This window comes from Gluconobacter sp. Dm-73 (genome assembly GCF_018256215.1).
GTDB classification, from domain to species: Bacteria; Pseudomonadota; Alphaproteobacteria; order Acetobacterales; family Acetobacteraceae; genus Gluconobacter; species Gluconobacter cadivus.
In genome coordinates, this window is the sequence record NZ_JAERLW010000012.1 from 1 (window position 1) to 57,671 (window position 57,671).

The following is a 57,671-nucleotide window of genomic DNA, read 5'->3' on the forward strand; positions in this document are numbered from 1 at the left end:
CACCAACATCCGCTGCGTGATGATGATCAGGACTATGCGGACCAAAATCCTGGCTGTCGCAAAGGGTCGACAAGTTGATGAACTGTTTTAACGGATCATTGAGAAGGAACTGCGGTAAAGGCAGACTTCCAACGCTGAGGCGAATAATGATGGCAAGCAGAACCAGCGGCCAAAAGACCAGACTCCCTCCGCTATGCCGCGCACTTCGCATCATTCTTCTTCATTTAAAGCGGCTTGCAACACTGCGCCAGATGGAAATGTATTTTTCGATCGTTTGGTTTGGGTTGTGATGCACAGAGCCCCAATTTTTTTAAGCGCTCCATGTTAATTGTCGATGTCCATTTTCCGGAAGCTTAAGAAGCTTCTTTTGTGCCCGAGATGTAAGCGTAACCGGACATGCTGCTTCCGCCTACGTGGCAAACATAGATAGCAACGACGCATGACCTGAAAGCGGACGTCATCCAATCCGATGTTCATCAGGGCGGCACCCCAAGGTCATGCAGGACGCCCTGTTTGAAGTTGCGCTCGCAAGTATCAAACGCTGCAAGCCAACTATTCTGACGGAGTATTGATTTTCTGTCGTCCCGAGGCTTCACAGCGTGAGAGAGCATCACGGATGGCAAGGCCTAACGCCTCGTCCGACACGGACAAAGGGACTGCAATCCTCTTCTCCGCGTATTTCTTCTTTTCCATGGGGCCCCAGCCCCGATGGCCACCCGGAAGACGGAGTGTGGCTATCAGGGTGACAAAATCCTCGATCAGATCATGCCAGGACGTAAGCACAACATCGCATCTTCGCCCGGCCTGATCGATATCCTTGTAGCCATAGGTCTGAGCAATTTCGCTCCAGAACGCCAGCCTCCGCGTATTGGAAGCCTCTTCCATCGCCCGGATTTCGTCACGACCCAGTGAGGAGACGCCAGGCTTGTTGAAATATTCGCTGCTTTCCAGAGCTTTGCGAAAATTTTCACCAATCCACAGAGCGGAGGCGTCGTAGGGCGCATGCGCGCACCAGCCTATCCGCGAAAAATAGGTCCCGCGCCAGATTTCTTCAGATATAATCGCGATATATTTTGGCGAGAGAGTGATTGTCGCGCTTTTGTAATGCAAACTGCGGATACGTTCCGGCGTGTAGCGAGACTCACTCATGAGATGGCATCGATTTCAAAGTCGAGCGGTTTGTAGCCATTGCGTCCGATAGACTTCATAGACCTGTCTCCAGTGAACTTCAGTCATTGTCGCGCTTGGGGTTGGACGTTCAAATGTATAGGCTTAGATAGCGACCTCAGTAAATCCAACATGAGCAATAGTTTCTTTTCGGCTGAAGAAGCGGCAAAATTACTAGCCGAAAGCCTATGGAACTTGGCGATTTTTTACTTAGCAGTCGAAATAACGTCTGCTGTCGAGAAATCTCATCCCAAAACAGACATTCCGTTTACCCCCCCAATCAGCCGTTGGGTAAGCGTCCGAAGATCGCACGATTAACGACTGCAATTGCCTTCATGTCGGAGATACAGGCGAGTGGAACAGTTTTCCGGAAGCCGACATTATCAGGAGAGCCGCTATAGATCGCGCTTGGGACTGTCCTGCTGTTCCGTACCAGTTCGTCAAAGAACAGCTTACAATGGAAGCGGTCATTCTGTGGGTCACGACTAAAGGGCGGTTTGCCACAGACTGGTCGAGACAAGCCAATGGCACGCCCCTCATCGTGCGCCGAATGCGTCGGTCAAGCGGACAATGAAGAACGATGCCGTCAATAGGGGAAGCAAGCTCCACACCAGCGCGACCGAACCCAGCTCACCGAGGATAAGGCCGCCCACTATACCGCCGCCTGCAATCGCAAGGTTCCACACGGTCACGATCATCGATTGCGCGACATCTGCCCCGCTACGCGCAGCCTTGGCAGATGCCGTCTGAAACAAGGTCGCCACGCCGCCAAAAGCGAGTCCCCAAACAGTTACGCCGCTATAGACCGCCATCGGCTCGGATCGGCCAAGGCCCAGGATCAGCATTGCCATGAAGAACAGGATGATAGCGCCGAGGGTCAGAAGACGCAGTCGGCGATCGATCAAAGCGCCGACCACCCATATGCCTAGCAGGGCCGCGACCCCGAATACCAGCAGAACGCGATCCGTCTGCGCGACCATGCCGGATTGGGCCAGATAGGGCGCGATATAAGTGTAGAGGATATTGTGAGCGAGTACGAAAGCTAACGTCACCATCAAAATCGGGCGAATGCCAGGCATTGTCCAAACCTTCGCCAGCGATATTCTCTTTTCGCGGTCCGCACCGGGGAAATCGGGCACCTTCAAGCAGGTCCATCCGATCAACAGTAACGTCAACCCGCTCATAATGCCGAAGCTGATCCGCCAACCCACCCAAGCACCAAGAAACGTGCCAGCGGGTACGCCGATCGATAGAGCGAGCGGAGTGCCAACCATGGCGACAGCGATCGCACGTCCTTCCAGTTGCGGGACGACCATACGGGAGGCATAACCTGCGAGCAGTGCCCAGAGTACTCCGGCCGATACCCCGGTCAGCAGACGCGCGGCCACGATGACCACATAAGAGGACGCGATGGCTGTGACGACATTGGCGACGGCGAAACCGGCGATTGCCGTAAGCAGCAACGGGCGCCGCCGCATACGCTGGGTCGCACTTGTCAGCGGAATGGCTGCAACCAACGAGCCGATCGCATAAACCGTCACCAATTGACCGGCTAACTCCTGTGAAATGTGCAGGTCGTCGCTGATCTGCGGAAGAAGACCAGCGGGTAGCGTCTCGGTGAGGATGGTGAGGAATCCCGCGGCTGCCAACGCGAGCAGGCTGGCGAGAGGTAGGTGCTCTCGCTCTGCATTGGCCTCGCAGGCCAGTGATATTTGTTCAAGCTGCATTAAAATCGTCCTGCAAATCGATGAAGGGCTCGGCAGGGCCAACAGTAAGCTCAATACAATTACAGAAAAATCAGCTATAGTTCCGAATAGTCAGGACATCATTGTCCGCAATGTGAGGCTTGAATGATGGACCGGCTTGGCGCTCTCAACGCCTTCATGCGCGCCGCCGAGACCCGCAGCTTCGTTGCTACAGGCCGCGATCTTGGTATTTCCGCTTCTGCTGTGGGCAAGGCCATCGCGCGTCTGGAAGAGCGGTTGGGCGTCCGGCTGCTCCATCGCAGCACCCGCAGCATGACGTTGACGGCCGAAGGTACAACCTTCCTCGATCATTGTCGGCGAATCTTTGATGAAGTCGATGCCGCCGAGGCAATGCTGTTTCAGGCCAGTGACAAGCCCTCGGGAGTGCTCCGGGTAAGCCTGCCGATCGCGGGCATGCTTTTGATGCCCGTGATCGCTGCATTTATGAAAACATGGCCAGACATCCGGATGGACATCGATTTCACCGACCGGATGGTCGCGGTGATCGAGGAAGGTTTCGATGCGGTGATCCGAACCGGCGAGATCGCCGATACTCGCTTGATGCACCGCAAACTGGGCGTCTTCCGACACCGCATTGTCGCATCGCCGGCCTATTTGGCACAGCACGGCACGCCGCTTACCCCGGAAGACCTGTTAGACCACGCCTGCCTGCATCACCGCTACATGAACAGCGGAAGGCTGGAGTCGTGGCCGCTTATGCGAAATGGCGTGGATCTGAAGCTCGATCTGCCGGAGACGGCCGTCGTCAGCACGATCGAACCGCTCCTCTATCTTGCTGAACAAGGTTTTGGCGTTGCCTGCCTGCCGCCGTTCGCGGTGAACAGGAAAATCGAGGCCGGCACGCTGGTCCCGCTTCTCGATGATATGCTCCTCGATGCGGGATCATTCAGAGTGTTGTGGCCAGCGAGCCGTTATCTGCCACACAAGACTCGCTTGTTCATTGATTTTCTAACCGAGCATCTGGTGCTGGGATAGACTCACCTGCGACGTGACGTGGAAGGACTGTTCTGTTTCAGTCCTAAGAGGGAGGATTGGAAATGACTAGTCCTCGGTGTGGGAAACGGGCATTCTGTCTCGTATGCGAAATGCTCTTCCTGCCTTATTGCTCGTATTGCCGTTGGGGGGCACTCTTGCTGCGGTGCCCTCGCCTGCCGAGATCGTGGATCATGCTCCGGATAGTGCATGGCGGACGGTCGCGCCCGACCAGTTGTTGCTTATGAAGACGAATGATGGGCGGCGGATCGTGATCGAACTCGCTCCGCAATTCGCGCCTGTTCACGTCGCCAATGTCGTGCGCTTTGCGCAGGATCGGGCCTGGGACGGCGGAGCAATTATGCGTGTGCAGGATAATTACGTCATCCAATGGAGCGTCAGGGACGAAAAAGCTTCTTTGCCCACGCATTTCGTTGCGCACCCGCCTGCTGAATACGATCGCCCGCTTGAGGGACTTACATATCGTCCACTCGGCTATGCCGATCCTTATGCGACGAAAGTCGGGTTTGCGGATGGATGGCCAGTTGGCGGCGATGGAACGAGCGTGTGGCCGGCGCAGTGCTACGGTACTATCGGTGTGGCGCGGGATATGCCGCCTGATACAGGAAACGGACAGGAACTTTATGTGGTCAACGGTGAGGCGCCCCGGCAACTCGACCGAAACCTCGCGGTCGTCGGCCGTGTATTGGTCGGGATGGAGCACCTGGGGGCGTTACCGCGTGGCACGGGTCCGCTTGGGTTTTATACCGATGTGCGACAGAACGTCGGTATTCAAAGCGTAGTGCTTGCTTCGGACTTGCCGGTCTCCGAGCGCCCGAAGGTTCAGACAATGCGTGTCGAGAGTGCGACATTCGCGGCGTATCTTGCTGCGCGCGCCGCTAGGAGTGATCCGTTCTTTGTTCATCCTGCCCATGGCGTCGCACTCTGCAATGTCCCGGTGCCAGCACGCGAGGTGCTGTAGCCTTTAGGGGAGTGCGGTTCGTGATTGATCGGTCCAATCAGCTCTGATGCTCTGACATTACCTAATATGCCGAGCAGCAGCAGCATGGATGGGCGTGGCCGCTGGCTGGACGCACGCCCGAAGAGGCGTGTCATGATACGCCCACTCAACTCAAACAGGAATAATTCGGTTCTGACGTTTGACAGAGAGTCTCCAGTATGGCGGAAGTGCTTTCCAAAAATCCGTCTTCATCCGTTTTCCGTTGCGAGAAAACTCTCCTGCGGACATGATCATGTGAATATTTTTCAACGTTGCCACATTATCAAGATAATAACCTTATGTGGCATTTCTGGTATGGGATGATTGGATCATAAGTATGCGCAAAGCAGTCTCAGCCGCCGTGATCACGCTTCTGGCGTCTTCTGTAGCCTATGCCGCCCCCTTAGAAAATTATATTTCGTCTGCAATGACTGCTCCAATCCGCCAGGGCGACAGAGCGGATGATACACGTCGACACGGAGCTGAGATTGCTGCCCTGGCTGAGATCAAACCAGGCGAGCATGTTGCTGATTTTCTGCCGGGCGGTGGTTATTGGACCCGTATTTTCTCTGGTATTGTTGGCCCTGAAGGTAAGGTGCTGGATATCTGGCCAGCAGGCATGGTCGCTCCAGGATCAAAGGGCGAAATCCGCATGAAAGCGCTGGTCGGGGCACCAGGGACAGAAAACGTAGCGGCTGTCCCAGATGACCTTGCTCATCTCACCTTGCCAGCCCCCGTGGACGTATTCTTCACGTCCCAGAACCTTCATGATCTACCAACTCCATTTCTAGGCAACGTGGATATCACCGCATTCAGCAAACAGGTTTTCGATCTTCTAAAACCTGGAGGCCGCTTTGTTGTCATTGATCATGTGGCCGCTCCAGGGACAGGCCTCAGTGAGACGAACACTTTGCACCGTATTGATCCGGAAGTCGTCAAAAAAGCCATTCTGAATGCGGGCTTTACTTTGAAAAATGAGAGCAAATTACTTTCGAATCCTAAGGATGATCATCATCTCAAAGTTTTTGATCCTGCCATTCGAGGAAAGACCGATCAGTTCATCTTCGTATTTATCAAGCCGGCACTTTAATTTATCCGAATGGGTCTATTTGTTTGCCAAAGAAATAGACGACGTATTCACGTGTGAACGTCAGATTTTTCTCCTAAACTGCCTGTCTGCCCAATGACAAACAACAGACAGGCGGCTGTCACCTCATAGCCGACACTATCACGAGTAACCTTGTGACCCAGAAACGGCCGTCTCTGACTCCAAAGCGCAGCGCTCATAAACGCTTTGGAAATCCCGCGGCCAGATGATCGATAAACGCACGGACCGCTGACGGTAGACCCCGCCGCGTCGTAAATACCAGATGAACGATCCCTTCCGGCCCCGTCCATTCCGGCAGTACCTGCACCACCAAGCCCTTCTCCAGTGGCTCCCGAACAAAATGATCCGGGAGCCAGGCCACACCCAACCCCGCAATCGCCGCATCCCGTACTATGCCCATATCCTGCGAACCGAACCGGGGCATTCGACGTATTTCATGGGTCTCGCCATGGGTATTCATCAAAGGCCAAATGCAGTCTGTTGCCTCGTCGTTTGTTGTTAACAGCGATGCACTTCCCAGATCGTGCAGGGTTCTGATGCTTGCGGCTACACGCGGATGCGCGACTAAAACACGTGTGGAGCGTCCCAGTGTACGCATGGTCAAAGCTGCATCCGATGTCAGAGCCAGACGAACCCGTAACGCGAGGTCGATGCGCTCCCCTATCAGATCCACTGGCCGATCCACCGCAAGGAGTTGCAACCGCACCCTGGGATGGCGATCCAGAAAGCCTGTCATCAGATGTCCGATCACGGCAACCATGCCGGTTGGACAACTGAACCGAACGACGCCCGCTGGCTCAGCCTGGGCGGCGCTGATAATGGCCTCTGCAGCTTCTGCTTCATCCAGCATAGTCCGACAGCGCTCATAAAATGCTCGACCAAGATCTGTGACGCGAAAGCGCCTGCTGGACCGCTCGATCAGACGTGTACCAAGCCGGCTTTCCAGATCAGCGATGCGGCGGCTGAGTTTTGACTTCGGCTCGTGCAAGGCGCGCGAAGCGGCCGAAAAGCCGCCATGCGTTACGACCGCTACGAAATATGCATAATCGTTGAGATCCCGCCGCTCCATCGTTCTTCTTTCTGAACGCTGTGTGTCAATATTGCTATCTACAGCGATGATCGTTCCAATGTCATCTCTTTCCTACCGGCGCAAACAGAGCGCTGAGAATAAGGAACAGAACAATGACTTACGGATTTGATGGCAAGGTCGTGATCGTAACAGGCGGCACCAGTGGCATTGGTCTGGCCACCGCCAAAGCTTTCGCCGATGAAGGCGCCTTCGTTTTCATCACCGGCAGACGACAGGAGGCACTCGACGCCGCGGTCACTCGTATCGGTGGCAAGGTAACGGGCGTACGCGGTGATATGGGCCATCTGGACGACATCGACCGTCTGTATGACACCGTTCAGCAGACTCATAGCCAGATCGATGTTGTCTTCGCCAATGCCGGCGGCGGGGAATTTGCGCCCCTTGGTGCTATTTCCGAGGAACACTACCAGTCTACCTTCGACAGTAACGTCAAGGGCGTCCTCTTTACGGTACAAAAAGCGCTTCCCCTGCTGCGCGATGGGGCCGCGATCGTGCTGAATGCTTCAAATGTCAGCGCCGCAGGAACCCCGGCCCTCAGTGTGTATTCAGCCACAAAGGCAGCCGTACGCAGTTTTGCTCGAAACTGGATGCTTGACCTCAAGGAGCGCCATATTCGCGTCAACGCGGTCAGTCCGGGTGTGACCGACACGGCAGGTCTGAATGAGCTTTTTGGTGGCGGCGAACAGGCTAAAGAAACCAAAACCTATCTCGCCAGTCTGATCCCGTCTGGTCGTGTGGCCCAGCCGGAAGAAATCGCTCGCTCGGTTCTGTTTCTGGCATCTGACGAGGCCAGTTTCATCAATGGCATCGAACTCTACGTTGACGGTGGTCAGAAACAGATCTGAACGCCATCAAAACCGGCTTCGGGTTCATTGCGAAGACGGCCCTGAAACAGCTGTTACCCTCTAAATTTGGAAGAAATTAATCATGTCGTTCGTTACCACCAAAGATAATGTTGAAATCTTCTACAAGGACTGGGGCCCGAAAGACGCCCGTCCCATCATGTTTCATCATGGCTGGCCCCTCTCTTCTGACGACTGGGATGCCCAGATGCTGTTCTTTTTACAGCAGGGCTTTCGCGTGGTGGCCCATGATCGTCGTGGTCATGGACGCTCCGGGCAAGTCTCGGAAGGGCATGACATGGATCATTATGCAGCGGACACGTTTGCCGTCGTCGAAGCATTGGACCTTCGGAACGTCGTTCATATCGGTCATTCCACCGGCGGCGGTGAAGTCGCGCGCTATGTGGCCCAACATGGTCAGCCGTCCGGACGCGCCGCCAAAGCCGTTCTGGTCAGCGCTGTTCCGCCCCTGATGCTACGCACTGAAGCAAATCCCGAGGGACTGCCCATTGAGGTTTTTGACGGTTTTCGTGCTGCCCTTGCAACCAACCGGGCACAGTTCTTCCGCGATGTGCCAACCGGCCCGTTCTATGGGTTCAATCGCGAGGGTATCAGCCCGCAAGAGGGCGTCATTCAAAACTGGTGGCGTCAGGGCATGATGGGGAGCGCCAAAGCGCACTACGAGGGCATTAAGGCTTTTTCCGAAACAGATCAGACCGAAGACTTGAAGAGCATCACGATACCAACACTCGTGCTGCATGGAGAAGACGACCAGATTGTGCCAATAGCTGATTCAGCACTCAAATCTGTTGAATTACTCGCCAACGGCACCCTTAAAACCTATCCCGGCTTCTCGCACGGAATGCTGACGGTCAATGCGGAGGTACTCAATGCGGACCTCCTAGCGTTTGCTGAACGCTGATCAACATCGGCAGCCACGGCTTAATCGCCGTGGCTCTCTTGAGAGATCGGATCAAGGCTTGCCCGGAGCAGCATGCTGCGAAGTACGCCATCGCGTCGGATCAGGCCATGAAATAGAGCTGCGGTGATATGCGCCAAAACGAGACCAAACAGTAGAAAGGCCAGTAGGGTATGCGCCGACCGAAGTTCCGCCCAGAGTACCGGGTCGTGAGGAAGGATCGGTGGCAAAAGCACGGACTGACCCCATAGCGGGATGGGGTACCCCCCTGCCGACAACATCCCCCATCCAACAAGCGGCAAAACAATCATCAGCACATAAAGCAGGATATGCGATGCATGAGCTCCAATTCTCATCACCGGGGGCAAATCCTCCGGCAAGGAAGGTGGAGGCGTGTGCAGCCGGTTTCCCAGACGCAGCATAGCAAGGACAAGGATTGCGATCCCCACAGAGCGATGCAACGCCACCAGACGATAATAATCAGATCCAACGGTCGACGCCATGAACACACCAATGAAGAGCATGGCCAGGATCATGACGGCCATGACCCAGTGCAGGACGCGAGACGGCATGGTGAAAGATTTCACGTTTTTCATGACTTTTTGTCTTTCGCGTTGGTAGGCGGAACCGTCATTTCAGGCGAAACAGCAGGGGCAGTCGGCCGTTCGCCGGAACGCAGATAGAACGAGCGCATATAGGCCGCAGATCGGGCCTGTAGGATCGGATCGCCTGACAGCATCATGCCCTGGGGTAGGACAAGCGGGTCGAAAGTTATGCCGGTGCATGGGCCGTTTTCCTCACTCTTAATATCTGTAAGGGTCAAGGTTCCCGCATCGATCTGCCGATTATCCCGCGACCATTCCTTGCTCGGGTTATCAATCGCGTCGCCGCTACCCGCCACCGTCACCATCAGCCGCCATTGCAGGGGGTGAGCGTGAAGGTCATTGATCAATTGGCGGAAGAGGTAATCGTGATCGTCCGCGTGACCATCGGCCGGTGTGACGGGCTGCAAAGGTACCATGGACCAGCGCACGGCTGTTTTCGCGCCGTCTTTCGCCACGAACAGGAAACTGTTGAGACTGCGATAGGTGTCATCAGCAAAACCTGACGAAAGAGGCCGATGGGTGATCTGTGCGCCTGCCGCCTGCAACCAGGGATGAGCCGCCCGGAATGCCTTTATCCGCGCGGGGTCTGGTTTTCCTGTTGCCGGGTCAGGGCGCGACGCCTGCTGGAGGTCCTGAAACTCCTGCGGGGTCCGGACGGGAAAGACCGGGATGTCGTTGATGCCCATGCGCCACTCCTGACCACCGGGAGGCATCAGGCGCAGCGCCATGCTGCGAACCTTTGCCGGCGCATCGGCCTGAAAGGGCATACCGCCCGCGAGTGCGAAACGTCCGATCACGGGAACTCTACCCGGTTGGAGGACGGACGCCGCCGAAATCCTGGCAGCATTGCCGTTACCTTCGAACCAGCCCGTCACGCACACACCCTTGGCGTGATTGCGCCGAAAGCCGGGGTGCGTGCCGTCCACTGCACGCAGGGCATCCAGCAGGCTGGTCTGTGTCAGGCGATGGGGCGTCAGCCCGCCGCCGGCCCACAGGAAACTCAGCGCCAGGGCCGTCGGTGCCGCGATCACACCGAGCCAGCGTAAGGCTGAGGCAGAGGGCACGAGTGGCTTCGTTGCCATGGTTTTCGATCCTTTGAAAGCGTCTGATGGCAAGACGCCCGACAGAACGGATCTATTCCCTTTGTGCTGCGTGCATTGCGAAATATTTTGCAGTCGCCCTGTCCGGGCGGGAATAAACAGACGCCAGAGGCGTCTTCATCAGCAGCGATACCGGAAACCATATGAGGCACGTGCAGGATTGAACGGCGGTGATGATAGCAGGTTGCAGAACGCCATACCGGCCCTGAGACGGTATACCCGTGTGCTGACACGTGACCCGCATCAGGCCGACGATCTGGTGCAGGACTGCCTGGAGCGTGCCCTGACCCGGATGGATCAGGTGCGTTGTGGGCCGGACCTGCGGCCCTGGCTGTTCACCATCGCGCATAACCTCAATGTCAGCCATTGGCGGCGTCTGCGGCGTCTGGTTTCCTTCATGGAAACGACCGATCCGGAACCGATGCAGGAGGCGGGGCAGATTCCCCATCTGGAATGGAAGGAAGTGGCGGGCGCCTTCGAACGTCTTTCCGACGACCACCGACAGGTATTGATACTGGTCGGTGTCGAAGGGCTGGAATACGCGACGGTCGCGGACATATTGGGGGTGCCGGTGGGTACAGTGATGTCCCGGCTGTCGCGGGCCAGGACGGCCTTGCACCGGCTTGTCGAACATGAGGAGCTTCCCATGCTCAGGAGGGTAAAATGACACGGCCCGACCGCCCCGTGACTGAGGACGATCTCCAAGCCTGGGTCGATGATCTTCTGTCTCCCGAACGGCGGAGAACCGTAGAGACGTGGCTGGATACCAACCTCGATACACGAACGCGGGTCACGGCATGGCGTGCGGAACGCGATCTGTTGCGGGCGACGATGGATGCCGAACTCCGACAGCCCGTACCGGCGCGTTTCAACATCACCCGGCTGAAACGACGCAGAGCCCGCCGTTTCAGCATGCCGCAGATGGCAGCTTCTGTCGTGCTGGCCCTGTCTCTGGGACTGGGCGGCGGATGGATGCTTCGTGACCGGGAAGTGCCCCTCGGCCTGGCCTCCGTCGAGCAGGAGGCGACGATCGTGCATGACGCCGGTAAGGGCAGCACAATCTCGTCAGGCAATGTCGCGCAACTGGCGGCATGGGGCGGTCGGACGCTCGGGCGACCGGTTCGTCCCCCCGATCTGTCGGCAGCGGGTTATCAACTCACAGGCGGACAACTGGTCACGACGGATCATGGTCCTGCCTGCGTCTTTTTCTACAAGGAAGGTAATGGCAACCGGATTACCCTATTCGTTCGACCCATGTACGGCCATGACATGACGGCTCCCATGCGCCCTATGCGACATATGCCGGGCTATATCTGGGCGCAGGACGGGCTCGGGATCAGCATGGTCGCAGACACGCCTGATAGCGATCTGCATCGTCTCGCCAATCATGCCCGAGATATGATGGGGGAAGCGGGGTAACGGTCAGATTGCCCTTTTTGACCCAAACGGGACTTTCTGCTTTCCCCTGATCCGCCTGTCTGTTCAGCGATACAGGAGCAGACAGGCGGCAGTCGCCTACATCTCGATTATAGATCAGAAACGGTGCATAGCCTGAAAGCGGACTTCATCCAATTCGACAATAACTGTTACGGCACATCTCAAACCTGAACGATAATCTATACAAAATCATGCCCACTGGTTTCAAACGCTGTACGGGAGAACAACCCGTTTCCTTTCGTTAGCCCCAGTAAGAAAAAAACTACTCCGAAGGAGTATTGATTTTCTGCTGTCCAGAAGCCTCCTCTCGTGAGAAGGCATCGCAGATGGCGAGCCCTAACCCTTCATCCGACACCTACTTTTATCGGTTACAGCGTAGCTCGTATTCTGAAGACAGCAGACATAGCATTCATGGTTATGATAGCGTTCTGCCGCCTCGCAATGACATCTGTCATTCGTCGGATCATGGCTCTTCGCCTTTTGACGCGAGGATGCTGGGTAGCCGCGTCTCAATCCAGTCTGCAAGTGCGGAGACTTTTTCTGCCGCCTCCTGCCCCAGCGGCGTAAGGCTGTATTTGACATGGGGCGGGACCACATTAAGTGCGACCCGATCTACAAGGCCGTCGCTTTCAAGCCATTGAAGTGTCTGAGCCAGCATACGCTCACTCACTCCGCCGATGAGACGACGTAGTTCGCCAAAACGATGTGTCTCATTCTGTAGCGCAATCAGAACCAAAACTCCCCAACGACTGGTTATGTGCTTGAGGACCTCACGCGAAGGGCATTGAGCAACCATCAGGTCGCCTCGACGGAGTTGTGCCGACAGGGGTTCTCCCTGAACTTTTGAATTTTTCTTCATACTTACATTTATGTATGTACTTACGAATAAGAAGCAATAGTCCTATCCTTGGACACGTCACAAATGACGATCAGGGAAATAAGCCATGACGATAGCGATTAGCGGTGCGAGCGGTCAGCTCGGTCATCTTGTTCTCAACGCTCTTGAAGGCCGGACAAACGCGGGAAACATCGTTGCTCTCGCACGCACGGCGTCAAAAGTCGCAGTTAAGAGCATCGAAACGCGAGAATTCGATTACACGAAAATCGAGACACTCGTCCCAAGTCTGACGGGAGTGGAAACCCTGATCCTGATTTCGTCCAATGAAATCGGCCAGCGTGTCACCCAGCATCGCAATGTGATCACAGCCGCAAAGGCGGCCGGAGTGCGGACCATTCTCTATACCAGTGTCCTGCATGCGGACACGTCCGTTCTGTCATTGGCTGACGAGCATCGTGCGACCGAAGCCGACCTGAGATTGTCCGGCCTGTCTTTCACGATCCTGCGCAATGGTTGGTACACCGAAAATTATACTGGTTCCGTTGGAGCTGCACTGAAAGGAGGGGCTTTCATCGGGAGTGCCGGAGACGGTCGTATCTCTTCTGCGGCTCGCGCTGATTATGCACAAGCGCTTGCTGTCGTTGCAACAGGCCCGGGCCATGTCGGGAAAGTCTATGAACTCGCAGGTGACGATGCCTGGACGCTTTCCGATCTGGCGGCAGAGATCTCGCGACAGACCGGAAAGGATATTCCATACTGTAATCTGACTGAATCCGATTACGCCAAAGCGCTTATCGGAGCAGGTCTTCCCGATGGACTGGCACACGCCATTGCGGGTTGGGACATCGCCGCGTCACAGGGCGCGCTTTTTGATGACGGACGGCAGCTCTCGGCTCTGATCGGACGGCCACCGACGTCCCTTGCGGAGAGTGTTGCGGCAGTGCTTAAGAAATCGTCCGAATGATGTAAATTGCGAGGATGTCTGCTTTCGGGACTTCGTCTCTGGCAGACTGTCGGGTTGGGGTGCCCTTTAAGGTGGAGGGATCGAAGAACCGTTAATTGATGCGCTTGGCTCATAATGTCTGGGCTTTGTCGTTTGATTGACGGTTTTTCGGTTCGTTTTTGAACTGCGTTTTGAGCAGATCGGGGGCTATTACCCGCTGAATGACTACGCGCTCGCGTTCAATCTTTCGAGGAAGAGAAAGCGGCGCATGTTGTAGACGATATTGGCGAGCCCGATCCTCATGGTGGCTCGGGTGATGCCGACTGTTCGGACGAACAGCCCGGTCTTTGACTTCTGATCGACAAAGACATGCTCGACACGCGAGCGGACCACGGACTTGGAGGGTTTGAAACCAGCTCTGTGATTCCATTTGTCTGGTTCTGACTGAGGCAATGGCGCTATGAAGCAGGCTGGTTTCTTTGTGGATTTTGAGGTGCTCCGTCCTGATCTGGAGCAGGATTTGGCCTACTCAGACAGGAGCAAAGGCGGCCGTCCCCCGTTCGATCCGGTGATAATGTTCAGGATCCTGATGATCCAGACGCTGAACAATGTGTCTGATGCACTGACAGAATATCTGATCAACGATCGCCTCTCCTTCATGCGTTTCCTTGACCTGGGGCTGTCGGACCGTGTGCCTGATGCCAAAACGATCTGGCTGTTCCGCGAGCGTTTGACCCAGGCGGGGGCCATTGAAAGGCTGTTTGACCGATTTGACGCGACCCTGCGGAACGCGGGCTATCTGCCGATGTCGGGCCAGATCCTGGATACCACGCTCGTAGCCGCCCCAAAGCAGCGCAACACGAACGCTGATCCGGGCAGGGCGTATTCCTGAAGACTGGCAGGATAAGCCATCCAAATTGTGCCACAAGGGTCGCCATGCGCGCTGGACACTGAAGTTCACTAAAGCAAAGCGGCAGGATGACGGGACGATCCCCACAACGGATCTTGCCATTCCGTTCTTTGGCTACAAATCGCATGTTTCCATCGACCGGAAGTTCCGGTTCATCCGCAAATGGAAGACGACAGATTCCGCCGCCAGTGATGGTGCGCGATTGAGAGAGGGGCTGCTGGATAAAACCAATACGGCCTCAAGCGTCTGGGCAGACACGGCGTATCGCTCCAAAGCCAATGAAGACTTCATGGAAAAGCAGGACTTTGTCTCAAAGGTTCACAGAAAAAAAGCCGCATCTCAAGCCCATGCCCCGCCATATCCAGCGGTCCAATGCATGGAAATCGGTGATCCGATCACGCGTCGAGCATGTCTTTGCGGATCAGAAATCACAGACAGGGTTGTTCGTCCGAACCGTTGGCATCACCCGAGCCACCACCAGGATCGGGCTGGCCAATATCGTCTATAATATGCGCCGCTTTCTCTTCCTGGAGCGGATGAACGCGAGCGCGTAGTCCTCCAGCGGGGGACAACACCCGATCTGCTCAAAACGCAGACCGGATGCCATCGCAGAAACTGTCAATCAGTACGCCCAAAATCCAAAATCAGAACCAAGGCATATCAACAAACGGTTCTTCGATCCCTCCATCTCATTTCGAAAAAGAGAACTCTACCGCTCTTCAGTATTGGGAACAGAAAACTTATTCCAAGAAACGCTTTGAAGTGATATATTAGAATACTAATCTCGATTAGAGTAAAAAATTGTCTATTTCCGTCCTCTCACGTAGCGCCCTGTCTGATCTTTCTTTGTCTGAATGGCAAGGACAACCTACCGTTCAGCACTATACGACCTTGCTGCGCCTGATCGACGCTGCTGGCCCCTTACCGTTCTCTTTCGCTGAACCCGTCGTTCAGTGGGTTGTCGATGACAAGCCGGGCCAGATCACCTGGTACGGGACTGTCGAGCACCCGTTCCGGCCTCTGACGGACTATCCCCCGCTACAGCAAGACGCCCTGCTCAAAAACTTGACAGTCTGCCTGCAAAAGCTCCAGCGGGTCGCCAGCAGTCATCCGCAGAGCTACGCCACGCTTCTTGAAAAGGCGCTTTTTGTTCCGAACCTAAAAGCTGTTTTCACAGACGGAACCCAACTAATTTTGGCGCCGTGGGGCGCGCAGGATGCCACGCACCGGATTGATCCCGCACTCCCCGATACCTTCTCCCGCACCCCTCTGGGGGCTCTGCTTGAACCCTCCTCAAAAAACCCGGACTTCCTGAATACCTCCGCACCCCAAAAGGGGGCAACAGCCTCTTATCCGGCGCAAAAAGCAGATCCTTTTTCCGGTACGACATCGGTCGGGACCTCTTTCGAGGCGCGACTTCACGACGAGTCTTCTATCGTTACAGCGCCCTTCCCGGCTTCTTCCGCACCACTCCCCTGGCTTCTGCCGTTGTGGATACGCATCATTCTGCATGTCCTGACATTTACGGCATTTTTTGCTCTGGCTTTCTGGGCAGTTCTGGCATTCGCGAGTCACTCGAAACTCATCACCATGTTCGGTCATGTCATGTTTGGAACGCATCTATGAGCCGCCAATTCCTGGGAAAAACCACTGGACATGACGTCGTCGCGCTCATGGCACAGGGCCAGCGGGTCATTGAATACTGGCCTGATTTCTGCCGCCTGCTCACTCAGCATTTTGGAGTTGAGGGCACGTCGCTGCTTGCAGAACCAGCTTTTCACGACAATGGCAGCATTGATTGGTACGGCGAAACTGGAACTCCAATTCCACAGGACGAATTGCTCGCACAATACGAGGCCATTAAGACAAAAATAGAAGCGCTGGGAGCACACCCGGAGAAAGCCACCACGGACACGGACAGAACTTTCCTCAGTCTCTTGCTCTTTGCAATCCAGATTCCAAGCCCAGACTATCTGCGATCCGGCCCGAATGGTCCTGTGCTGATTGGCTGGGGCCATCAGCCCGTGACCACCCGAATCGAACAGGTCGATCTGAAAGGCTTTGGCAAGCGCCCGCCTCCACGTCCGAAGGCCGATCCTCCGGCCTCTGAAACCAAGACGGCAGCCCAGCCTCCGGTAACCATCTTGCCTCCCCCCCCAGAACCGCCCGTAATGCGCCTCTGGGGGCCATGGCAAAGCTGGCTTCAACTGTTCGCCAAGCTCGCCGGACTGGCATGCATTCTGTGGCTCTTATCCCGTCTGGGCGGATGGATTGGTTCTTGGATCTGTCATTATCCAAACTTTCCGCTCTGGATCACTCTGCCACTCGTCCTGCTTATTGGCCTGCTGCTTCTCCTGCTCCTTCCCTGGCGCACTTGGTCGGACTTCCGGCGCGTTGGCCGTGTCGGGGCACAGACAGGAATTTTGCAGATCGTTCTGGCCTGGGACGACCTCAATGACCTCGATCTCCATGTCCTATGTCCCGATGGTGGACGTATTTATTTTGGTAACCGGAGCCATGGAGGAGGAATGCTTGACCACGATGCAAATGCCAGAACGACCGGAGCCGTGGCACCTACCAAGCGAGCCGTTGAAAACATTGTCTGGCAGGGAGCACCTCCTCCCGGTCTCTACACGGTAGAAGTCGATCCTTTCTCGATGCCCATTTGCCCGCACACTCGCTTCCGTCTGACGGTACGCCATAACGGGCACGTGCTTGTGGCCAGACAGGGCATCGTATCGCAGACACGGGGCACGCTGTCGGTCTGCCAGTTCCGTATTTCGTCCTGATGCCCATTCTCGATCAAACCGGACCGCTGAATACCGTTGGCCATACGGCTTTTCTGGCTGCCCTCACTCAGAAATTCGGGCCAGATCATGCAGCGCTATTCGCAGTACCCACCCCTCACCCTCCCAACCAGACACTCTGGATCAAAGAGGGGCAAAACATCGTGCCGTTCAGGGATCTGCCTGAAACAACACGTCTGGAAGTCCTCCGCTATGTTGGAACCGCACTGTCCGACATCCGCCGCATGTCGCAGGTTGAAGAGGGAGATCTCAGAAGGCTCTTTCCCCAAGCACGGCGCATCCCGTCATTCGATTGTATTTATGTCGTCGATAGCCGCCCGGTTCTCAGTCAATGGGGCCTTGCAACAACACAGATCGATCCCCTCGCTGCCTATGACGATGGCCAGTTTCCGCTCATCCAGCAGACCCGACTTCCCACGCATCCTTCTTTATTGGTTTCGGGTCTGGCAGGTGCGCTACTGGGGCTTTGTCTGGCCTGTATCCTGACCTGGTTCAGTGCAACGACGCCTTATTGTGCCAGCGTGCCCCATCCTGCGGCATCAGAGCATATTGCAGTTAACGAACTGCCGCAGGGCGCGTGGGAGCAGCACGACCTTTCGGTTATGAAGGGGTGCTGGTTCCGTATCAGCAACATGAAGACCGAGAATATCCAGTCCAGTGCGGTTCAAAGTGTTGCAAAATGGACGTTCTGCTTTTCGGAAGACGGCTCACGTGGGCAGCAGCACCTAACCTATACGGATGGCAGCATGTGCACGGGCCCGATCTCCGCTGCTTTCGAAGACGATACACTCGCCGTAAAAGCCGAACGCTGTTACACGGCCCCCCATACCTTTCTGGTCCGCACAATTTTTCGCTGTACGCGCGGGCCGGAAGGACAGGCAATTTGTCCCGGTCATGATGCGGACCCTGCCGTTCCCGACTATACTGATCATAAGCATAAAATTGCTACCGGCGTTTTTCAGCGAGAGGCACCCTGATGAGTGCGCCTCTGATCCTGTGCCGGGACGCACGACCGGCCGATGCTCTTTTCGCGCGTCAGATTCATGATGCCGTTCTGCTCAGGCTTGGGGCTGCACATGCTGCCCTCTTCTCCTTACCACAATCCGATGTCTCGGCCACCGGCACGGAATGGATGACGACCGGCACACAGGCAATTGCCGCCGAAGAGCTACCGACCACAACACGAGAAGCCCTCTATGCCCATGCCGGGTCTATTCTCGCGGACCTCCGGCGGGTCGCCCAGAGCGAACCAGGCATTCTCCGCACCTATGCAGACCGTCTGCGCTCCTTTCCGGATCATGGCAGTCTGTTTGTGGTCGACGGTCGGCCCGTTCTAGCCCGATGGGGACAGACGCCCTATACGCCAACCTGGGTGTCTCGGTTCGATGATTTCCGTCCCCCCCAAGCAGCACGCGTTTTATTTCCGGCTTCCCCTAACCTTCTGATCACAGCTTTGGTGGCCATTCTCTTCGGCCTGATCGCTGCTGCGATCCTGATCTGGACACTCCCCCAAAACGGACAATGCCTTCTCGCAGACAATATTGCACGCTGGAAGCACCATGATCCAACCGTTATGGCAGGCTGCTGGGAGCGCGCGAACAACATGAGTGCAGCCAGTAACGACGTTCTGACACCGAGTGATTATAAACTCTGGGAAGTCTGCATGAAGCCGGACGGACAGAACGGATCACTCCGGCTGGAACTCGCCAACCAGGCCCCCTGTACCGCAAAAGCGACCTCCCATTTCGACGGCGACAAGACCGTTCTTGAGACCGAAGCCTGTCAGCTTCCATCTCTGATCTATCTGCCGCGCACCCTGACCTGTCATCAACACGACAGCGGACATATCGCGTGCATCATTCATGTTGATGCTCCTCTGAGCGAACTGCCAGCGGGGTATCATCAGGCCCATGAGGGATTGCTTGAGCGGATCAAACCGGAGTAAATCAATGACACATTCCGCAATAAACCTCCCGGAGCCGTTCTGATGTCTGGCAACCTGATTTCCCTGATTCCGAACAGCCTGATCCAGTTTGAAACACACGATCTGGATGCGAAAGGCTGGGGCAACGGCCGCGTCAGTTTCTGGGAAGAACCCTCTGAGCATAATGCCAGCTCCGATGCGACAGATGCTCCCGAGTTTACACTGCGCATGCTCGAACGTGATCCCGATACGGGAGACATGGTCTTTTTCAGCAAAGGTCGACTTCATAAGGTGCCCGATGACTGCGGCTATGCGATCGGACGCAAAGACGTCTTTGAAATGTTTGAAAACCAGTGGGTGCCACTTCCATTTCTGGCCATCATCGGCGACGGTGACAGAGAGAGTTTTCGCCCGGGGCCATCAAACTGGGTGCGCGGCCGCCTGCGGCGCACGGAAGACCCCGATACCCTCGAGGGGGAGAAAATTTTTCTGAACATTGCCTTCGATACGACACTGGCCTCGTCTGACGAAAACAGCTCCTATCTGGCACCAACGGCCGAAGACGAAAGCCGGGAACAGCGATATGCCTTCGTTTCGGAACCGCACAATATAAGTTGGCTTCTCGACAGTGACTGGCTCAAGGACTGGATTAGCGAACTATATCGCGTTACGCAAAGTGCCATTCCAAAACGCCGCCGCCCACGAACCGACGATGAAGACGAACAGCTTCCGGTTCTCAAATTCCAGGCCATTTATCAGACCTTTCTGAAGTTCCTGTCTGAAGCGACACCGCCACTCCCCGACGTCCGGCTCCTGAGCATCAAGGATCAGAAACCCGTTGATGTCGATCTTGTTCTCGATCTTGGAAACTTCCGGAGCTGCGGTATTCTGATCGAAGAACATCCCGGAGAAGGGCGCCGCGAAGCAGACAGCTACGTTCTTGAACTCCGTGATCTCGCCTCGCCGGACCTCACCTACAGCGACCCGTTTTCGAGCCGGATCGAATTTGGGCGTGCCCTGTTCGGATACGACATCTATTCTCGCCGATCGGGCCGTCCCCATGCTTTTTCATGGCCAAGCCCTGTCCGGACCGGTCTGGAAGCAGAACGAATGATGGGCGCCCGGATCGGTACTGAGGGTCTGTCCGGACTTGCCACGCCGAAACGTTATCTGTGGGACACCCGTCCGTCCGATCAAGGATGGCGTTTCAACAATGGCAAGGGCGCAACAGGACAGATCTCGGACCCACCGGTTAATGGGCCGTTCCGCCGAATGCTCGCCGAAACACTCGAAAAAGGTCGCTATCGCGCCGCACCTGAAGATCGAAAGGCTGTCAACCCCATCGGCCCGGGTGTCATGTCCCGTAGCATGCTGTTTGTCCTGATGCTGAACGAGGTTCTGGTTCAAGCTATGGCCTACATGAACGCACCGGGGTTCCGCTCCCGCCGCCGCGACAGTGGCCGGGCGCGTCGCCTGCGCTCTGTCATGCTTACGATGCCGCCGGGAATGCCCGTCGCAGAACAGAGAGTCTTTCGTATTCGCGCCGAAGCCGCGATCTCGTTTGCCTGGAAAGCCGCCCAGCAGTCTGGTCCGCAACCTGCTCTTCGGGCAGGACTGGACGAAGCCACAGCAACCCAGATTGTATGGCTCCACAACGAAGTCACTCAGAGATTGGGCGGCCATGTCGAAGCCCTGTTCGAACTGTACGGCCAACCCACGGCCGAAGGCGAAAAACCGGCTATTCGCGTTGCCAGCATCGACATTGGCGGCGGCACCACGGACCTGATGATCACGACCTACACACTTGAAGGCGGGGATGCCCTCTCCCCTCGGCAGGAGTTCCGCGAAAGCTTCAATATCGCTGGCGACAACCTGCTGGAACGTGTGATCGCAACTGTGGTGATCCCACCACTTGAAGCCGCCCTGACCAAAGCGGGCGTCCCGTTGGCGGACCAGCTCCTGAACCGCGCCCTGAGCAAAGACCATGGCAATCAGGACGAAAAAGACCGGCACCGTCGCAAGCTGTTCGTCTCGACGGTTCTAGAACCGGCGGCTTTGCATGCGCTTGAACTGTATGAACAGATTGATAACTGGCAGCAGGGACCGTTGGGGAGTTTTCCTCTCGGAGACGAGACCCTGCGCAAGGCCGATGCCGACCAGCGCACGCGTTGCGTTGCCTTTCTGCACGAACAGATTGCCGCCCATCTGCAAGACCAGACCACATCTTTTGAGGCGAAATCATTCGATCCGTTCAGCATTGAAATTCAGGTCGATACCGAAACCATAGACCGCGCCATCCGCAGCACCCTGGAGACCATCATTTCCAGCCTGACCGAAAGTGTCTGGGCCTATAACTGTGATGTACTGCTCCTATCGGGCCGCCCGTCCAAACTGCGCCGGGTACGCAGTCTCATTACGGGGGCCATGCCCGTAGCGCCTCACCGCATTATTGCCATGCATGACTATACCGTCGGAAAACATTACCCATTTTCAGACTCGCTCAACCGAATCAACGATCCAAAAACTACCGTCGTCGTCGGGGCGGCCCTGTGCGTTCAGGCTGAAGGCAAGCTCCAGAACTTCGTACTTCGTACCAAGAGCCTCGCGATGCGCTCGACCGCCCGCTTCATTGGCAAGATGGACAAGTCGAGCGAAATCCGGAACGTCAATATGCTGCTGGAAAATGTTGATCTTGGCGGCCCTCCCGCCGGGGATGAGGTTGGGTTCTGCCTGAAGGATTTTGGCGGTTCTACCATGATCGGCTTTCGGCAGCTTCCCCTCGAGCGCTGGACCACAAGCGCGCTCTACTGCGTGGAATTCGACCTGAGCCAACAGAAACACCTCGCCGAATGCGCTATGCCCCTGACCGTTACTCTGGAACGCAAGTTCATTGAAGACGACGAAGATGAAAGCGGTGATTTTTCCAATCGCGAGATGTTTGAAATTACCCGCATTACAGACGCCAACGACGAGGATCACAGTCTGAGCCTTGTTAAACTGCGCCTTCAAACGACCCTGACACCCGAAGGTCACTGGCGTGATACCGGCTGTCTGATTCTGAAATGAGTATGCCTGTGACCCTCGCTTCCCAAACCCGCACCCTTGCCTCTCTGGCGACCACATGTGCCGACTGGGTGCAGCACCATGCTGCGGGAGCAAGCCCTTCCTGTCGTGCCGCCCTGCGCCGCGAACGCCGTCTGGCGCACCGGCTTCAGGCTGCGGCCTCCCGCCCCGCCGCTGTCGCAGTTTACGGGGCGTCCCAGGCTGGAAAATCCTATCTGATGTCGAGCCTCTCCAGTCCTGCAGAGGGACCGCTGCTTATCCGCTACGGTCAGCATACGCTCGACTTCCTGATGGACATGAACCCACCCGGGGGCGATGAGTCGTCTGGACTGGTTTCGCGCTTTACCCTCAATCCTCCAGCCGCACCGGCCAACGCTCCCCCCATTCCCGTCCGCCTGCTCTCGGTGACAGACATCATCCGGATCGTCGGTAATACGTTTCTGTCAGATTTCAAACTGATCGGCATCAAGCCAAGGGAATGGCGCGAGACGTCACAAATGCTGGAAACCCTTCCCCGGTCTGCTGGCGGGGGTATTTTCACCATTGATGACATCGAAGTTCTGGAGGAATACTTCACTCGGAAGTTCGGAGACCGCATCTGGCTGTCGGTCCTAGGCGAACCCTACTGGGATTGGCTTGCCGCCGCTGCGCCAGAGCTTCCTTTGCAGGCCTTGATAACCGCCCTGTCTCCGCTGTGGGGGCAGACACCCGAGCTGACCACCTATGCCACCGAGCTGGTTTCGGCCTTGCTTTCGCTTGGCCAGGTCAATCTCGCCTTCTGCGACGTTGAGGCGCTGGTCCCGCGTTCAGACAGCATTCTGAACGTCTCCACGCTGTTTCGCCCTCCCATGGGCATGGCCCCTTTGCGGCTAGTCGGTGAAAATGGCTCCACCGTCACGCTGCCACGCAACATCGTCTCGGCCATCGTTTCCGAACTCGTCGTTCCCATGGCTCAGAGCCGCTGGGAGTTTGTGAAAACGACTGATCTGCTCGACTTTCCCGGAGCCCGGTCCCGCCTGGAAATCCGCGAACTATCGGATGTCGCAGGGGTCTGCGGAAAACTGTTCCTGCGCGGCAAGGTCGATTACCTGTTCGAGCTGTATCAGGCCGATATGGAAGTCACGTCCACCCTACTGTGCGTGGCGGATTCAGCTCAGGAGGTGACCGGGCTTCCCGCCATGATCGAGGGGTGGATCAACGACACGATCGGCAAAACGCCCCGAGAACGTAAAAATCAGGCTGATGCGCTGTTCGTGATCCTGACGAAATTCGACCGGCAGTTCGAGGAAAAGGGCGGGGCAGACGAAAACAGCAGCGATGTCTGGGACAAGCGTCTCGAAGCATCCCTCATCAATTTTTTCGATGCCCCCTGGGTAACGGAATGGAAGCCCGGCCAACCGTTCAATAATGTCCAGTGGCTGCGCGCTTCAACTGTTGGGAGCCTGTATCGCCGCGACGCCCAGAAACGCGAAACCGAAATGCTTCCCGAAAATCATCTGCGGGTTGAGAGGCGCCGCAACTCGTATCTGGCCAGCACGACTGTGGATCGGCATATCCAGCATGCCCCCCGCGCGTTCGATGAGGCGATCCGGCCAAATGACGGTGGCGTCAGCTATCTGGCCGAGCGGCTGAAATCGGTTTGCGAAAGCAAAACCAAGAACGAACAGCTCGCCGCCCGCCTCAAGGCCTGCACCAGCAATCTTCTGTCCCTCATGCGGCCTTTCTATCACGATCCGGCCGGAATAGAGTCCGGCGCAGAAGCCCGCAGAGCCGCGTCTGAAATCGCACAGGCCTTGCTGAGCCTGCACCGCAATCGTCTGTTCGGAGCATTCCTGCTGCGACTGGAACTGGACCGCTCTGCAATCATCGAACAGTGGCGCGATTTCAGCAGCACGATCCATCATACCCCGCCGCCCGTGCCCGTAGATGATCTGCTGGGGGACATCCTGGGCGATGCGATCCCAGTTTCCGCCCCTCAGGAAGACCAGCATGACCGGTTCGCCAGCCTGATTATCGAACATTGGATCAACGACCGCCTGTTGAGCCTACTGGCGCATCCCGAACAGCTTGCGGTCTTCAATCTGGACCTGTCTGTTGCCCGGCAGTTCATTGATCGCCTTCAGAAACTAGCCGAAACCCTGAACCTGCGCGAGGCGATCGCACAAAGGCTGCGCCTTCAGTGCAACCATGTCAGCACGCTGAACCAGTCCGGTGAAAAACAGGCGCTCATCTGTGCGGAGTTGATCGGCCGATTCGTAACCTATCTCGGTTATGCCAATCTGGCGTCGGAGGCCCGCCCCCGTCAACGTAACAGCGACATCGCCATTTTCAGCGCTCCACCCACACCCCGTGACTATCCGGTCCTGAGCGAACAACCTTCCGTCTATCTCGATACCTTCTTTCGTGACTGGGTACTCGCTCTGCGCTCCCGTTTCGAAGAGGGTGGCCCACAGTTTGATGTGGATGCCAATCATGCCCTTGAAGCGCTGCTTTCCAGACTTGAGACCTCACCGCTATGAACACTGAACTGCACGTTTCTGCTAGCCACGAAGTTGAGGAAGCCATCCTTCACCTCCCCGGCCGGGCCGCGGATGCCAGCCGGGAGCACGTGACGATCCGTGCGCCGGATTATTTTCCTGAAAGTCGGGCTACAGGCCGTCTCGAAGCCCAGGGGGCAGATCTTCTGGTGCATATCCCCCGGGAATTCGCGACCATGTTCGAGGCCAATGCGAGCTATCAGCTGGAAATCCCTGAACTCCAAATCGTCGGCGATGTCTTCGACTGGCCTGTACTGCGCGCCCGTCCCATCGTAGTCGAACCTCGTCCCGTCATACTTCCAAAAAAAATTACGACGAAACCCACTTCGGAAGAGGATGAAATGATCCATTCCGAAATACCCGTCGGGCCGCCTGAAAAAAAGACCGAACGCAAACACCTCGTTCCTGTTCTGGGTGGGGGGGTGATCGGGCTAGGCATTCTGGGATTTCTGGCATTTTATCTTCTGCATCACCCCATCCTCCCCGGCCAGGATAAGGTCGCCTCTTCTCGCAGTCCGATCGCCGCGCCCCTGAATGCGACCGCACCGGACAGCGACCCCTTCGCCAACAAATCCGTGCCCGATGTGATCCGAGAGGCAGGAACAGCCGTCCAAATCAGGCAAGAAGGTGAAACCCGCCTGAAAAACGGCAAGACGGATGATGGTGTCCTGCTACTGGAAGCCGCCGCAGATCGCGGGGATACTCCTGCCATGAACCATCTGGGACATCTTTACGATCCGACGACCTTCGATCCGAAAGGGCCTATCCCCAGCCCGGATGTGCGTGAATCCGCCCATTATTATCAATCGGCCGCCAAGGCCGGCGACACGAGCAGCGCACAGGACCGTGCCCGCCTCCATACCGCCCTGCAGCAGCAATCTGCCAACGACGACATGACAGCCCAGCTTGCCCTGAAGGATTTTTGGCCATGATCCCGGACGTTCGCCAGATCGCTAGAGCCACTCTATGCAGCCTTTCGCTGCTTGGACTGGCAACCGCCGTACACGCCGCCACCCCGCTCTTGCAGCCGGGGAAACACACGCTCTATCAGCGGATCATTACCCGCCCCGGCGCATCTCTCTTCAGTGATGCGAGTGGAAAAGACGCAAAACCACTGCCGGGCTTCGAAGTCTTCTATGTATTCGGTCGCGCTCAGGGACGCGTTCAGATCGGAAGTTCGGCCCAGGGCCCGGTTCAGGGATGGATTGATGATGACCACACAATCCCCTGGGCACACACCATGGTGGCAACCTTCACAAATCCCGCGGGCCGCAACCGCGCGCTTTTCCTCGACACAGCTCAACACGAGGAAGATCTCCTGTCCGCTGCGGACTCTGCGGCGCGCGTCGATGCTCTGACCAAGGGTGTTCAGGCTGGTCATTCAGCGCCGGTCGTCGCTATGGAACCGGAAAATTTCGTCGATCCGTCCAAGAATTTCTATTTGCTTCCCGTGCTGGATGCCACGCAGATCGAGCGGGACAGTGGTCCGGCAATCAGAATGCTACATGTCATTTCCGCCTCCACGACTACGGGCAATACCGCCCGGACAGCATCGCCAGAGACCCTGAAGCAGTTCAAGGCCGGGTTGGTCTTCGTCATCGACACAACAGCCAGCATGCAGCCTTATATCGACCAGACGCGAGCTGCGATTTCCAGCATCATTCATTCCGTCCAGAATACGGCGGTCTCGCAGAATTTTCGCTTCGGCCTCGTCGCCTACCGCGACAGTCTCGCAGACACGCCTAGGCTGGAATACGCGACAAAACTCTACGCGTCGCCAGATTTTTCCCAGTCTCTGGATGCAATCCTTCCGGCCATTTCCACGGTTCACGACGCCAGCGTGTCCTCCAGCAGTTTTGATGAAGATGCGATTGCCGGTGTAAAAACCGCAGTCGATCAGGTTCCATGGCAGACGTTCAACGGCCGTTATATCGTTCTCATCACCGATGCCGGGGCACGAAGCAATGACGACCCCCATAGCCTGACGCATCTCAACATCGAGGATATGAACCACCTTGCCGCGTCAAAAGGCATTGCCTTGTTTGTCATTCATCTGCTGACCCCAGCAGGGAATGCGGCGAATGATCACGGCAAAGCCGCAACGCAGTATCGAAATCTTTCGAAGTTCAACAATGCTGGCAGCCTGTATTATCCTGTCCCGGGAGGTAGCCCGGACGCGTTCCGGCCTGTTATCCAGACCATGTCTACCTCCATGCTCCAGCAAGTGGCGGACATGACCGGCCGCCCCGTCGCCGGACTAACCCCGCAGGATGCGAAAGTCGATACGAAACTCTCAGTCGTCAGTCAGGCCATGCGTCTGGCCTATCTTGGCGACACACAGCACACAGCCGCACCGGATATTATCAACGCGTTCACCTCCGATCGTGATCCAGCCGATACGCTGCATAGAACCCTGAACATCCGTGTGCTCCTGACACGCAACCAGCTCTCCGATCTCGCCAACGCCCTTCAGCATATTCTGGATGCCGGGCTAGCCGGTCGAACCGCACCGGAAAATTTCTTCACCCAGCTTCAATCTGCCTTTGCGGCTTCGGCCCGTGATCCAAATGCTTTCTCGCATATCGACACGATCGGCCCGCTGCTTGGCGAATATCTGGATGGCCTGCCGTATAAGTCCGACGTAACATCTATCACACAGGAATCATGGCTCGCCATGGGCGCCGTCGGACAGCGTACCATCCTAAACAATATCGCAAGTCGTCTGCGTCTTTATCAGGAATATGAGTCCGACCCGTCATTGTGGGGGCAGATCGGGCAGTCTCACGATGATGGAGAGCGCGTCTATCCGGTACCCCTGGAAGCGTTACCTTGAACCCCGACCAATCCCTGCTCTTTGCAGAAAACCTATCCTGGCAGGCACCGGGACAAAATTTCACGCTTGAAGTACCTCATTTTCGCCTGAACCCAGGCGACCGTTATGCGGTCGTAGGGCCATCGGGCTGTGGCAAAAGCTCGCTTTTGGGGCTGCTCTCCCTTTCACTTCGTCCAGACCGTGTCGAGGTGCTGGACATTATGGGCAGTCCCACGGCATCCCTCTGGCGCGTACCCGGACAGGGGCGTCTGACCGCCCTCAGGGCGCGACATATCGGGTTCGTTCCGCAGATGAGCGCATTGCTGCCCTTCCTGAACGTCGAAGCCAACATTCATCTACCACTGGATGTTATGAACATTAAAAATCCTCATCACATCAACGATCTTATCGAATGTCTGGGCCTTGTCTCCCTACGGACAAACAGACCCGCTGCACTGTCGGTCGGGCAGCGCCAGCGTGTCGCCATTGCCCGCGCACTTTCGCATCAGCCTGATATCATTCTTGCCGATGAACCTACTGCGTCCCTGCATCCAGAACAGGCAACACATGTCATGACACTCCTGCATCAGCAGGCTGAACGGCACGCAGCTGTTGTTATGGTGACGCACGACGCCGAACGCGCGGCGGCAGCCGGGTTCACGCTGCTTCCAGTCTCGATGAACGGTTCTACGACCCAGATCGCTACAGCATGACAGACCGGCGCTTCATATTTCATGACATTCGTCTGGCGGCCCGTCTGGCCTGGTACGATCTTCTATCCGAAAAAATTCTGGCACTGTGCCTTATCATCGGTCTGGCAGCGACGGCAGCCCCCCTGATTATCCTGTCAGGCCTGCGAGGCGGACTTGTTGAAGGATTGAGAACCGTCCTTCTGGAAGACCCGCATGTGCGTGAGATTTCCAGCGCCAGCAACCGGGATTTTACAGCAGGCTGGCTGGATAGGCTGCGAAAAGAGCCGGATGTCGTTTTTGTCATGCCCCGAACACGCACTCTTGCGGCCAGTGTTCTGCTCGTTCCGCCCGGCCGCCCCTTTGCGGGTCGACGCATCGAACTGATCCCGTCCCACGCGGATGATCCCCTGACCACACCCGCGACGATGCCCGCAGACGAAAGCACCATCCTGCTTTCCGCAAGTGCCGCCGCCTCTCTGCATATTCAGGCGGGTGATCTCCTCGAACTGCATGTCACCCGTCTAGGCCTCGGCCCGGAAACAGTTCGGATTCCCCTGCATGTTCAGGCGATTACCCCGCAACGCGCCCTTAACCGGGATGCAGCTTTCGTATCGCTGCGTCTGGCTCAGACCGTAGAACTATATCGAGAGCACTCTCTTTCATGGTCCGATGCTTGGGCACAGGCGGCCACGCCAGCCCCGTCCTATCCCGGCTTCCGTCTCTATACCCGGCAGATCAACACCATCCCCGCCCTTGACACCAGATTGCGTGCAGCAGGCGTGGATATCTCGGATCGGGCGCAGGATGTCTCGGACCTTCTTCTTCTGGACCAGCGATTGACCGTGCTGTTCCGGCTGACAGCCCTGCTTGGAGTGACCGGTTTTTTCGCCAGTCTCACCGCCGCGCTATGGGCCAATGTGGAACGCAAACAACTTTCTCTCGCAACCCTGCGCTTTCTCGGCGTACAGCGTCTAACGATTTTTCCCGTCATTCAGGCACAAATTCTCGCGCTGACCGGTATTTTTCTGGCTCTGACAGGTGCGCTGATCGTAGGCAGCGCCATCAATCATGTCTTTGCAGAGACCCTGCCGCCCGGACATACGCTGTGCAGAATCGGGGCTGGTCTGTGGCTTGAAACCTGCCTCACAACCGCTCTGGGAGCTTTTCTGGCCGCCCTGGCCGCCGCCCGAAGCCTTCGCCGCATTGATCCCTGGGAGGGAGTCAGCACACCATGAAAACCCATCACACAGCCCTGCTTCTGCTGGGTTTCGCACCCGTGTTGTCTCTACAAACGGCTGCCGCACAGAGTTGGGACAAAAAATTCGTCGACCCACATCCCCTGCCGGATGATCTGGTTCTGCCTATGCCCTGCGGTGGCGCAATGACGTTCCGTCCCGTTGACGTTCCGACAGGAGACAATCTACTCGATGACGATGCCATTATTCTGGGCAGAAGCGATCCACAGGATGGCTACAACGAGTTTATGCGCCACGCCTATGTGGCTGCCCCTTTCGCCGTCAGCCAGCATCCGGAATTGCGCCGGTACTATCTCGGCAAATATGATGTAACCCAAAATCAGGCTGAAAGCCTGAGTGGAACCTGCGCGCCCCCTACCCTGGATGGACAGCATCCCAAGACGCATATTTCGTGGGATGAGGCCATTACCTTCTCCACGAAATATTCAACGTGGCTTCACACCCAAAAGATTCCGCTGCCAAACCATGACGGAGCAACCAGCTTTGTGCGTCTACCCACCGACGACGAATGGTCTTATGCCGCCCGTGGCGGCATGCATGTCAGCCCGACCGATTTCATGGCTCCCACATGGCCCATGCCGGAAGGTGCAGACCAGTATATCGCAGCAGGGCCAGACCTTGGCGGCATGCAGCGCGTCGGGCAGATGAAACCAAACCCGCTGGGTCTGTATGATATGCTTGGGGAAGCCAGCCAGATGATGCTGGAGCCGTACCGCCTCAACCGCGTTGGCCGCCTTCAGGGTCTGGCTGGCGGAATTCTGGTCTGCGGTGGAAATTACCTGTCCAACCCCGATGAGATTACGACCAGTTCACGCGCCGAAGTTCCGCTTTATAGCCCGCAGACGGGTGAACCAACCCGATTGCCTGAAATGGGATTCCGCCTTGTTCTGGCGACAGATGCTATCGGCTCCCTTCACGGAACGGAACAGGCCCAGAACGCTTTCAACACCCTGATGAACAAAACCCTGCCTGCAAGTGCAGACGCCCAGACCGCGCTTGCAGGCCTTCAGAAAAACACGACTGACCCGGCCACACTCAACGGTCTGAAGCTGATCCAGACCGCCATGGCCAGCGACTCCCGTGCCCGTTTCGATGCAGATCGTCAGGCGCTGGCCGCACAAATTCAGGCACTAGTTGCCCTAGCAGCGGATATCTGGGAGGTCGACCATGCCATACAGCTTATTCAGAAATCGGCCGATATTCTGAAGTCGCAACCAACGCCTCTGACACCGGCCCAGACCGCACAAATCGCAAATCACCTTCAGGCCAGACAGACGGAGCTTGGAGGCGCCATCAATGGTTACATCAGTCTTCTTCAGGCCGTAACGAACAGTCAGGCCCTGCCCGATCTCTCCGCCATCACAGCACAGCAGGCAGATGCTATCAAAGCACTTCAGGATGATCGGGCAATACAGTTCCTGATGGTTACTGCTCAGAACATTCAAAGCAGTCATTCCGGAAAACTCCCTACAGGGCAGACTATAAAATCGCAGATCGAAGCAATTCATTAATTCTTTTCGTGTAAATTTTCACTTCCCAAGAGAATGCTTTTTTCTTATTCACAATGAAACATTATGTAAAAAGGTTGCTCCGTGTCACTTTCGCCCTTTCGTATCTCCGCTGCTTCTGTTGCTATGTGCGTGTTTGTTTCCGGATGCGCTCCTTCTTATGATTCCTCACTCACACCGGAACAGAACCGTCTGCGCCAACGCTCTGCCCAGCAGAACAATATGATTGGAGAGGGCGCCGCAGTGCTCGGTGGCCTTGCTGCTCTTGGTGTTGGCCTGGGAACGGGAAGTGTCAAAAATGCAGCCCTCGCCGGTGCAGCCGGCGCTCTGGTTGGCGGGGCTGTAGGCGCACTTGTTGCTAATCGTGCCCAAGCTCAAGAGCTGAGCGAAGATCAGGTTAAATCGCAGATCGCCACCGAACAAAAAAATATTGCACAAACTCAGACTGACATTCAGGATGCACAGAAAGAACTTCTGGAAACGCAGAACAATCTGAAACAGCTCCGTCAACAGCTAGCTCAGGGACAGATTTCTGCTGAAGCCTATCAAGCCAAGATTGCCGGTTATCAGAAAGATGTGCAGGCTCTGCAAAATCTTGCCAGTATGCGGCAGAAGCAGGCAGACAGTATGAAGTTGATTGCCGATGCACACGGAAATTCTAGTGCAGCCCTTGCCTCCCAGCAGAGCGCGGCTCAGTCAAAGCAGCTCGCAGAGGTTGCGTCCATTATGGCTCAGGACGTCGGACAGGCTGAACCAATGCCTGCCGCCAAAGCCTGAATTTTCATTCTCCAAAGGGCTGCCTCGTGATGTCGCATCGGAAATTTACGATTCTTCCCCTTTTTGGCGCACTCTGTTTGAGTGCGTGCTCTGCCCAGCAATGTGACCCGACCACCGCCAATCTTTTCTCAGGTATCGGATGTTCGGTCGGGAATGGCTACCAGCAGCGAAACCAGCAACTGCAAACAGCACGTGATGCCTGGCATGAGCGCGCGCAAGCGACCGCTAACGAGAGCGCGGCCCTCAACCAGTCCTTAGCGGAGACACAGAAAAGCGTTGCTCAAACACGAACTGAGCTACAAGCTATGAACAGTCGCATCGGTGGATACAGGAAGCGTTTAGCCAAAGCTTCCAGTTCGAAATCCTCTGCCTATCTTGCCGCACAGAAGAGTCTTGCAAATCTGGAACAGATTAAAAACCAGGCTGCTGCCAATCCGACAGCAGAACAACTTGCCCGGGTTAAGGCCGCCGAGCAGGAAACACAGGATGCTGTTGATCTTGTCGCCACACGCTAGGTATTTAATTCCCGGATTTGATGGATTGATGATGAATCTTTCTGGCTCTGAAGTCCATATTTTGCAGACATATTCGTAAGGTGTGAGGCCACTGAGGGTCTTGAGCCTTCGCCCGGAGTCATAGGCTGCCATGAAGTCGTTAAGGTGTCTCCTCAGCTGCTCATGGTGACCCTGCCCCGAACCTGCCCTCAGTTCTGAGTTAGGGTCTGTGGGTTGCTGTATGCCTTGGTGGCGTGACGAGCGAAAGCCTGTGGCGTCATGCCATTGAGGCTGGTGTGGGGTCTGACGGCGTTGTAGTCGGCCCGCCAGTCCTCGATGACCGTCCGCGCGTGGGCGATGTTACGGAACAGATGCTCATTGAGGCATTCGTCACGGAACCGGCCGTTGAAACTCTCGACGAACCCGTTCTGCTGCGGCTTTCCCGGTGCGATATAGTGCCACAGTACCGACCGTTTTTGCTGCCAGGCCAGGATCGCGTTCGATGTCATCTCGGTGCCATTGTCGCTGACGATCATCAGCGGCCAGCCGCGATGCTCCCCGATCCGGTCGAGTTCGCGGCCGAGCCGTTCGCCTGACAACGACGTATCCGCCACCAGCGCCAGGCATTCGCGCGTGTAGTCGTCCACCACCGTCAGCACCCGGAAGCGCCGTCCGTTGTTCAATGCATCCGAGACGAAATCCAGGCTCCAGCGCTGGTTCGGCCCGTCGGGCAGCATCATCGGCGAGCGTGTGCCCATCGCCCGTTTCCGGCCGCCACGCTTGCGGACCGACAACCCCTGTTCGTGATACAGCCGGAACAGCTTCTTGTGGTTCATCGCCATTCCTTCCCGGCCGAGCAGGATATGCAGCCGCCGGTAGCCAAATCGCCGTCGCTCCTGAGCCAGTTCGCGCAGCCGCCCGCGCACTGCGGCATCATCCGGGCGGCGTGACGCATAGCGCCAGGTCTTCGGGTCCATGCCGATCAGCCGGCAGGCCCGTCGCTGCGAATACTCTTTCTCCCGGATCGCCCAGGTCACGGCTTCCCGCCGCAAACCGGGCGTCACGAGTTTTTTGCCAGGAGTTCCTTTAGCGTCGAGACGTTCATCCCGCCGTATTTCGATCGCCAGGTGTAGAACGTCGCATCGCTGATCCCATGCCTGCGGCACAGATCGGCCGCCGTCGCGCCCGCCTGATGCTCTTTCAGTATCCCGATAATCTGGTCCTGCGTGAAACGCGCTTTCTTCATCATCTGTCTCCAGTGGACAGACCTTACTTCAAATCGAGGGCATTTCAGGGGGCAGGGTCAATGGCTGTCGTACTGGAAGCGTTTAACGGTTGCTTCCTTTATTGTCCGGTTCATCCGATAGAGTTTGCCCCCCGTTTTTCAGACAGGGGCATACGCTATAGACCGTCGTGAGAAAAGACAGGTTTATAGGCAAGGTCACGCGGAAGAGGTATTCGGGCGAGTTCAAGTCGCGTGTTGCGCTGGAGGCGAGCAGACGCTTTCCGAACTGGCGTCGAAGCACGGTGTGCATCGGGCGATGATTTCCCAGTGGAAGCGCTAGGCTGTCGCCGGCATGGCGGCGACCTTCTCTCGTTAATCCGGCGTCCAATCTTCAGAACGTAATCCATTTACCCGGGTAAATTCTCGTAGATTTCCGGTTATAACGACCAGTCCTTTGCTCCGGGCGTGCCCCGCAATCATTAAGTCGTACGGTCCGATAACACACCCACGGGCTTCCAGATCAGCCCTGATTTCTGCTGTATGTGCTGCCGCATCATCGTCAAATGGCAAAACAGACAAACGTCCAGAAAAATGCTCTACCTCACGTCGGATTTTTGCCGGATTTTGAGATTTTTCCGCCCCATAAAGGAGTTCGTAAAGCACAACATCTGAAATACAGAGGGCCTCGGCGTTATCGTTGAAACGTTCGCGTAAGCCCTTTGGACGGTCACGCAAGACGCGGATACAAAAATTTGTATCCAGAAGATAACGTAGCATCAAAAGCTTTCGCGTTCCTGCATTGCAGGTTGATTGCGTTCGGGTAACTCAGTGCCGGAGGACGAAAAAAAATCATCCCATGCGGCATGCGCGGGCGCAATAATGCGTCGTACGCCATCGGGAATGATCACGACGTCCTTCAGACTAAGGTCAAAGGCAACAGCTTTGGGAAGCCGTACAGCCTGAGAACGATTGGAAAGAAAGAGAGTTGTGCGGACAAGCATGGCATCCTCCATATGGGATATACTAAACGTATATCCATAAATTGATCTGATACCAACAAAATTCGTTCAACTTCAAATTGGGCTATTTTACGCCACTATTCTGGAAGGCAACGTCCATAATAAACATCAAAATATACGACGGCTCTTAATCTTTTTCCGCCGAGATCAGACTTCCCCTCTTCCCTCGAAGAAGATCAGTCATAGTGTATTTCATACTCCTTAAGATTCATTCCAATTCGATAGGGCCCTTCGAACAGATCTCCGAGGGCCAGACGCCGTCGCAACGTCAGGCGACGTTGGGCCAGATGATACATTCGGTCATGCAGCAGATGGCAGCGCTGACAGAGCGCGCGCAGATTGCGCCACCGGTTGCTGGTGGGGTCGTGATTCAGATGAGCCGCGGCTAGGGACACTTTCGTCTGGCGCATCTGCAGAAGCTCGATCAGGTCAGGAGAGCCCACCCGCCTGCCCCGGCCATTGAACCAGTATCCTGTGTCAGGATGCTTCCACCGGCCACCTGGCAGTACCTGAAGACGATGCCCATGCGGGCGACCGCAGCGTTGGCACACACCTCCTGCCCGCTCGAATCTGACCTGCCGGCTCAGTTCGGGCCAGTTGGAAGGATACAACGCTTTCAGTTCCGGTCGGATCGGCATTCCCGTTTCCTATCACACAATCATAGTCCGATAGAGACTTCCTGCAGGTTCTGATCCCCGAGGTCGTGGATCAACTCCACTGACAGCGCGTTCCGAACTCTGGCCGACGACACCGAAGAAGCCTTATGCTTTCGACCATGACATCCTCTTCACTCGATCCCGTCCGTCTGACCGAAGCCCTTCTCTTTCAGAGCAGCGGTCCTGTGTCCCGGACGACACTGGTACGTGCCTTGGGAGAGGACGTGGAGATCGCCCAGATCCTGACTGAGGTGACCAGACGCACCAAGGGGATGGGATTTGAGCTGGTCGCGGTCGGAGACGGCTGGATGTTCCGAACCGCACCCGATCTCGCAGAGTCCCTGAGGGCGGTGCTGGAGAAGCCTCCAGAACGCCTCCCCCGCGCAGTGCTCGAAGTGCTCCTGCTGATTGCCGCGCGTCAGCCCGTCACACGACCCGAGATCGAAAGTTTCCGGGATGCCGTCCTCCCGCAGAAAACCCTCACCCTGCTGCAGGAGAAAGGGCTCATTCGCAGCGTTGGCCGGAAACCCGTCCCGGGTCAGCCCCAGCTCTGGGCTACGACCGAGACTTTCCTCGTGACCTATGGCCTGCGGTCGCTGGGGGAACTGGATCCGCTCCTCGAAGGCCTGAGAGGCCCGCTCTAGGCCCCTTTGGGCTTATTCTGCGGGGCTTTGGGGACTATTCTTTCGTCATTCTAACACGCGGTAATGTACTCTTACCGCGTGTTAAAATATAGTTGCCTTAATTGTTGTCCTACGGCAGATTTCAAGGGGCATGAGAAGGAAGAATAACGGCATGACAGCTTCGACAGAGCCTGCAGAGCGTCTCTCCGAAGCCCCCTCTCCCGGTCTACAAAGCGCTCTGGACGCCGCAAAAGACAGCGCCCGGACCGCAGCCTATGCCCCCGAAACCCTGCGCGCCTATGCCCATGACTGGCAGGCCTTCTGTTCCTGGTGCGACGAACACGACACTCCCCCACTTCCAGCTGCCCCTCCCGTCGTGGCGGCCTGGCTGCACAGTCTGGCCCCACATTTCAGCCGCTCGGCCCTCAACCGTCGCTTGGCCGCCCTCGGCTATCAGCATCGCATGAGGGGGCTGGAGTGGAGTTCTGGCCATGCTGCCATCCGCACCACCCTGCGCGCGGCAGGGCGTCTGTATGGCACGCCCCAAAAACAGGCCGCCGCCCTCACGTCCCAGGAACTCCGTAAACTCGTCGCACCCGAACATAACAAAACCGTTGAAGCGCTGGCGGATCTGCGTGACCGGGCGCTTCTGCTGATCGGCTTTGCAGGTGCGCTGCGCCGTTCAGAGCTGGTTGTCCTCACAACAGAGACCGTCCGGATCGTCGGCACAGGACTGAAGCTCCACATCGCCCGTAGCAAGACCGACCCCGAGCATCGCGGCGAAGAGGTTTTTCTCCCCCGCGGCAAGCATCGCGAAACCTGCCCGGTTCTGGCTCTGGAGCGATGGCTGAAGAAATCCGAGATTACGGATGGTCCTCTCTTCCGGTCCATCAACCGCTGGGAGCAGGTGGGACGCGATGCCCTGCATCCGGATGCGGTCCGACAGATCCTGCTGCGCCGTGCCAAAGTGGCGGGGCTCAAGGTTCCTTCCGGAGAACGCCTCAGCCCGCATGGGCTGCGCGCCGGCTTCGTCACCGAAGCTTTCCGGGCCAATGCCCGTGACGAGCAGATCATGGCACATACCCGCCACCGCGACCTGCGCAGCATGCGCCGCTATGTCCGTCGGGCCCGCCTTGATCTGGACTCTCCCGCCCATCTTCTGGATCTGTAAGCCGTGTCCCAAACGACGACTGAGATCATCGCAGATGTTGATGCTACGGTCGCACGCCTGGAAGCGTATCGGCTGGAGCTCGAAGCGCGGCCGATTGCTCACCGCTACAGTGAGCAGACCCTGACGGAGCATGAGGAACCAGATGCCGGGTTTCGTCTTCCCATCCGTCTGCCGTTTCCTCGCCATGCCCCCAGGCCACCCGCGAGCGGCACGGCGTTTTCAATCTCGGGGTCAGGGCTCGCAGAACCGCAGGCCCTTCCCTCTCCGCCCCTTTTCAATCCCCAGCCAGACTGGCTGGCGCATGTCTTGACTGTCACAGGACCGGAAGCCGGGTTGGCCCGGTTCCGGGCGGCAGCAGCGGGGACTGGCCGTCTCTCCTGGGGGCCAGATGTCACCAACCCCGAAGATCTGAGAGGGATCTTTCTCGTCGGGGACGTCCGGACGACCGCTTTGATCGATCAGATTGTTCAAAGCCAAAGGGGACTTCTTGCCCGGGAAGCAGGAACCGGCGCCGTCCCGTTTGACCTCAACGCCCTCTGCCCGCTGCCTCTGGATCTTCTCTCTCTCGGCCCCACCGCCCCCGCGACACAAGCGTGGTTGTGGGAACACTGGGGAACCTCACGACCACTACAGCAGGTTGAAGAAATATCTGGGCATCCGAAGAGAAGTTCCACTCGCTGGAGTGTTTCTTTCTGGTCGGCGGACTGGACGCCCTGGGCGGCTCTTCAGGCCATTGCAGTCCAATGGCCCGACCTCAGCTTTTCCATACGCCCACTTTACGATGTCTGATGAAATCCTTCTGGAAGTTGGCGTCTGGCAGGGTCCGCTGGACGCGTTGTTGCAGGCCGTACGCCGTCGCGCGCTTGATCTTCGGACCCTGCCGCTGCTTGACCTCATCGACCAGTTTCTGATCTGTGTGGAAGAGCAACTCGACACCCGTCCACTTGAGCAGACTGCCAACGATCTTGTTCTGGCAGCGACCCTTCTTCAAATGCGCTCAGCTCTTCTACTTCGAGAGGATACTGAAGAGCACCTTGCCGCCCACTCAGCAGCCGAGCAGATCCAACGGGTCCTGCTTCGAAAAGACATGCTTTTGCAAACCGTGGAGCGCTTTGAAACTCGGCCTGTGCTCGGCGACAGTGTTTTTAGTCGAGGGAGACAATCCCCCTCGTCCTCTACTGCTGAGACAGTGTCTTCAATCCTCACCCGGGATCTACTGGACGCACTTCTGTCAGTGTCCCGTCGGCGGGAGAAGCTTGTGCCTAAAGAGAGCATCTTCCAGCCCTACTTCGAACCCCGACTTTCTGTTCAGGACGCTTTGGCATGGTGGCAGCGGAAAATTCGTGACCATCCGGAGAGCACGTGGGACCTTGTCGAGGGCGTGATGAGTCTTTCTCCCCGAGGAAGTCTTCAAAGCCTCACCCAGCGCAAGGCCGAGTGGGCTGCTCATCTTTCGGCCGTTTTGGAACTTGAAAAACGAGGAGAATTATATCTTAGACAGTTGCACCTGCCACGAACATTTGCAGTTGATCGTCCCTGACTAGCTATCCCGGCAAGCTTACTGTCGCACTCAGCGGTTTCAGAAATATCTTCGATATCTCACTGAAGTTATGGCTAATTTTATCCTACATTTAGAAATTAGGCCATTAGAATCAATATGTTTGGTTCTCTATTCAAACGGTACGATGAGAAATTTTTGCACCGCCGAACGGCCAGCTTAATGTGCCACTCAGTTGTTTGGACTCTTCTCGCTCTATCCCCCTCGCTGTCCGCATCATCCTCTTTCACACCTTTTGGACTCTTCTCGCGCCCTCTTGGACTTTCCTCGCTCATTGCCGACAGCGGTAATCCACAGCGATTTGAATTTAAAACAGTTATCCCTTGGGATCTCCTCGCTCATTTCTTGGACTTTGCTCGCTATAATGGCGGTTATCCCTTGGACTCTGGTCGCACATATCTAATAGATATATCTAATAATCTTCCTAGATCGTGCGAGCAGAGTCCAAACCACGGCGAGTGAAGTCCAAAGGAATGCTGTGGAGAAATGGCCGCGAGCAAAGTCCAAATTGACACCCGATCGCCGGCCATGGAAAGTCACGTTCATGGGTGAAATACACAACCTTCTTGAACGCCATGGACTCCATGAAGCTCGGCGACAGGCGTCTCTCGATGGACAGCTAAGCCGTGTATGTGTCGATGCTGCTCATGAAGTATTAAGTGATGAAGCTTTACAAATTGGCATCACTCATTCGGGCTTTGCGATGGCTGCTCTGCCTCATAAAAAGACTGAAGAAACCGTATGGGAACGTGAAGGCGGAGGAATCAAGCTTCTTATTGAAAGCGGCTTAAACGACGACAAAACTCCCGTTGGTATTCCATACGGCTCAATGGCTCGTATGATTCTCCTCTATTTACAAACTCAAGCAGTAAAAACACAATCCCGTGAAGTCGAACTTGGCTCTTCGATGAATGCTTGGCTTAAAGTAATGGGAATTACTGTTGGTGGGAAAACTTATAATTCCGTAAGAGACCAAGCAAAAAGAATAAGTCAGTGCAGACTAACATTTTTTCGTGTCCACAATGGAGCGAAAATGGTTAGTAATGGAGCATTTGTACGGGATGCAATCTTTCCAATTCAAGAGGATGAAAATCAACCTTCGTTTTGGAGAGAAGTTGTTCGTTTAGACGAAAGTTTTTACGAAAGCTTGATTGACCACCCTCTGCCACTTCGGGAAGTAGCGATTCGTCAAATATCCGGAAAATCAAAAGCGATAGATACATATATTTGGTTAGCTTACAGGCTACATATACTCAAAGAACCAGTATCTATCTCGTGGCATGCTTTCAAAGGGCAGTTTGGACCAGAATATGCGCGTATGCGTGACTTTAAACGTGATATTACAGGCCCACTAAAACTAGCCCTCTCTGTTTATCCAGAAGCACACGTAGATGTTGATATGGAAAAAGGGTTGATACTATACCCCTCCCCTCCTCCAGTGCCAGAGAGACGTATACTAGGGCGTTAAATATATACCTATTGATTCGGAAAATAAAGATAAGGCCAAATATTGCTTTTTGGGCGAAACAATAAGAAATTTGAATAATGCCTATATCGCTTTAGAATCATCTGAAGAATTATCGCTTGCCCAGGCAATAAAGCTATCAGGACGAATGAGCGGGGCATAAAGGCCCCAATAGCCCTTCGCATTACAAGCGGTGTAAGAAAGCTAATCCTGATAACAATCAGAAAGTTTTCGCAAAGAATCGCTCTTACTGAGATCAAGTAGAAGAGTTTTTCCGTTTAAAAGATGTTCCTTCAGGTTCGTCCGGTCACTCAGTTCGAAATCACCAGCGATCAGGAATTTGGTGAGATCGTCATACAGGCCCTCAATGTTTGCCAGCCGAACTATCTGTAAATGTCCGCTTTCGAGAAGCATGTAGCCTGCATCTAACCGGCCGGGAAGTAGGCGACTGCTGCCTGTCTGCTCCTGCATCACGGAGCAGACAGGCAGATCAGGGGGGAAGCGGAATGGCCGGTTTGGAGCGAGAGTTTGAGGTAAGCGGACGTTCGTTGGTCGCTCCGTCACAGGACCATTGCCACTATCCTGGCACTCCCTCATTTTGGCTCTAAACCGCCTATCTGGGCCATCAGTAGTCTTCTCTTCTGCTGCCGGTATATTCTAACCAGTCAGAAGCATTAAGGCTGCCTTGACCAAAGATGGAAGAAGCGCTCTTAATGGTAATTAATAAAAACCAGTCTCATTATATAGTGACGGTTTTTTCTATCTCCATGCTCTGTTAGTTGGGAGTTGAGACCATATACTTGAAACTCTGTTAGTCTCACTGAATGTTCTCGCGTCATCTCCAAGGATTATACGCGTCTTTTGCAAATTTCTCTCAGTCGGTCCTTGTCCGCGTCGCTCCCAGCGATCAAAATATGGTCTATCTGCATCATCAACATTTGGATGAACCCTTACGATCTCTTCCGGTTGAAGGATTCTCCCTTGCTGGGCAACGTGGGGTATGACGTCATTAAGTTGTGCAAGAAATCTTGCACCTTCAAGCCCCTCTCCGGCGCGCCCATCGACATATAGCGCGTCTCGCAGAGGTCCATAATTTTCGCCGAGGTAATTCGATATTATATAGCCTGGTCTGACATCAAAACGACAGAACTGTGGATGTTGGCCGCGAGTGGTCAAAGCAAGGCAGTAAGGGTTTGCCGCTACAGAGAACAAGCAGGCAAATTCTGCTGCTCCGACTCTCACCTCAAAACGCTGAGTCTCTATTCCTATTTGCCTCATATTTTGATGTAAGGCTTGAAGACTCGACATCCTCATCATCTGTGTCCTATCAAAAGCACGCTATTTCTACCCCTATCCCAAACAAGGCGGATAGTGAACAGTCGCTGGATTGGCGGAGACCAATTCCCGCTCGCCAAACGCTACGCCCGTTTCGAAGAAGTTTGATATTGCGCTACGGTGTCCGATAAGAGGGCGAAAGCGGACCTACTGCTAGACCGCTCCGGATGGAAAGCTCTCACTCCGAACCCGCATAATGGTCTGCCGACTTGTGGAGAATTTTCTGGCAAGTGCAGAAACGCTCATACCCTCCGCCAGGTCTTTAAGGACGCCTTGCTTCTCACCTTCTGACAGTGTGGAAGGCCGTCCCAGAGTCCTCCCTTCTGACTTTGCCCGCCTGAGACCAGACTGCGTGCGCTCGATCAGCAGATCCCGCTCAAACTGTGCGACAGCATTCAGAACCTGCATCGTCATTGTGCCAGAAGAACTGGTCAAATCAGCACCACCAAGTGCGAGGCAGTAAACCTTCACTCCCATGGCCCCCAGCATTTTAACCGTGGTGCTGACATCCATCGCGTCGCGACCAAGACGATCAAGCTTGGTCACGATCAGAACATCTCCAGCCTCCAGCCGATCCATGAGACGGGCAAAGCCACGTCGCTGCGCGATGGAGGTACTCCCGGAAATCGTTTCGGTAACGACCCGACGAGGCTCGACCTGAAAACCGGCAGCTTCAATTTCCTGAATCTGGTTCTCGGTCGTCTGTCCGACTGTCGAAACGCGGACATACGCAAAAGTGCGTGGCATAGGGTTCAATTCGTCCGAATAGGATGTCCGAATTATCCGTTATGTCCGTAACGCTGTAAAGGTAATTTACGGACAGAATGCTTTTCCCCTGTCCGAAAACGATCGTTTACGGACACCTGAATGTTATGGCACCAGCAATTAAAATGACCTAAACTTATAAAATGACCTATAATAAAGTTTCGACCTTACCGACCGGGGGATCAGTTACATGATTCGTGTCAACGTTATGCCGAATGGTAGACTTGTTCTGCCGGTTGGCCTGCGTAAGTCGCTTGGCGTCGAAAAAGGCGGCCAGCTCATGGCGGAGATCGTAGATGGGCAGGTTCGCTTAATGACGCCTGATGCCTCGCTTGATCGGGCCAGAGCACTGTTCCGAAAGTATGTCCCGGCCGGCACCTCGATTGCCGACGAAGTCATTGCTGAGCGACGCGCTGAAAATGCGCTTGATAACCATGACGATGGGCTGAAGCGCTGATGCCGATTTGCGTCATCGACACATCCGCTGTTTTTGCGGACCTGAACGAAGAAACAGGAGCTGAAGAAGCTCGGTACTGGCTGCGCGATGCAGCCATCTCCGCGATCAACCTGCAGGAGATCGTTTCTAAAGCTGTTGATAAAGGCGTCCCGGCCGAAGGAATATCCGAACTGATCGCGGCTCTACGCCTCGACGTGCGGCCTCTTGATCACAACCTGGCTCTAACGGCCGGATTGATGCGTGATGCGACGAAGCGGGTTGGTCTCAGTCACGGAGACCGCGCCTGTCTGGCACTAGCCAAAAAAATGGGTCTCCCCGCGGTCACGGCCGATCGGGCATGGGCTGAAATTGCGGACGCAATCGGAGTTGAGGTGGTTCTCATTCGATAGTCGTACGCAGTGTAAACCCTATGCAGGTTTTCTGTTCCACGGATACTTGCCCCCCCAGGAGGAGCCACTTGAAATAAGCGGACCTTCCGGTTTCGCCTCATGCAAGACATCAAAGTGGTAATGGCGGTTGCCCGAAAGCCGACATTCAGCGCTCGCCTGAGCTTTCGGACGCTTCCCATGGTGGCCTGTTCGGGATTGGCTTCGACTAGGATGCTGCGCGATGCCGGTCCATTTCATCTAAGACCAGGTCAGGCGTCCTCATCATAGTAGAGGGTGTCGAGCATTGCGACGCGATAGTCCCACAACTCGCCATCGCGCTCGCCGGGATGATGTGCGTTGTACCAGGGTGACGACTGGATCGGCACGATGATCCGATTCCAATAATTCGCCAGCGAGAGCGTCGTAGGGGCAAAATTCAGCGCCTTGGCCAAGTTGCCCTTATTTTTCCCGTTCGCGCAGACAAACGTGTCGGGTCGCTTCATGGCAAGCAGCCGCGTCGCCGTCGGAAACTCTCCTACATGATGGGCGTCGGCATCCGTAAATGCTTTGCGGAAGCGCCGGCAATATTCCTCGAAATCCTCGCGCGTGACCGGGTCTTTGCGCGGAATGCAGTCTACCGCGTCGCTGAGCTGGCGGTCCTGTCTTGAGATCAGGCCAGCAAAATCGCCATTGCCGCCCATCGATCCGAACCACCCCCAGTCGTGGATGTCGAGACCCGCTGCGATCCTCTCGGATTTACCGAGAGTGCCCGCAATCCCCTTCCACTCCGTTACCGTGAGATCCGAGAACCGTTCCACGCTCGCAAAAAGACGCTGAATTTCTCGAAGCAGCTTCATCCGGCGCTTGAAATTATGATGCGGATCAATCTTCGCCATGGCCGCGAAATCTTTCCAGCTCATCATCGCCAGCGGCGAGGTCAGGCCCTTCCCACCATTCTTCTCGTCAGGGAGGATCGGGTCACGCTGTCCACGCTGCCTTCTCGCAGCGTCGTATTGCCGACGGTAACTGTCCGCCAGCGTCTGCGTGACGCGCTGCTTGAGCACGTCATAGCCTGATAGCTCGCGTTGGATCTGCTTGAAAATGTCGCCGTCGGCCGGCCCCTTAATGTGTACGCACGCCTCATGGTTGCGATCGAGACCGCCTTTCGTGAAATTGGCGCTTCCAACAATTGCTTCCGCCTTGCCGCCAGACAGAAAAAGATAGAGCTTGGGATGGAAGATGCCGTTGTCTGCCTTGGCGATGAAGGCATTCTCGATGCCGATTAAGCGCTCCACCAGATCGGGCGAGGTTGAGAAACCGTTGAGGCCAAAGATGACCGAACGGAATTTTTCGCTGTTTTCCATCAGGATGTCGGCGAGATTCCCGTTATAGCCCCACGCCACCGCGATCCGAATATCATTATAGTCTCTGATCAGGCGTTTCAGCACAGATCGCGTTTTTCTTGCATCGAGCAGCGCTATCTTCATTGTTCTCCTCAATGCTGGACCACTTCCTAATTCGAAGACCATGCGATCACCGCGCCGCCAGCGCAAGGTGAGAGAGCGGCACGCAATTTTCCCTAGCTACAAACTGCGTGTGCAGCGCTTCCGACGGCAACCGTCCGAGATGATTGGCCTTCCAATCAAGCAGCGTATTGCGCGGGTAGGCCTCGGGGGCCTGGTCGATCTTGGTAAGGCAAGTCGGGTACAACAGGCTCAGGTTCTTGAAGGCATCAGGATCGAAATCGCCGCCATGGCGGACATACAGACGGTAGGAAGAGTTTCCCGAAAGCCGACATTGAAATATCCAACGCTCTGCTGGTAACTGCGGATTGCGCACTTGCGTACACGTCCTACTTGGTCGAGGTTCGAATATCATCAGGCGGTCCATGCGGGATATCGATGAGAACCACATCTACTCCATAGCCCTCTAATTCCCGCTTGGGGCGGCTTCCGCCACTCAATGTTCAGAGCTTTGGCAAAGTCAATGGAGCAGGGAAGCGGAATTAGTAGGTTTTAATTCGCATTTGCGAAGGATTCAGTCAGGCGCAAACAATCGCCAAGAACGGCGACTGCTCATGAAGGGTGCAGACCTATCGAACGTGACAGTTCCGTCACTGGTTTCATCTTCATCGTATCCGATGATATCGATCTACCGCCATGCCAGCAAAGTATGAGCCACTTCGATAATATGCCCTGACATGCAAGCGTGTATTGTATGAAAGCGGAGCGGCCGACCGCTGACGACAGCAACATCGCGTTCGGACTGGAGGCCTATCGCAGTCGAACGCCGCGCCATAATCCTTCCAACGCCACGCCGCGCTATATCCGTTTCCGCATTCATCACGTAACCCAGCATCATCGCTAATGGCAGGCCACTGGAATACTGGCCGGTCACGAACCGCATCAGTCCTTCATCGACATATTCGCTGACCAGTCCGCGCACGCCTGTCTTGTATGGGACATTCAGCCGCTTGCATTCGCAGGCCAGATAGACGTCCTCGTCATCACCAACGGTTAAGACGAAGTCGATATTGCTCGGCGCCGACACATTGCCACCTGTATCTTCCGCGAGCAACGTATACTGATAGATGATCCGCCCCGGCACCCGCTTTGTTCGGATCAGTGCTTTCACGAGGTGCTCGGTGATGTGATCCTCGTGCGTCATCGCATTCTTTTTCGATTGAAGCGGCGTAATACAAATGGGCCAGGCGGCTTCGACCGCATCGGCCATGCGCTCTTCAAGACCTCGAAAATGGGGGAGCCACTCATCCAGACTACCGGCCAGCATAATCACCACCGGTCCGGCCGTGACGAACAATGGCGGCTGTGAACTCAGCCGCAATCCGTTCCGCATCCGCCAATGCTGTCGATCTCATCCAGTGCCGGAGTTGCATTGGCTTAACTAGATACATGTCGCTTCCGATCACGAAGCGAAGGTCGGGCACCACCTGCACGTTTCCAGGCAAGCGCACCGGCAGATGTGCCTGAATTGACCGAAGAAATTGCCCCACATCGGGAGAGGCTTCCTCCGTGTATCCATCGCTCGTGGCGTGGATCGTCAGTTTTAGGATCGCGACGTCACCAGACTTCGCGGCGAGCGATGCCTGGAGAGGTTGCCGGAAACAGGGTGCGAGGGCGTCGCACAGCGTGGAGGCATAATCAGCACGGTGTTCATGTTTGCTGCTAGCCCAGATCTTTTGCAGCCCGGCACTGCGCCGTGGTTGCATCGCTGGAATGATATAACGGAATGTATCATCGATCAAAGCGGTCTCATGCGCGTCCAGACCGTAATAATCAAAGACCAACTGATCGATTTCATTGAGGGGGTCTGACTGCACCGAAAGCAATTCGTCAGCCTTCACAATTTCCCGATCAATGAGTTGGACAATTTTCTCCTCTGCGATCACCGCTCTCGCGGGATCGGGCATATTTTCCGGCGCATCGAATGGTAGCTTGAGCAATTCGCCCTGATGAACCTTGGCACGGTCGGCGCCGAGATTTGCCGTATCGTGGAAATAGATCCAAGCCGCCAGACTGCTGTTGAGAACGGCCGTCAGGACTTTCGCTGATCGCTTTTCCGCTTTGGGAAAAGCGATTGCCTGGATGGAATGCTGGAATACAAGGCTCTGCTCAGAATACGCCGCACGGACGCGCCCTATTGAGCGTTCGACACCTTGTGGAATCAGAATGTGAGGGCCAGCAAACCCCTCGGCAAATCCGCCTCGACGAACCGTCGACATATTCCAAGGTGCCGACTCTATGCGAGGAAGTACGAGCGGACGAAAAGCTTCTGCGGTCAGATATGGGTATCGTGTGACTACATCTACCGTAATAAACCGATGATCGCCCCCAAGCCTAGCTTCCTGCGCGGGCTGGAAACCTTGACCGATGACCCAATCTACGTTTCGATCGACCGTAGCCTTGGCCTTGCGGACGCCCTTGTATTCCTTGATGAAGGTATTCAGTGAAGGAATTGTCCGCAAATATTGAAGTAGTGTTTCCTCTGGACTGCGAGTCCAGAGCCGACGCTTAAACAGCGTCGGATCCTTGCCAATCAGGTCTGATCGGAAATGAAGACGATCCGCGCGCGACAAGGTCATCATGCGCTTGAGACGTAGATTGAGATCGGCTTTGGGCACCCAATATTCGAAGCGATAGGGGCGCTGGTCGCTAGCCGCCGGTGCGTAGAGAACGAACGCGGTCGGCCGCTGTGCGCCGTCGAACAACTGAAAGCAAAGGTCTGACAGATTGACGATCCGGCGCACGCGCGCATCACGAAGAAGCCGCCGCCGCGCATCCTGAGCCTCTTGCGAGGTGTTGTGCAGGACGCCCATCGCGGGCAGGAGAAACGCAACGAGGCCGTCCGGCTTGACGACCCTCAAAGCCTTCCAGATGAACCCCCAGGCTATATCCTTGGCAGGATTGGGATATCTATTGGACTTTACCCAAGTTTGAGCGGTCGTGACTTGACCACTCCGTCCCTTCCAGGGCGGATTGCCAACGACCGCATCGAATTTCGGTAAATCCGCAATCACGAAGAAATCAGACGCTGGGAGCAGCGTATCGCCGTAGAGCGATGGCAGGAGTTTTCCTGCTTTGAGGAGAGCCGGCAAGTCGGGCGGATTAGATTGTTCCAAAAGCGCAATATAAAGTGAAAAGGCAGCCACACGCACGGCAGAGGAATTGATGTCTCCACCATGCAGCCGCCGCGCGATGGACTTCAACTCATTCCAAGCGGCATGAGGCTTTTTCTTAATCCGGCAATGATGGGCAACGAGGCGCTGGAACAGCCGCACGAGAAAAATTCCTGACCCACACGCTGGATCGCAGAACACGCCCTTCGCTCGCTGCTCGTCTGACAGATCGTCCCAAAGCTGGTTGACGACGACATCCGCCAGGAACATCGGTGTATAAAATGCCCCGTCCGCGCTCTTCTTCTCGGCTTCCTCTTTCAGGAAGCGATCATAGACCGCGCTGATGAGACCGATCGACATGTAGCGGAAGTCGTAGCCCCACAGGCGCAGCTGGCCAGATGCCATTTCCTCCCGCCCGTGCCGGAAGCGCGCAAGAGTCTTAAGATGCTGTACCGCGAGCTTTGGCGGCGTCGCATCGCCTGTCTCGAAAGCGCAGGGCGCATTGAACAGGTTGCCGTTAAAGGCGCCCTTCAGCCATATGAAAAGCGTTTCGAAATGGATCGGGGAATCTGACTCCAGCATCTCCGCAAGACTGGAGCATGTCTTGTCAGAGGCATCCCGAAACACCGCCTCCTTAATGATCTTGCGATCTTCGAGATAGGCGATGAACATCGTTTGCATCAGCAACGCTTGCGCGGCCTCACCACCGAGATCGCCGCGCATGTCGCGAAAGGCTTCCAGCAGGTTCGAGAGCAGCACGCTGTCGACGCGATCGTCGGGATTAAAGAATGAGTCGTTCTCGAACCAGAACCGCCCCGACTCCGTGGAATCGATCAATTCCCGAAGCTTCAACGCATCGGACAGCAGTGAGAGTGTTACGATCAGCCGAGGATCGTTTTGCTGTCCTTCCTGACGCTGGAACGGCCGCTGGACGAGAGAATAGGCGACCAACTCATCCTCTTTGAGGACGAGCAGCAGGCTCATCAGGCCTTGGTTCCAGAGAACCCGATGCAGTTCGTCGATCTGGGCAAGCGAGACATCCGGTTCGTTCAGAAACCCGATCGTCGGAACGCCCTCGATGCAGAAGACGGCCGCCAGGCCGAGATCGGACAAGGCGAAACGGATCGCATCCGCGTGCGGTCCCGGCTCCACATCGGAGGGGGAAGTGTAAAATTCCGGCGCCGTCCGGCGATCGAGAGCGAGAGCCTCTCGCCAATGCGAGGCAAAGCTATCTGCCATGCTTCATTTCCTCGCAGTTCATGGGGCAGGCATCCGTATCGCGGAATGCGGAACATATTAAGAATATTGAGGCGGTACAGGCTGAACGGCGGATCATTTGTCCAGCTCCAACAGCCCTTGCGGATCGCCGGCAAATTTGCCGGACTTCGCTGCGCCACGTGGCTTTTTCCTGCCGGGTGCCAAGCGCTCGAAAATAGGACTGTAATCGATATCGCGGCGTGTCATCTCGGCGAGAAGGCTGGCGATAACAGCAAGATGTATCGGTATCTCTCCTTTCTTCTTGTTGTTCGAAACCGAGTTCGGCTGCATACCTATAAGATCCGCAAAGCGCCGGACGCTCAGCCCCGCCTTATTCAGTTCAGCGATGAAGTCGTCGTATGTCACAGCGCCAATCACACATGATTTAGTGAGTATAGCACATAAAATCATGTGTTTTCAAGTTACTCTGCAAATAGGGAGGCCGTAGCAGCGTTGCCTACTGTCACGTATTGGCAAATCCCATTTCCGGCATCGGCACGATCAGCCTGAGTAGCGTAATAGCAGCCATGAACATTGATCGCACGCATGGCCGCTTTTCTCATCTCACGGCTTTATAGCCGACATTCCGGTTCCCCCCCTAATCAGCCATTGACGACTTTGGTCATCGGCAGAAGTTCGCCAATCCGGGCTACCGGATGCCCGTCGACCACGCGTGTCAGCACGTCGCGCAGCCATGATAGGCAGATTGAGACGCTCGAACGACGGCTGACACTGCCTCTGACCCACCGCTGACATCAACTTCGGAAACTGACATCATGAGCGCGATCGCAGATATAGGCCCTGTCGGGAAACAGATGTTTTTCGTCACCGGTAGCCAAAGGACATAAACCGACATAAAAGTTCAGAAGTTGCCATAAAGACACGCAAAAACTTAAAAACCCTAATCACATACGCGGAAAATAAGAAAAAATATTGACAGTTGCAATCAAGGCACACGAAAAGTGGCTTTCGCAACGTATTGATACAATGCGGTTTGGTGTCCTAGCGGTTGGAGATCCTGGCTCCTCCAACCGAGATACACCATCATCCATGACCGCATCGTCACCTGTTCACTTTATCTCTGGCCTCCCCCGGGCCGGTTCGACACTTTTGGCCGCGCTTCTGAGCCAAAATCCAAAAGTGCTCGCGCATGGCCGAATATCGCCTGTCGCTCCCATGATCATTCGACTGTCGGGTCTGATGGCCGAAGGGGAGTACGCTTCTGATTTTTCTGAAGAGCAACGCGAGCGTCTGCTCCGAGGCGTTTTAGAAGATTATTATCATCCAGAGCCCGATCAAATTGTCCTGGATACGAGCCGGGAATGGTGTACGCGACTTGCCTTGATCGACCGGCTCTACCCGAGAGCGCGTGTGATCTGCTGCGTGCGTAATCCTGTCTGGATCCTTGATTCTCTTGAGCGCCTCATTGTGCGAGATCCCATTTTATCGTCACGACTTGTCCCTATCACTCAACGAAGCACGCAGCATGACCGTCTCGATCATCTGCTGTCTCGGGAAGGTGTTTTTGGCTACGCTTGGCGGGTTCTGACGGAGGCTTTTCACGGTCCCTTTGCTGATAAGCTGATTCTTGTAGATTACCAGACTCTAGCCACCAATCCGCGTCAGACCCTTGAAAGACTGACACGGTGTCTCGGTTTGCCCGCGTATCCATATGATCTGAACAATGTCGCGAACAGGGATGCAGAAGTCTTCGACAGTCTGCTTGGAACTCCGGATTTGCACAGGATACGTCCGGTCGTTAGTCACGAAAGACGACGCTGTATTCTTCCGCCAGATGTTATCGCACGGATGCAAGGTGGCATGTTTTGGCGAGAGGCAACTATTCACCTCCAGTCAAAGGCACAGATCATTGTCTAGACTGTATTTACGATTTCAGGTCCTGCGAGGAATGGTCGTGACGTTATGGCTTGTTGAGCCAGCGATGTCATATGCCGACCCTACGCCTTACTTCATGCCTCCTAAAGCACAGCAAGTATTACCAATGCCCTCAGAATTAAGCGGTAAGGCCGGATTCCAGGGTCTTAGGGGAGTCATTGAGAAGAAAAGAAGCGACATTACACCAAAGGCTCAATGGCTTCCTTCGGATTTGTCCCAACTTTCCAAAATTGGTCCGCTCGACATTGAGCGAGCGAGCCAATCCCCACTTCTTGAGGAAAAGGGGATCACAACAACCTTTTCGTATCCTGTGAAATCTCTCCCCGGCGTGGACCTCACAGCCAGCTTTTTCGGGGGCCATCGAGATACGATACAGGGAGCCGCAGGAGGGTCAGCAGCAGTGACAGGGGGCGTTCGTATTCGCTGGTGAATGAGGGGTTTCAAGAGAGCTTTCTTTCGCTGCATCTTGGGGGAGTGTAATTTCTATACTGACTAATTAACCAAATTCTAGGATGAAACACAGTGTCATCTGAACAGCGTCGCCTTTTGGGCGAGCAGTATATGAGGCAACAGCCCGAACTTCGATCGCTGTTGAAATCGAGAGACCATGATCTGTTTTCTGGGTCGTGGGCTATGCGCGCATATAGCTTTGAACGTGGCTTCGAAGAATTGTGGGATGCTGCTTACAGAAGCTTACCCAATACCATTTTACTGAGCCCGCTTTTAATGCTCTGGAGGCAAAGCATTGAACTTCATATTAAATCTGCGATTTATTATACTAGCGAAAAACCAAAGAATATAACCGGGCATGATTTGGAGTCATTGTTTAGTGAATTAATAGATATTCGGAGGAAAGAAAATTACCAAGAAGACGAAAAAATAGTTATATATTTGAAAGACATAATCAAAGAAGTCCAAAGATTCGACAAAGGCGCGGATCGATTCCGTTATCCCAAGAATCGAAATGGTGATCCATATGCAGATACGGATGTTGATTTGGAACAACTTTACCAGACGCACTGGATCATCACAGGCTGGTGTCAAGGCGCAGAAATAGAGGTCGAACAGAGACGCGCAATTTTTTAGCTTTTCAGGTTCAGAGTTTTTTTGATATTATTTCGCAACGTAATGGCTTTATTTTATGGATCATCCTTTGTACCAATAACAAAGCAGAAAAAAGTCAATATCGTTATGCAGATGATTGAGTTCGCCCGAATTGCCAAAATAGTTCGGCATGAGCCCAGAGTTATCCGAATTTTAGAATGCGCCATGCGATGTGTAAGTCGAACCTAAATATATGCACATAAGCTAATTACAAAATAATATGTATTTAATAACGATTTTATTAAATAATTTCCTACGTGGAGGGTTCGAAAAACCCTCTGGTTTTGAAACCAGCTCTATGATTCCATTTGTCCGGTTCTGACTGTGGGAATGGCGCTATGAAGCAGACTGGCTTTTTTGATGTTGAAGAGCGGCTTGCCCGGTTGAGCGGGCTTGGCGATCAGCTCGAAGCGTTTTCCCGGACTGTGGATTTTGAAGTGTTCCGCCCTGATCTGGAGCAGGCTTTGGCCTATTCGGACGGCCGTAAAGGCGGGCGTCCGCCATTTGATCCGGTGCTGATGTTCAAGATTCTGGTGATCCAGACGCTGAACAATTTGTCTGATGAGCGGACAGAGTATCTGATCAACGATCGCCTGTCCTTCATGCGTTTCCTTGGTCTGGGGCTGTCGGAGCGTGTGCCTGATGCCAAAACGGTCTGGCTGTTCCGCGAGCGCCTGACCCAGGCGGGGGCCATTGAAAGACTGTTTGAGCGCTTTGATGCCACTCTGCGGAACGCGGGTTATCTGCCGATGTCGGGCCAGATCCTGGATGCAACATTGGTGGCTGCTCCAAAGCAGCGGAACACCAACGCAGAGAAAGCCGATCTCCGGGCAGGCCGTATTCCCGAAGACTGGCAGGACAAACCCGCAAAGCTGTCACACAAGGATCGTCATGCACGATGGACACTGAAGTTCACCAAAGCAAAACGGCAGGATGACGGAACGATCCCCACAACGGATCTCGCTATCCCGTTCTTTGGCTACAAATCTCACATTTCAATCGACCGGAAGTTCCGGTTCATCCGCAAATGGAAGACGACAGATGCCGCCGCCAGTGACGGTGCCAGGCTACGCGAGGGCTTGCTGGATAAAACCAATACCGCCTCAAGCGTCTGGGCCGATACCGCGTATCGCTCGAAAGCCAACGAAGACTTCATGGAAAAGCAGGGCTTTGTCTCAAAGGTCCACAGGAAAAAGCCGCATCTCAAGCCCATGCCCCGCCACATCCAGCGGTCCAACGCAGGGAAGTCGGTGATCCGGTCGCGTGTCGAGCATGTCTTTGCCGATCAGAAATCGCAGACGGGGCTCTTCATTCGGACTGTCGGTATCACCCGGGCCACCATGAGGATCGGGCTCGCCAATATTGTCTACAACATGCGCCGCTTCCTCTTCCTGGAGCGGATCAGCGCGAGCGCGTAACCATCCAGCGGGGGGTAGCACTCGATCTGCTCAAAACGCAGATCGAAAGCTCTCCCGAAAACCGTCAATCAAATCGCCAAAAGCCTGAAATCACGAAACAAGCGCATCAATCAACGGTTCTTCGATCCCTCCACGTCGGATTTTTGTTGTATTCCGAGAAATAAGCGTTGCCATTGTCACTTTTTGAATTATTGCCATTTTTGTAAATACATAATTTGGTTCAACGCATTCGCGCAGAAGAAAAATATTCTCCTATAACATATGGTTTTGTGGACAGCCGTTTCACGGTCGCTCGCGTCCTGATGGACAGCCCTGCCGGCTGACCACAGGCGCGGCTCTGCCCACAATTCCACAGATTCAACACCAACAAGAATCTCTGTATTTTTGAAATAAGATCGGTCGAACCGATTACGCTTCCTATCGAAAGTCCCGAGCCTTCAGCAGCTCCGATCCCTGAAGCAATTGCGTTCGGTCTTCCAGACTGAGCACAACGACATGGATCACCTCGCCTTCCTTCTGAAGCCTGCCCTTACAGGCCAGCAGACGGGACGCGAGAAGAGGGCGGCGATACTTTTCCTGCACGTCCTTCCAGACAATCAGATTGGCTGTGCCGGTTTCGTCCTCGATCGTGACGAACATCGTGCCGTTCGCTGTCCCTGGCCGCTGCCGCATCAGCACAAGACCCGTGAGCCGGATCCGGCGCCCATCCCGTAGATAAGGAAGATCCCCGCAACGAGCGATCCCTTCTTTTCGCAGTCCCTCCCTTAGAAACGCGACGGGATGACCTGTCAGACTGAGGCCCGTGGCCCGGTAATCCTCATGCACCGACGCCCGCTCTGACATCTGCGGCAGGACAATCTCCGGCTCGATCACCTCCGGCAGCGGAAAATTCCGCCCGCGATCCGCCGCTTCGAACAACGGCAGGGCCGTATCCGCGAGCCCTTTGATTGACCAGAGCGCAGCACGGCGCATCTGACCAAACACCCGGAAGGCGTCTGCTTCCGCCAGACATTCCAGGGCCGAGACCGGCACATCCGCACGCCGCCAGACATCATCAATACTCTCGTAATCCGGCATCCGAGACGCGATCAGGGCGGCACCATGGCCGTTCGCCAACCCGCGCACCATCCTGAGCCCCAGCCGGACAGCCGCGTACCGTCCATTCCGGCCGCGCTCCAGGGTGCAATCCCATCGTGAGGCATTGATACAGATCGGACGGACCTCGACCCCATGGCGTTGCGCGTCCTGAACAATCTGGGACGGCGCATAAAACCCCATGGGCTGGCTGTTCAGCAGGGCGGCACAGAACACATCCGGATAATGGCATTTCATCCAGGCCGAAGCATAGGCGATCAGGGCAAACGACGCAGCGTGGCTTTCCGGGAAGCCGTAACTGCCAAAGCCTTCGAGCTGGCTGAACGTCTGTTCGGCAAAGTCCTGCTCATACCCGTTGGCCAGCATTCCGTTCACCAGTTTGTCGCGGAACGGCGAGACCCCGCCTGTCGCTTTGAACGTCGCCATCGCACGGCGGAGCTGGTCCGCCTCGCCTGGCGTAAAGCCTGCACAATGGATGGCCACCTGCATTGCCTGCTCCTGGAACAGTGGCACGCCCAAAGTTTTCCCGAGGATCCCGCGCAGGGTCTTGGACGGATAGGTGACAGGCTCCAATTTCTCTCGTCTGCGGAGATAGGGATGGACCATGTCGCCCTGGATTGGCCCCGGCCGGACAATCGCCACTTGAATCACCAGATCATAGAAAGTCCTGGGCTTCATGCGCGGCAGCATCGACATCTGCGCCCGGCTTTCAATCTGGAATGTCCCGAGCGTGTCGGCTTTCTGGATCATGCGATAGGTCTGCGGATCCTCGGCCGGGATCGAAGCCAAGTCCATGCGGGTCTGATACACGGTATGCAGCAGCTCGAACCCGCGACGCAGACAGCCGAGCATTCCCAGACCCAGAACGTCCACCTTCATGAAGCGCAGCACGTCAATATCGTCTTTGTCCCAGACAATAATCTGACGTCCGTCCATGGCGGTCGGCAGCAGGGGAACAAGTTCGTCCAGGCGATCCTCGGTCAGCACAAACCCGCCCGGATGCGTCCCAAGCTGGCGCGGAAAGCCGAGAAGCTGGCGGGCAAGATGAAACGTCAGGCTGAGGCGGCGATCTTTCAGGTTCAGCCCCAGATCCGCTGCGCGAGCTTTGCACAGATCCGGATCCGCTAGGGACGAGGCGATGTGTTTGGAAAGCAGGCCGGTCAGATCTTCCGGCAGCCCGAGCACCTTGCCGACCTCGCGCAACGCGCCTTTTGGCTGATAACGCTGCACGGTCGCACACAGGGCCGCGCGATGACGGCCGTAATGCCGGTAGATCCACTGGATGACTTCTTCTCGGCGGTCACTCTCGAAATCGACGTCGATGTCGGGCGGTTCCTGCCGCTCGGCCGAGATGAACCGCTCGAACAGAAGCCCCGAGCGGACAGGGTCGATGCTCGTGATGCCCAGGACATAGCAGACCGCTGAGTTCGCGGCGGATCCGCGTCCCTGACAGACAATCCCGAGTGAGCGGGCATGACGCACGATCGTATTCACGGTCAGGAAATACGGTGCGTAGGACAGAGAGGCGATCAGCCTCAGTTCATGGGCGATCTGCGCCTCGACCTCAGGGGGCGCCCCGGCCGGGTAGCGACGCGGCAGTGCGACTTCGACCAGGCGTGTCAGGGTGTCCTGCGCGCTTTCGCCCGATCTTTCGGTTTCGGTCGGATACTGATAGGTGAGGTCATCCAGACTGAACGTGCAGGCCTCGGCAATTCGCCGTGTGTTGGCCAGGGCGTCCGGAAAAGCGGCGAAGAGGCGTGCCTGTTCTTCCGGGGCTTTCAGATGGCGATCGGCGTGAACGCGACGGCGGTTGCCGAGAGCATCGACGGTGCAGCCTTCCCGGATCGCCGTGACCACGTCTTGAAGAACGTGCCGGCGCGCGTCGTGGTAGAGAACATCTCCTGTCGCCACGCAGGCCAGACCTTGTGCCGCACTGAACGCCGCGAGTGCGTGAAGCCGCGCGAGATCTCCCGGCTGCCGGAGCATTGTCAGCGCGAGAAACCGGATCTCTTCTTCGCCTTCCCTGTGTCCGGGCAGATCCAGCAGGCTCTGAACGTGCCCGGGAAGTGCTGCCAAATCCTCGGGCGGCAACAGGATCAGGACGAGGTCCGGGGCCTTGGCGACGAGATCCTCCCAGCCCAGAAGGAAGACCTCCCGCTCGCCCCGGTGATGGCCAAGGGTCAGAAGCTGGCACAGACCCGCCCAGCCCGCACGGTTACGAGGATAGGCCAGGAGCGCACTGCCGTCACGTAGAGCCAGACGGCATCCGGGCAGGAGGCGCAGACCGGCCTCGCGCGCCGCCAGATGGGCGCGGATCACTCCGGCCATACTGTTCCAGTCGGTCAGACCGATGGTGTCATAGCCCAGGGCTTTCGCCTCGAAGATCAGTTCATCCGGCTGGCTGCCCGAGCGCAGGAACGAAAACGAGGACGTCACCTGCAATTCGACGTAAGGCGCGCTCATGGTCTAGCGGCGGTGGGGATGGGGATGTCGGCTGCTGTCAGGCCCGTTGCTGGTGGAGGCACGCATGACCACGAAGCCCGAGCGTTCGAGATAGGCGACCAGCCGTTCGGCCACCAGACGCGCCATTAGTTCGGCGGCGTCGTGTGTGCGCCTGCGTCCGTCGTAACAGAGCGCGTGCATCAGGACTTCGGCGACGTCCGAGGTGCTGGCCGGGATCAGATCGTCACGGGGGTCCATCAGAACATCCCCTGAAGAAACCACTCGCCCGAACCGGACCAGTCGTGGCGGCCGTCCCCTTTGCGAAACAGCCACAGGCGCAGGCCGGTCGTGGTCTCGACCTGCCAGTAATCGCGGATCGCGCCATAGTTTTCGACTGTGTGCCACCACTCGCCTAGCAGACGTTCGGGGCCGTCGGCCGCTGCAATGCGATGCGTCTGTCGCTTCAGGACGAACTGGCGGGGCGCACCGTCCGGAAGCAGGGCAGTCACCTGCACCCGGACGGGCAGATCGAACAAAGTGTTCGGCCGCGCCCAGAGCATCTGGCTCGCGAAAGGCGATTTTGCCATGTTATCCGGAGAAACGCGAGACTGTCC

The 57,671-nt window shown here is 55.8% G+C and carries 52 protein-coding genes and 5 pseudogenes (1 of these 57 running past the window's edge); 33 read left to right on the top strand and 24 right to left on the bottom strand.

The features are described from left to right. The 3 genes and pseudogenes from JK176_RS12375 to JK176_RS12385 all read right to left on the bottom strand — a co-directional run. Window positions 1-214 (bottom strand): annotated as a pseudogene (locus JK176_RS12375) (hypothetical protein); the annotation flags it as partial. A gap of 338 nt (window positions 215-552) precedes the next feature. Next, a complete protein-coding gene (locus JK176_RS12380; protein ID WP_194268101.1) occupies window positions 553-1,149 on the bottom strand; it encodes a hypothetical protein in 597 nt (198 codons plus the stop codon). A 554-nt stretch (window positions 1,150-1,703) separates the two neighbouring features. Continuing rightward, window positions 1,704-2,894: an MFS transporter gene (locus JK176_RS12385; RefSeq protein ID WP_211588116.1), complete on the bottom strand. Its 1,191-nt coding sequence runs from the start codon at window positions 2,892-2,894 to the stop codon at window positions 1,704-1,706. A 123-nt stretch (window positions 2,895-3,017) separates the two neighbouring features. On the opposite strand from JK176_RS12385, the gene JK176_RS12390 reads away from it, so the two are divergent. The 3 genes from JK176_RS12390 to JK176_RS12400 all read left to right on the top strand — a co-directional run bounded on the left by JK176_RS12390 (window position 3,018) and on the right by JK176_RS12400 (window position 5,995). Further along, a complete protein-coding gene (locus JK176_RS12390) occupies window positions 3,018-3,908 on the top strand; it encodes a LysR family transcriptional regulator (RefSeq protein ID WP_249194494.1) in 891 nt (296 codons plus the stop codon). A 103-nt stretch (window positions 3,909-4,011) separates the two neighbouring features. Continuing rightward, window positions 4,012-4,887: a peptidylprolyl isomerase gene (locus tag JK176_RS12395; RefSeq protein WP_211588117.1), complete on the top strand. Its 876-nt coding sequence runs from the start codon at window positions 4,012-4,014 to the stop codon at window positions 4,885-4,887. Between the two features lie 355 nt (window positions 4,888-5,242). Further along, entirely contained in the window at window positions 5,243-5,995 is a 753-nt protein-coding gene (locus JK176_RS12400; protein WP_211588118.1) for a class I SAM-dependent methyltransferase, read from the top strand. Between the two features lie 193 nt (window positions 5,996-6,188). Here JK176_RS12400 and JK176_RS12405 read toward each other — a convergent pair whose 3' ends face one another. Then, window positions 6,189-7,082 carry a LysR family transcriptional regulator gene (locus JK176_RS12405; RefSeq protein ID WP_211588119.1) on the bottom strand — a complete coding sequence of 298 codons (894 nt, stop codon included), beginning with the start codon at window positions 7,080-7,082 and terminating at the stop codon, window positions 6,189-6,191. Window positions 7,083-7,195: 113 nt separating this feature from the next. On the opposite strand from JK176_RS12405, the gene JK176_RS12410 reads away from it, so the two are divergent. Together JK176_RS12410 and JK176_RS12415 are read left to right on the top strand one after the other, a co-directional pair. Further along, window positions 7,196-7,948: an SDR family NAD(P)-dependent oxidoreductase gene (locus JK176_RS12410; RefSeq protein ID WP_211588120.1), complete on the top strand. Its 753-nt coding sequence runs from the start codon at window positions 7,196-7,198 to the stop codon at window positions 7,946-7,948. Between the two features lie 82 nt (window positions 7,949-8,030). Further along, window positions 8,031-8,867: an alpha/beta fold hydrolase gene (locus JK176_RS12415; RefSeq protein WP_211588121.1), complete on the top strand. Its 837-nt coding sequence runs from the start codon at window positions 8,031-8,033 to the stop codon at window positions 8,865-8,867. 20 nt (window positions 8,868-8,887) lie between these two features. On the opposite strand, the gene JK176_RS12420 is transcribed toward JK176_RS12415, so the two are convergent. Both JK176_RS12420 and JK176_RS12425 read right to left on the bottom strand, forming a co-directional pair. Further along, window positions 8,888-9,460 carry a cytochrome b gene (locus JK176_RS12420; RefSeq protein ID WP_211588122.1) on the bottom strand — a complete coding sequence of 191 codons (573 nt, stop codon included), beginning with the start codon at window positions 9,458-9,460 and terminating at the stop codon, window positions 8,888-8,890. Then, complete coding sequence (locus tag JK176_RS12425) at window positions 9,457-10,551, bottom strand: catalase family peroxidase (RefSeq protein WP_211588123.1); 1,095 nt, start codon at window positions 10,549-10,551, stop codon at window positions 9,457-9,459. The genes JK176_RS12420 and JK176_RS12425 overlap by 4 nt, the downstream gene beginning before the upstream one ends. 202 nt (window positions 10,552-10,753) lie before the next feature. On the opposite strand from JK176_RS12425, the gene JK176_RS12430 reads away from it, so the two are divergent. Both JK176_RS12430 and JK176_RS12435 read left to right on the top strand, forming a co-directional pair. Next, entirely contained in the window at window positions 10,754-11,236 is a 483-nt protein-coding gene (locus tag JK176_RS12430; protein ID WP_211588124.1) for a sigma-70 family RNA polymerase sigma factor, read from the top strand. Beyond that, on the top strand, window positions 11,233-11,988 hold the full coding sequence (locus JK176_RS12435) for an anti-sigma factor (protein WP_077804102.1): 756 nt from the start codon (window positions 11,233-11,235) through the stop codon (window positions 11,986-11,988). Before JK176_RS12430 ends, JK176_RS12435 begins: the two co-directional genes overlap by 4 nt. A 481-nt stretch (window positions 11,989-12,469) precedes the next feature. Here the strand turns inward: JK176_RS12435 and JK176_RS12440 are convergent, their stop codons facing one another. Further along, a complete protein-coding gene (locus JK176_RS12440) occupies window positions 12,470-12,865 on the bottom strand; it encodes a helix-turn-helix domain-containing protein (protein ID WP_149026835.1) in 396 nt (131 codons plus the stop codon). Window positions 12,866-12,950: 85 nt separating this feature from the next. Between JK176_RS12440 and JK176_RS12445 the strand changes: the two genes are divergently transcribed. Continuing rightward, a complete protein-coding gene (locus JK176_RS12445) occupies window positions 12,951-13,808 on the top strand; it encodes an SDR family oxidoreductase (RefSeq protein WP_211588125.1) in 858 nt (285 codons plus the stop codon). A gap of 204 nt (window positions 13,809-14,012) precedes the next feature. On the opposite strand, the pseudogene JK176_RS12450 reads toward JK176_RS12445, so the two are convergent. Then, window positions 14,013-14,186, bottom strand: a pseudogene (locus JK176_RS12450) (IS5/IS1182 family transposase); the annotation flags it as partial. 61 nt (window positions 14,187-14,247) lie between these two features. Here JK176_RS12450 and JK176_RS12455 point away from each other — a divergent pair. From JK176_RS12455 to JK176_RS12520, 14 genes and pseudogenes are all read left to right on the top strand, one after another. Beyond that, a pseudogene (locus tag JK176_RS12455) lies at window positions 14,248-15,251 on the top strand (IS5 family transposase). Between the two features lie 247 nt (window positions 15,252-15,498). Beyond that, window positions 15,499-16,323, top strand: coding sequence for a hypothetical protein (locus JK176_RS12460; protein WP_194268091.1), 825 nt, complete (start codon window positions 15,499-15,501; stop codon window positions 16,321-16,323). Then, the gene (locus tag JK176_RS12465) at window positions 16,320-17,486 is read left to right on the top strand and encodes a hypothetical protein (RefSeq protein ID WP_077804105.1); all 1,167 of its coding nucleotides are present in this window, start codon (window positions 16,320-16,322) and stop codon (window positions 17,484-17,486) included. The genes JK176_RS12460 and JK176_RS12465 overlap by 4 nt, the downstream gene beginning before the upstream one ends. Beyond that, window positions 17,486-18,481, top strand: coding sequence for a hypothetical protein (locus JK176_RS12470; protein WP_211588126.1), 996 nt, complete (start codon window positions 17,486-17,488; stop codon window positions 18,479-18,481). Before JK176_RS12465 ends, JK176_RS12470 begins: the two co-directional genes overlap by 1 nt. Then, window positions 18,481-19,449, top strand: a complete 969-nt coding sequence (locus JK176_RS12475) for a hypothetical protein (protein ID WP_077804107.1) — start codon at window positions 18,481-18,483, stop codon at window positions 19,447-19,449. Before JK176_RS12470 ends, JK176_RS12475 begins: the two co-directional genes overlap by 1 nt. A 42-nt stretch (window positions 19,450-19,491) precedes the next feature. Then, a complete protein-coding gene (locus JK176_RS12480; RefSeq protein ID WP_211588127.1) occupies window positions 19,492-22,494 on the top strand; it encodes a virulence factor SrfB in 3,003 nt (1,000 codons plus the stop codon). Continuing rightward, a complete protein-coding gene (locus JK176_RS12485; RefSeq protein WP_211588128.1) occupies window positions 22,491-25,010 on the top strand; it encodes a virulence factor SrfC family protein in 2,520 nt (839 codons plus the stop codon). The genes JK176_RS12480 and JK176_RS12485 overlap by 4 nt, the downstream gene beginning before the upstream one ends. Continuing rightward, window positions 25,007-25,960 carry a sel1 repeat family protein gene (locus JK176_RS12490; RefSeq protein WP_211588129.1) on the top strand — a complete coding sequence of 318 codons (954 nt, stop codon included), beginning with the start codon at window positions 25,007-25,009 and terminating at the stop codon, window positions 25,958-25,960. Before JK176_RS12485 ends, JK176_RS12490 begins: the two co-directional genes overlap by 4 nt. Beyond that, a complete protein-coding gene (locus JK176_RS12495; RefSeq protein WP_211588130.1) occupies window positions 25,957-27,861 on the top strand; it encodes a vWA domain-containing protein in 1,905 nt (634 codons plus the stop codon). The genes JK176_RS12490 and JK176_RS12495 overlap by 4 nt, the downstream gene beginning before the upstream one ends. After that, on the top strand, window positions 27,858-28,553 hold the full coding sequence (locus JK176_RS12500; protein WP_211588131.1) for an ABC transporter ATP-binding protein: 696 nt from the start codon (window positions 27,858-27,860) through the stop codon (window positions 28,551-28,553). Before JK176_RS12495 ends, JK176_RS12500 begins: the two co-directional genes overlap by 4 nt. Further along, the gene (locus JK176_RS12505; RefSeq protein WP_211588132.1) at window positions 28,550-29,767 is read left to right on the top strand and encodes a hypothetical protein; all 1,218 of its coding nucleotides are present in this window, start codon (window positions 28,550-28,552) and stop codon (window positions 29,765-29,767) included. The genes JK176_RS12500 and JK176_RS12505 overlap by 4 nt, the downstream gene beginning before the upstream one ends. After that, on the top strand, window positions 29,764-31,299 hold the full coding sequence (locus tag JK176_RS12510; protein ID WP_211588133.1) for an SUMF1/EgtB/PvdO family nonheme iron enzyme: 1,536 nt from the start codon (window positions 29,764-29,766) through the stop codon (window positions 31,297-31,299). Before JK176_RS12505 ends, JK176_RS12510 begins: the two co-directional genes overlap by 4 nt. A gap of 81 nt (window positions 31,300-31,380) precedes the next feature. Continuing rightward, entirely contained in the window at window positions 31,381-32,073 is a 693-nt protein-coding gene (locus JK176_RS12515) for a hypothetical protein (RefSeq protein WP_149026837.1), read from the top strand. 29 nt (window positions 32,074-32,102) lie between these two features. Continuing rightward, complete coding sequence (locus JK176_RS12520; RefSeq protein WP_149026838.1) at window positions 32,103-32,588, top strand: hypothetical protein; 486 nt, start codon at window positions 32,103-32,105, stop codon at window positions 32,586-32,588. A gap of 21 nt (window positions 32,589-32,609) precedes the next feature. Here the strand turns inward: JK176_RS12520 and JK176_RS12525 are convergent. Both JK176_RS12525 and JK176_RS12530 read right to left on the bottom strand, forming a co-directional pair. Next, window positions 32,610-32,753, bottom strand: a pseudogene (locus JK176_RS12525) (IS481 family transposase); the annotation flags it as partial. 23 nt (window positions 32,754-32,776) lie between these two features. Further along, a protein-coding gene (locus JK176_RS12530) for an IS3 family transposase (protein ID WP_211588209.1) occupies window positions 32,777-33,813 on the bottom strand; the annotation gives its coding sequence in 2 pieces (ribosomal slippage) (window positions 32,777-33,642 and window positions 33,642-33,813; 1,038 coding nt in all). Window positions 33,814-33,998: 185 nt separating this feature from the next. Here JK176_RS12530 and JK176_RS12535 point away from each other — a divergent pair. Next, window positions 33,999-34,129, top strand: a pseudogene (locus JK176_RS12535) (transposase); the annotation flags it as partial. 35 nt (window positions 34,130-34,164) lie between these two features. Here the strand turns inward: JK176_RS12535 and vapC are convergent. The 3 genes from vapC to JK176_RS12550 form a co-directional block, all read right to left on the bottom strand. Then, window positions 34,165-34,569 (bottom strand): tRNA(fMet)-specific endonuclease VapC, encoded by a 405-nt coding sequence (vapC, locus tag JK176_RS12540; RefSeq protein WP_211588134.1) that lies wholly within the window; start codon window positions 34,567-34,569, stop codon window positions 34,165-34,167. Continuing rightward, window positions 34,569-34,793: a type II toxin-antitoxin system VapB family antitoxin gene (gene vapB, locus JK176_RS12545; RefSeq protein WP_211565609.1), complete on the bottom strand. Its 225-nt coding sequence runs from the start codon at window positions 34,791-34,793 to the stop codon at window positions 34,569-34,571. The genes vapC and vapB overlap by 1 nt, the downstream gene beginning before the upstream one ends. A 194-nt stretch (window positions 34,794-34,987) precedes the next feature. Then, a complete protein-coding gene (locus JK176_RS12550; protein ID WP_211588135.1) occupies window positions 34,988-35,449 on the bottom strand; it encodes a hypothetical protein in 462 nt (153 codons plus the stop codon). 137 nt (window positions 35,450-35,586) lie between these two features. On the opposite strand from JK176_RS12550, the gene JK176_RS12555 reads away from it, so the two are divergent. From JK176_RS12555 to JK176_RS12575, 5 genes are all read left to right on the top strand, one after another. Then, entirely contained in the window at window positions 35,587-36,111 is a 525-nt protein-coding gene (locus JK176_RS12555) for an SMC-Scp complex subunit ScpB (protein ID WP_249194495.1), read from the top strand. Between the two features lie 151 nt (window positions 36,112-36,262). Then, window positions 36,263-37,261, top strand: coding sequence for a site-specific integrase (locus JK176_RS12560; protein WP_211588137.1), 999 nt, complete (start codon window positions 36,263-36,265; stop codon window positions 37,259-37,261). 3 nt (window positions 37,262-37,264) lie between these two features. Continuing rightward, window positions 37,265-38,050: a hypothetical protein gene (locus JK176_RS12565; protein WP_211588138.1), complete on the top strand. Its 786-nt coding sequence runs from the start codon at window positions 37,265-37,267 to the stop codon at window positions 38,048-38,050. After that, the gene (locus JK176_RS12570) at window positions 38,043-38,801 is read left to right on the top strand and encodes a ScpA family protein (protein WP_211588139.1); all 759 of its coding nucleotides are present in this window, start codon (window positions 38,043-38,045) and stop codon (window positions 38,799-38,801) included. The genes JK176_RS12565 and JK176_RS12570 overlap by 8 nt, the downstream gene beginning before the upstream one ends. Window positions 38,802-39,363: 562 nt before the next feature. Continuing rightward, complete coding sequence (locus JK176_RS12575; RefSeq protein WP_194268084.1) at window positions 39,364-40,287, top strand: replication protein RepA; 924 nt, start codon at window positions 39,364-39,366, stop codon at window positions 40,285-40,287. A 756-nt stretch (window positions 40,288-41,043) separates the two neighbouring features. On the opposite strand, the gene JK176_RS15230 is transcribed toward JK176_RS12575, so the two are convergent. After that, window positions 41,044-41,601 carry a DUF6037 family protein gene (locus JK176_RS15230; protein WP_408874193.1) on the bottom strand — a complete coding sequence of 186 codons (558 nt, stop codon included), beginning with the start codon at window positions 41,599-41,601 and terminating at the stop codon, window positions 41,044-41,046. Window positions 41,602-41,772: 171 nt separating this feature from the next. Further along, window positions 41,773-42,366 (bottom strand): recombinase family protein, encoded by a 594-nt coding sequence (locus JK176_RS12580; protein WP_211588140.1) that lies wholly within the window; start codon window positions 42,364-42,366, stop codon window positions 41,773-41,775. A gap of 208 nt (window positions 42,367-42,574) precedes the next feature. Between JK176_RS12580 and JK176_RS12585 the strand changes: the two genes are divergently transcribed. Together JK176_RS12585 and JK176_RS12590 are read left to right on the top strand one after the other, a co-directional pair. Then, window positions 42,575-42,841, top strand: coding sequence for a hypothetical protein (locus tag JK176_RS12585; protein ID WP_211588141.1), 267 nt, complete (start codon window positions 42,575-42,577; stop codon window positions 42,839-42,841). Then, a complete protein-coding gene (locus JK176_RS12590; protein WP_211588142.1) occupies window positions 42,841-43,230 on the top strand; it encodes a PIN domain-containing protein in 390 nt (129 codons plus the stop codon). The genes JK176_RS12585 and JK176_RS12590 overlap by 1 nt, the downstream gene beginning before the upstream one ends. 248 nt (window positions 43,231-43,478) lie before the next feature. Here JK176_RS12590 and JK176_RS12595 read toward each other — a convergent pair whose 3' ends face one another. From JK176_RS12595 to JK176_RS15235, 6 genes are all read right to left on the bottom strand, one after another. Continuing rightward, entirely contained in the window at window positions 43,479-44,696 is a 1,218-nt protein-coding gene (locus tag JK176_RS12595) for a phospholipase D family protein (protein ID WP_211588143.1), read from the bottom strand. A 46-nt stretch (window positions 44,697-44,742) separates the two neighbouring features. Beyond that, entirely contained in the window at window positions 44,743-45,048 is a 306-nt protein-coding gene (locus JK176_RS12600; protein WP_211588144.1) for a hypothetical protein, read from the bottom strand. A gap of 312 nt (window positions 45,049-45,360) precedes the next feature. Continuing rightward, window positions 45,361-45,999 carry a hypothetical protein gene (locus JK176_RS12605; protein WP_211588145.1) on the bottom strand — a complete coding sequence of 213 codons (639 nt, stop codon included), beginning with the start codon at window positions 45,997-45,999 and terminating at the stop codon, window positions 45,361-45,363. Beyond that, window positions 45,986-49,084, bottom strand: coding sequence for a class I SAM-dependent DNA methyltransferase (locus JK176_RS12610; RefSeq protein WP_211588146.1), 3,099 nt, complete (start codon window positions 49,082-49,084; stop codon window positions 45,986-45,988). Before JK176_RS12610 ends, JK176_RS12605 begins: the two co-directional genes overlap by 14 nt. A 93-nt stretch (window positions 49,085-49,177) precedes the next feature. Further along, entirely contained in the window at window positions 49,178-49,468 is a 291-nt protein-coding gene (locus JK176_RS12615) for an XRE family transcriptional regulator (RefSeq protein ID WP_211588147.1), read from the bottom strand. Window positions 49,469-49,704: 236 nt separating this feature from the next. Further along, window positions 49,705-49,809 carry a transposase domain-containing protein gene (locus tag JK176_RS15235; RefSeq protein WP_408874194.1) on the bottom strand — a complete coding sequence of 35 codons (105 nt, stop codon included), beginning with the start codon at window positions 49,807-49,809 and terminating at the stop codon, window positions 49,705-49,707. Between the two features lie 226 nt (window positions 49,810-50,035). On the opposite strand from JK176_RS15235, the gene JK176_RS12620 reads away from it, so the two are divergent. From JK176_RS12620 to JK176_RS12630, 3 genes are all read left to right on the top strand, one after another. After that, a complete protein-coding gene (locus JK176_RS12620) occupies window positions 50,036-50,980 on the top strand; it encodes a sulfotransferase (protein WP_249194496.1) in 945 nt (314 codons plus the stop codon). Window positions 50,981-51,520: 540 nt separating this feature from the next. Continuing rightward, window positions 51,521-52,084: a hypothetical protein gene (locus JK176_RS12625; RefSeq protein WP_349291933.1), complete on the top strand. Its 564-nt coding sequence runs from the start codon at window positions 51,521-51,523 to the stop codon at window positions 52,082-52,084. 356 nt (window positions 52,085-52,440) lie between these two features. Then, window positions 52,441-53,520 (top strand): IS5 family transposase, encoded by a 1,080-nt coding sequence (locus JK176_RS12630; RefSeq protein WP_211588148.1) that lies wholly within the window; start codon window positions 52,441-52,443, stop codon window positions 53,518-53,520. Between the two features lie 417 nt (window positions 53,521-53,937). Here JK176_RS12630 and JK176_RS12635 read toward each other — a convergent pair whose 3' ends face one another. The 3 genes in view from JK176_RS12635 to JK176_RS12645 are tightly spaced (at most 3 nt apart) and all read right to left on the bottom strand, a layout consistent with a single transcriptional unit that may run on beyond the window. Continuing rightward, on the bottom strand, window positions 53,938-57,078 hold the full coding sequence (locus JK176_RS12635) for an error-prone DNA polymerase (RefSeq protein WP_211588149.1): 3,141 nt from the start codon (window positions 57,076-57,078) through the stop codon (window positions 53,938-53,940). A gap of 3 nt (window positions 57,079-57,081) precedes the next feature. Beyond that, window positions 57,082-57,315 carry a hypothetical protein gene (locus tag JK176_RS12640; RefSeq protein ID WP_211588150.1) on the bottom strand — a complete coding sequence of 78 codons (234 nt, stop codon included), beginning with the start codon at window positions 57,313-57,315 and terminating at the stop codon, window positions 57,082-57,084. Then, window positions 57,315-57,671: the 3' portion of a DNA polymerase Y family protein gene (locus JK176_RS12645; protein ID WP_249194497.1), read on the bottom strand. Its footprint extends 1,173 nt past the window's final position; 357 of the gene's 1,530 nt are visible here — the last part of the coding sequence; its start codon lies off the right edge, out of view; the stop codon is at window positions 57,315-57,317. The genes JK176_RS12640 and JK176_RS12645 overlap by 1 nt, the downstream gene beginning before the upstream one ends.

Excerpts from the sequence above, each read along its gene's own strand:
- JK176_RS12380 (WP_194268101.1), bottom strand. The coding sequence starts at position 1,149 with ATGAGTGAGTCTCGCTACACGCCGGAACGTATCCGCAGTTTGCATTAC.
- JK176_RS12385 (WP_211588116.1), bottom strand. The coding sequence starts at position 2,894 with ATGCAGCTTGAACAAATATCACTGGCCTGCGAGGCCAATGCAGAGCGA.
- JK176_RS12390 (WP_249194494.1), top strand. The coding sequence starts at position 3,018 with ATGATGGACCGGCTTGGCGCTCTCAACGCCTTCATGCGCGCCGCCGAG.
- JK176_RS12395 (WP_211588117.1), top strand. The coding sequence starts at position 4,012 with ATGCGAAATGCTCTTCCTGCCTTATTGCTCGTATTGCCGTTGGGGGGC.
- JK176_RS12400 (WP_211588118.1), top strand. The coding sequence starts at position 5,243 with ATGCGCAAAGCAGTCTCAGCCGCCGTGATCACGCTTCTGGCGTCTTCT.
- JK176_RS12405 (WP_211588119.1), bottom strand. The coding sequence starts at position 7,082 with ATGGAGCGGCGGGATCTCAACGATTATGCATATTTCGTAGCGGTCGTA.
- JK176_RS12410 (WP_211588120.1), top strand. The coding sequence starts at position 7,196 with ATGACTTACGGATTTGATGGCAAGGTCGTGATCGTAACAGGCGGCACC.
- JK176_RS12415 (WP_211588121.1), top strand. The coding sequence starts at position 8,031 with ATGTCGTTCGTTACCACCAAAGATAATGTTGAAATCTTCTACAAGGAC.
- JK176_RS12420 (WP_211588122.1), bottom strand. The coding sequence starts at position 9,460 with ATGAAAAACGTGAAATCTTTCACCATGCCGTCTCGCGTCCTGCACTGG.
- JK176_RS12425 (WP_211588123.1), bottom strand. The coding sequence starts at position 10,551 with ATGGCAACGAAGCCACTCGTGCCCTCTGCCTCAGCCTTACGCTGGCTC.
- JK176_RS12435 (WP_077804102.1), top strand. The coding sequence starts at position 11,233 with ATGACACGGCCCGACCGCCCCGTGACTGAGGACGATCTCCAAGCCTGG.
- JK176_RS12440 (WP_149026835.1), bottom strand. The coding sequence starts at position 12,865 with ATGAAGAAAAATTCAAAAGTTCAGGGAGAACCCCTGTCGGCACAACTC.
- JK176_RS12445 (WP_211588125.1), top strand. The coding sequence starts at position 12,951 with ATGACGATAGCGATTAGCGGTGCGAGCGGTCAGCTCGGTCATCTTGTT.
- JK176_RS12465 (WP_077804105.1), top strand. The coding sequence starts at position 16,320 with ATGAGCCGCCAATTCCTGGGAAAAACCACTGGACATGACGTCGTCGCG.
- JK176_RS12470 (WP_211588126.1), top strand. The coding sequence starts at position 17,486 with ATGCCCATTCTCGATCAAACCGGACCGCTGAATACCGTTGGCCATACG.
- JK176_RS12475 (WP_077804107.1), top strand. The coding sequence starts at position 18,481 with ATGAGTGCGCCTCTGATCCTGTGCCGGGACGCACGACCGGCCGATGCT.
- JK176_RS12480 (WP_211588127.1), top strand. The coding sequence starts at position 19,492 with ATGTCTGGCAACCTGATTTCCCTGATTCCGAACAGCCTGATCCAGTTT.
- JK176_RS12485 (WP_211588128.1), top strand. The coding sequence starts at position 22,491 with ATGAGTATGCCTGTGACCCTCGCTTCCCAAACCCGCACCCTTGCCTCT.
- JK176_RS12490 (WP_211588129.1), top strand. The coding sequence starts at position 25,007 with ATGAACACTGAACTGCACGTTTCTGCTAGCCACGAAGTTGAGGAAGCC.
- JK176_RS12495 (WP_211588130.1), top strand. The coding sequence starts at position 25,957 with ATGATCCCGGACGTTCGCCAGATCGCTAGAGCCACTCTATGCAGCCTT.
- JK176_RS12505 (WP_211588132.1), top strand. The coding sequence starts at position 28,550 with ATGACAGACCGGCGCTTCATATTTCATGACATTCGTCTGGCGGCCCGT.
- JK176_RS12510 (WP_211588133.1), top strand. The coding sequence starts at position 29,764 with ATGAAAACCCATCACACAGCCCTGCTTCTGCTGGGTTTCGCACCCGTG.
- JK176_RS12520 (WP_149026838.1), top strand. The coding sequence starts at position 32,103 with ATGTCGCATCGGAAATTTACGATTCTTCCCCTTTTTGGCGCACTCTGT.
- vapC (WP_211588134.1), bottom strand. The coding sequence starts at position 34,569 with ATGCTACGTTATCTTCTGGATACAAATTTTTGTATCCGCGTCTTGCGT.
- vapB (WP_211565609.1), bottom strand. The coding sequence starts at position 34,793 with ATGCTTGTCCGCACAACTCTCTTTCTTTCCAATCGTTCTCAGGCTGTA.
- JK176_RS12550 (WP_211588135.1), bottom strand. The coding sequence starts at position 35,449 with ATGCCGATCCGACCGGAACTGAAAGCGTTGTATCCTTCCAACTGGCCC.
- JK176_RS12555 (WP_249194495.1), top strand. The coding sequence starts at position 35,587 with ATGACATCCTCTTCACTCGATCCCGTCCGTCTGACCGAAGCCCTTCTC.
- JK176_RS12560 (WP_211588137.1), top strand. The coding sequence starts at position 36,263 with ATGACAGCTTCGACAGAGCCTGCAGAGCGTCTCTCCGAAGCCCCCTCT.
- JK176_RS12570 (WP_211588139.1), top strand. The coding sequence starts at position 38,043 with ATGTCTGATGAAATCCTTCTGGAAGTTGGCGTCTGGCAGGGTCCGCTG.
- JK176_RS12575 (WP_194268084.1), top strand. The coding sequence starts at position 39,364 with ATGGGTGAAATACACAACCTTCTTGAACGCCATGGACTCCATGAAGCT.
- JK176_RS15230 (WP_408874193.1), bottom strand. The coding sequence starts at position 41,601 with ATGATGAGGATGTCGAGTCTTCAAGCCTTACATCAAAATATGAGGCAA.
- JK176_RS12580 (WP_211588140.1), bottom strand. The coding sequence starts at position 42,366 with ATGCCACGCACTTTTGCGTATGTCCGCGTTTCGACAGTCGGACAGACG.
- JK176_RS12585 (WP_211588141.1), top strand. The coding sequence starts at position 42,575 with ATGATTCGTGTCAACGTTATGCCGAATGGTAGACTTGTTCTGCCGGTT.
- JK176_RS12590 (WP_211588142.1), top strand. The coding sequence starts at position 42,841 with ATGCCGATTTGCGTCATCGACACATCCGCTGTTTTTGCGGACCTGAAC.
- JK176_RS12595 (WP_211588143.1), bottom strand. The coding sequence starts at position 44,696 with ATGAAGATAGCGCTGCTCGATGCAAGAAAAACGCGATCTGTGCTGAAA.
- JK176_RS12605 (WP_211588145.1), bottom strand. The coding sequence starts at position 45,999 with ATGCTGGCCGGTAGTCTGGATGAGTGGCTCCCCCATTTTCGAGGTCTT.
- JK176_RS12610 (WP_211588146.1), bottom strand. The coding sequence starts at position 49,084 with ATGGCAGATAGCTTTGCCTCGCATTGGCGAGAGGCTCTCGCTCTCGAT.
- JK176_RS12630 (WP_211588148.1), top strand. The coding sequence starts at position 52,441 with ATGAAGCAGACTGGCTTTTTTGATGTTGAAGAGCGGCTTGCCCGGTTG.
- JK176_RS12635 (WP_211588149.1), bottom strand. The coding sequence starts at position 57,078 with ATGAGCGCGCCTTACGTCGAATTGCAGGTGACGTCCTCGTTTTCGTTC.
- JK176_RS12640 (WP_211588150.1), bottom strand. The coding sequence starts at position 57,315 with ATGGACCCCCGTGACGATCTGATCCCGGCCAGCACCTCGGACGTCGCC.